57 protein-coding genes and 1 pseudogene (1 of these 58 cut by a window edge) are annotated in these 57,671 nt (G+C 47.6%); 31 read left to right on the top strand and 27 right to left on the bottom strand.

What is annotated here, in order from left to right; translation table 11 throughout:
- Window positions 1-175 precede the first annotated feature (175 nt).
- Window positions 176-1,366, top strand: a complete 1,191-nt coding sequence (gene wecB / locus DESLBE_RS17415; protein ID WP_144677702.1) for a UDP-N-acetylglucosamine 2-epimerase (non-hydrolyzing) — start codon at window positions 176-178, stop codon at window positions 1,364-1,366.
- A gap of 80 nt (window positions 1,367-1,446) precedes the next feature.
- Here wecB and DESLBE_RS17420 read toward each other — a convergent pair whose 3' ends face one another.
- The 6 genes from DESLBE_RS17420 to DESLBE_RS17445 all read right to left on the bottom strand — a co-directional run bounded on the left by DESLBE_RS17420 (window position 1,447) and on the right by DESLBE_RS17445 (window position 7,029).
- Window positions 1,447-1,809: a hypothetical protein gene (locus DESLBE_RS17420; RefSeq protein WP_144677703.1), complete on the bottom strand. Its 363-nt coding sequence runs from the start codon at window positions 1,807-1,809 to the stop codon at window positions 1,447-1,449.
- Between the two features lie 13 nt (window positions 1,810-1,822).
- A complete protein-coding gene (locus tag DESLBE_RS17425) occupies window positions 1,823-2,533 on the bottom strand; it encodes an N-acetylmuramoyl-L-alanine amidase (RefSeq protein ID WP_144677704.1) in 711 nt (236 codons plus the stop codon).
- A 2-nt stretch (window positions 2,534-2,535) separates the two neighbouring features.
- Window positions 2,536-2,832: a hypothetical protein gene (locus DESLBE_RS17430; RefSeq protein WP_144677705.1), complete on the bottom strand. Its 297-nt coding sequence runs from the start codon at window positions 2,830-2,832 to the stop codon at window positions 2,536-2,538.
- Between the two features lie 44 nt (window positions 2,833-2,876).
- Entirely contained in the window at window positions 2,877-5,018 is a 2,142-nt protein-coding gene (locus DESLBE_RS17435; protein WP_144677706.1) for an SGNH/GDSL hydrolase family protein, read from the bottom strand.
- A gap of 96 nt (window positions 5,019-5,114) precedes the next feature.
- Entirely contained in the window at window positions 5,115-6,203 is a 1,089-nt protein-coding gene (locus tag DESLBE_RS17440) for a sodium:proton antiporter (RefSeq protein WP_144677707.1), read from the bottom strand.
- On the bottom strand, window positions 6,190-7,029 hold the full coding sequence (locus DESLBE_RS17445; RefSeq protein ID WP_144677708.1) for a radical SAM protein: 840 nt from the start codon (window positions 7,027-7,029) through the stop codon (window positions 6,190-6,192). The genes DESLBE_RS17440 and DESLBE_RS17445 overlap by 14 nt, the downstream gene beginning before the upstream one ends.
- A 256-nt stretch (window positions 7,030-7,285) precedes the next feature.
- Between DESLBE_RS17445 and istA the strand changes: the two genes are divergently transcribed.
- Window positions 7,286-8,815 carry an IS21 family transposase gene (istA, locus tag DESLBE_RS17450; RefSeq protein ID WP_207706455.1) on the top strand — a complete coding sequence of 510 codons (1,530 nt, stop codon included), beginning with the start codon at window positions 7,286-7,288 and terminating at the stop codon, window positions 8,813-8,815.
- Window positions 8,816-8,829: 14 nt separating this feature from the next.
- A complete protein-coding gene (gene istB, locus DESLBE_RS17455; RefSeq protein WP_144674766.1) occupies window positions 8,830-9,582 on the top strand; it encodes an IS21-like element helper ATPase IstB in 753 nt (250 codons plus the stop codon).
- A gap of 115 nt (window positions 9,583-9,697) precedes the next feature.
- Here istB and DESLBE_RS17460 read toward each other — a convergent pair whose 3' ends face one another.
- From DESLBE_RS17460 to DESLBE_RS17535, 16 genes are all read right to left on the bottom strand, one after another.
- The gene (locus DESLBE_RS17460) at window positions 9,698-10,138 is read right to left on the bottom strand and encodes a hypothetical protein (protein ID WP_144677709.1); all 441 of its coding nucleotides are present in this window, start codon (window positions 10,136-10,138) and stop codon (window positions 9,698-9,700) included.
- 24 nt (window positions 10,139-10,162) lie between these two features.
- Entirely contained in the window at window positions 10,163-10,861 is a 699-nt protein-coding gene (locus tag DESLBE_RS17465) for a DUF4376 domain-containing protein (protein ID WP_144677710.1), read from the bottom strand.
- Between the two features lie 13 nt (window positions 10,862-10,874).
- Window positions 10,875-12,767, bottom strand: coding sequence for a hypothetical protein (locus DESLBE_RS27095; protein ID WP_243131334.1), 1,893 nt, complete (start codon window positions 12,765-12,767; stop codon window positions 10,875-10,877).
- Window positions 12,767-13,312, bottom strand: coding sequence for a putative phage tail protein (locus tag DESLBE_RS17475; protein ID WP_144677711.1), 546 nt, complete (start codon window positions 13,310-13,312; stop codon window positions 12,767-12,769). Before DESLBE_RS17475 ends, DESLBE_RS27095 begins: the two co-directional genes overlap by 1 nt.
- Window positions 13,312-14,352, bottom strand: coding sequence for a baseplate J/gp47 family protein (locus tag DESLBE_RS17480; protein ID WP_144677712.1), 1,041 nt, complete (start codon window positions 14,350-14,352; stop codon window positions 13,312-13,314). The genes DESLBE_RS17475 and DESLBE_RS17480 overlap by 1 nt, the downstream gene beginning before the upstream one ends.
- On the bottom strand, window positions 14,345-14,761 hold the full coding sequence (locus tag DESLBE_RS17485) for a DUF2634 domain-containing protein (protein ID WP_018305348.1): 417 nt from the start codon (window positions 14,759-14,761) through the stop codon (window positions 14,345-14,347). Before DESLBE_RS17485 ends, DESLBE_RS17480 begins: the two co-directional genes overlap by 8 nt.
- Window positions 14,758-15,138: a DUF2577 domain-containing protein gene (locus tag DESLBE_RS17490; protein WP_026198713.1), complete on the bottom strand. Its 381-nt coding sequence runs from the start codon at window positions 15,136-15,138 to the stop codon at window positions 14,758-14,760. Before DESLBE_RS17490 ends, DESLBE_RS17485 begins: the two co-directional genes overlap by 4 nt.
- A gap of 54 nt (window positions 15,139-15,192) precedes the next feature.
- Window positions 15,193-16,200 carry a hypothetical protein gene (locus DESLBE_RS17495; RefSeq protein WP_018305350.1) on the bottom strand — a complete coding sequence of 336 codons (1,008 nt, stop codon included), beginning with the start codon at window positions 16,198-16,200 and terminating at the stop codon, window positions 15,193-15,195.
- 9 nt (window positions 16,201-16,209) lie between these two features.
- Entirely contained in the window at window positions 16,210-16,848 is a 639-nt protein-coding gene (locus DESLBE_RS17500) for a LysM peptidoglycan-binding domain-containing protein (RefSeq protein WP_144677713.1), read from the bottom strand.
- Window positions 16,849-17,042: 194 nt separating this feature from the next.
- Window positions 17,043-19,127: a tape measure protein gene (locus tag DESLBE_RS17505; protein WP_144677714.1), complete on the bottom strand. Its 2,085-nt coding sequence runs from the start codon at window positions 19,125-19,127 to the stop codon at window positions 17,043-17,045.
- 197 nt (window positions 19,128-19,324) lie between these two features.
- Window positions 19,325-19,693 (bottom strand): hypothetical protein, encoded by a 369-nt coding sequence (locus DESLBE_RS17510; RefSeq protein WP_015945477.1) that lies wholly within the window; start codon window positions 19,691-19,693, stop codon window positions 19,325-19,327.
- On the bottom strand, window positions 19,693-20,091 hold the full coding sequence (locus tag DESLBE_RS17515) for a phage tail tube protein (protein WP_015945476.1): 399 nt from the start codon (window positions 20,089-20,091) through the stop codon (window positions 19,693-19,695). Before DESLBE_RS17515 ends, DESLBE_RS17510 begins: the two co-directional genes overlap by 1 nt.
- A 490-nt stretch (window positions 20,092-20,581) precedes the next feature.
- Window positions 20,582-21,223, bottom strand: a complete 642-nt coding sequence (locus DESLBE_RS17520) for a hypothetical protein (protein ID WP_243131335.1) — start codon at window positions 21,221-21,223, stop codon at window positions 20,582-20,584.
- A gap of 243 nt (window positions 21,224-21,466) precedes the next feature.
- Window positions 21,467-22,537 carry a phage tail sheath C-terminal domain-containing protein gene (locus tag DESLBE_RS17525; protein WP_144677715.1) on the bottom strand — a complete coding sequence of 357 codons (1,071 nt, stop codon included), beginning with the start codon at window positions 22,535-22,537 and terminating at the stop codon, window positions 21,467-21,469.
- Between the two features lie 3 nt (window positions 22,538-22,540).
- Window positions 22,541-22,966 carry a DUF6838 family protein gene (locus tag DESLBE_RS17530; RefSeq protein ID WP_144677716.1) on the bottom strand — a complete coding sequence of 142 codons (426 nt, stop codon included), beginning with the start codon at window positions 22,964-22,966 and terminating at the stop codon, window positions 22,541-22,543.
- A gap of 14 nt (window positions 22,967-22,980) precedes the next feature.
- Window positions 22,981-23,199 (bottom strand): hypothetical protein, encoded by a 219-nt coding sequence (locus DESLBE_RS17535; RefSeq protein WP_242954612.1) that lies wholly within the window; start codon window positions 23,197-23,199, stop codon window positions 22,981-22,983.
- Between the two features lie 349 nt (window positions 23,200-23,548).
- Between DESLBE_RS17535 and DESLBE_RS17540 the strand changes: the two genes are divergently transcribed.
- From DESLBE_RS17540 to DESLBE_RS17650, 23 genes and pseudogenes are all read left to right on the top strand, one after another.
- On the top strand, window positions 23,549-24,334 hold the full coding sequence (locus DESLBE_RS17540) for a helix-turn-helix transcriptional regulator (protein WP_144677717.1): 786 nt from the start codon (window positions 23,549-23,551) through the stop codon (window positions 24,332-24,334).
- Between the two features lie 10 nt (window positions 24,335-24,344).
- A complete protein-coding gene (locus DESLBE_RS17545; RefSeq protein ID WP_005815457.1) occupies window positions 24,345-24,815 on the top strand; it encodes an ImmA/IrrE family metallo-endopeptidase in 471 nt (156 codons plus the stop codon).
- Window positions 24,816-25,023: 208 nt separating this feature from the next.
- Window positions 25,024-25,254, top strand: coding sequence for an AtpZ/AtpI family protein (locus DESLBE_RS17550; protein WP_015945472.1), 231 nt, complete (start codon window positions 25,024-25,026; stop codon window positions 25,252-25,254).
- Window positions 25,229-25,597: a hypothetical protein gene (locus DESLBE_RS17555; RefSeq protein ID WP_172625447.1), complete on the top strand. Its 369-nt coding sequence runs from the start codon at window positions 25,229-25,231 to the stop codon at window positions 25,595-25,597. The genes DESLBE_RS17550 and DESLBE_RS17555 overlap by 26 nt, the downstream gene beginning before the upstream one ends.
- Before the next feature lie 11 nt (window positions 25,598-25,608).
- Complete coding sequence (atpB, locus tag DESLBE_RS17560) at window positions 25,609-26,346, top strand: F0F1 ATP synthase subunit A (RefSeq protein WP_015945470.1); 738 nt, start codon at window positions 25,609-25,611, stop codon at window positions 26,344-26,346.
- Between the two features lie 98 nt (window positions 26,347-26,444).
- On the top strand, window positions 26,445-26,675 hold the full coding sequence (gene atpE, locus DESLBE_RS17565) for a F0F1 ATP synthase subunit C (RefSeq protein WP_005815466.1): 231 nt from the start codon (window positions 26,445-26,447) through the stop codon (window positions 26,673-26,675).
- Between the two features lie 112 nt (window positions 26,676-26,787).
- Window positions 26,788-27,282: a F0F1 ATP synthase subunit B gene (gene atpF / locus DESLBE_RS17570; protein WP_011462233.1), complete on the top strand. Its 495-nt coding sequence runs from the start codon at window positions 26,788-26,790 to the stop codon at window positions 27,280-27,282.
- Window positions 27,276-27,859 (top strand): annotated as a pseudogene (locus tag DESLBE_RS17575) (F0F1 ATP synthase subunit delta). The gene atpF and the pseudogene DESLBE_RS17575 overlap by 7 nt, the downstream one beginning before the upstream one ends.
- A complete protein-coding gene (atpA, locus tag DESLBE_RS17580; RefSeq protein ID WP_005815472.1) occupies window positions 27,856-29,364 on the top strand; it encodes a F0F1 ATP synthase subunit alpha in 1,509 nt (502 codons plus the stop codon). The pseudogene DESLBE_RS17575 and the gene atpA overlap by 4 nt, the downstream one beginning before the upstream one ends.
- Before the next feature lie 56 nt (window positions 29,365-29,420).
- On the top strand, window positions 29,421-30,266 hold the full coding sequence (gene atpG, locus DESLBE_RS17585) for an ATP synthase F1 subunit gamma (RefSeq protein WP_015945468.1): 846 nt from the start codon (window positions 29,421-29,423) through the stop codon (window positions 30,264-30,266).
- A 36-nt stretch (window positions 30,267-30,302) separates the two neighbouring features.
- On the top strand, window positions 30,303-31,700 hold the full coding sequence (atpD, locus tag DESLBE_RS17590) for a F0F1 ATP synthase subunit beta (protein ID WP_072772285.1): 1,398 nt from the start codon (window positions 30,303-30,305) through the stop codon (window positions 31,698-31,700).
- A 2-nt stretch (window positions 31,701-31,702) separates the two neighbouring features.
- The gene (locus DESLBE_RS17595) at window positions 31,703-32,104 is read left to right on the top strand and encodes a F0F1 ATP synthase subunit epsilon (protein ID WP_144677720.1); all 402 of its coding nucleotides are present in this window, start codon (window positions 31,703-31,705) and stop codon (window positions 32,102-32,104) included.
- 210 nt (window positions 32,105-32,314) lie between these two features.
- The gene (locus DESLBE_RS17600; protein ID WP_015945465.1) at window positions 32,315-32,965 is read left to right on the top strand and encodes a hypothetical protein; all 651 of its coding nucleotides are present in this window, start codon (window positions 32,315-32,317) and stop codon (window positions 32,963-32,965) included.
- Between the two features lie 149 nt (window positions 32,966-33,114).
- Window positions 33,115-34,365, top strand: a complete 1,251-nt coding sequence (gene murA, locus DESLBE_RS17605) for a UDP-N-acetylglucosamine 1-carboxyvinyltransferase (protein WP_011462226.1) — start codon at window positions 33,115-33,117, stop codon at window positions 34,363-34,365.
- A gap of 67 nt (window positions 34,366-34,432) precedes the next feature.
- Window positions 34,433-35,374 (top strand): stage II sporulation protein D, encoded by a 942-nt coding sequence (gene spoIID / locus DESLBE_RS17610; protein WP_144677721.1) that lies wholly within the window; start codon window positions 34,433-34,435, stop codon window positions 35,372-35,374.
- 217 nt (window positions 35,375-35,591) lie between these two features.
- A complete protein-coding gene (locus DESLBE_RS17615; RefSeq protein WP_144677722.1) occupies window positions 35,592-37,781 on the top strand; it encodes a DNA topoisomerase III in 2,190 nt (729 codons plus the stop codon).
- A 282-nt stretch (window positions 37,782-38,063) separates the two neighbouring features.
- Window positions 38,064-41,159 (top strand): tetrathionate reductase subunit A, encoded by a 3,096-nt coding sequence (locus DESLBE_RS17620; RefSeq protein WP_144677723.1) that lies wholly within the window; start codon window positions 38,064-38,066, stop codon window positions 41,157-41,159.
- A gap of 104 nt (window positions 41,160-41,263) precedes the next feature.
- Entirely contained in the window at window positions 41,264-41,980 is a 717-nt protein-coding gene (locus DESLBE_RS17625) for a molecular chaperone TorD family protein (protein WP_144677724.1), read from the top strand.
- Window positions 41,977-42,582: a sulfate reduction electron transfer complex DsrMKJOP subunit DsrO gene (gene dsrO / locus DESLBE_RS17630; protein WP_144677725.1), complete on the top strand. Its 606-nt coding sequence runs from the start codon at window positions 41,977-41,979 to the stop codon at window positions 42,580-42,582. Before DESLBE_RS17625 ends, dsrO begins: the two co-directional genes overlap by 4 nt.
- 1 nt (window position 42,583) lies before the next feature.
- A complete protein-coding gene (gene nrfD / locus DESLBE_RS17635) occupies window positions 42,584-43,786 on the top strand; it encodes an NrfD/PsrC family molybdoenzyme membrane anchor subunit (protein ID WP_144677726.1) in 1,203 nt (400 codons plus the stop codon).
- A gap of 127 nt (window positions 43,787-43,913) precedes the next feature.
- A complete protein-coding gene (locus tag DESLBE_RS17640) occupies window positions 43,914-44,918 on the top strand; it encodes an ABC transporter substrate-binding protein (RefSeq protein ID WP_243131337.1) in 1,005 nt (334 codons plus the stop codon).
- Window positions 44,911-47,106 carry a PAS domain-containing sensor histidine kinase gene (locus tag DESLBE_RS17645; protein ID WP_144678672.1) on the top strand — a complete coding sequence of 732 codons (2,196 nt, stop codon included), beginning with the start codon at window positions 44,911-44,913 and terminating at the stop codon, window positions 47,104-47,106. Before DESLBE_RS17640 ends, DESLBE_RS17645 begins: the two co-directional genes overlap by 8 nt.
- Window positions 47,103-48,557 (top strand): sigma-54 dependent transcriptional regulator, encoded by a 1,455-nt coding sequence (locus DESLBE_RS17650; RefSeq protein WP_144677728.1) that lies wholly within the window; start codon window positions 47,103-47,105, stop codon window positions 48,555-48,557. Before DESLBE_RS17645 ends, DESLBE_RS17650 begins: the two co-directional genes overlap by 4 nt.
- 104 nt (window positions 48,558-48,661) lie before the next feature.
- Here DESLBE_RS17650 and DESLBE_RS17655 read toward each other — a convergent pair whose 3' ends face one another.
- The 5 genes from DESLBE_RS17655 to DESLBE_RS17675 form a co-directional block, all read right to left on the bottom strand.
- Entirely contained in the window at window positions 48,662-49,309 is a 648-nt protein-coding gene (locus DESLBE_RS17655; RefSeq protein ID WP_144677729.1) for a Crp/Fnr family transcriptional regulator, read from the bottom strand.
- A gap of 193 nt (window positions 49,310-49,502) precedes the next feature.
- Window positions 49,503-49,820, bottom strand: a complete 318-nt coding sequence (locus DESLBE_RS17660; RefSeq protein ID WP_144677730.1) for a thioredoxin domain-containing protein — start codon at window positions 49,818-49,820, stop codon at window positions 49,503-49,505.
- 15 nt (window positions 49,821-49,835) lie between these two features.
- Complete coding sequence (locus tag DESLBE_RS17665) at window positions 49,836-50,813, bottom strand: FAD-dependent oxidoreductase (RefSeq protein WP_348981654.1); 978 nt, start codon at window positions 50,811-50,813, stop codon at window positions 49,836-49,838.
- A 111-nt stretch (window positions 50,814-50,924) separates the two neighbouring features.
- Window positions 50,925-52,793 carry an aryl-sulfate sulfotransferase gene (locus DESLBE_RS17670; protein ID WP_172625448.1) on the bottom strand — a complete coding sequence of 623 codons (1,869 nt, stop codon included), beginning with the start codon at window positions 52,791-52,793 and terminating at the stop codon, window positions 50,925-50,927.
- A 59-nt stretch (window positions 52,794-52,852) separates the two neighbouring features.
- A complete protein-coding gene (locus DESLBE_RS17675) occupies window positions 52,853-54,325 on the bottom strand; it encodes an SLC13 family permease (protein WP_144677733.1) in 1,473 nt (490 codons plus the stop codon).
- 256 nt (window positions 54,326-54,581) lie between these two features.
- Between DESLBE_RS17675 and DESLBE_RS17680 the strand changes: the two genes are divergently transcribed.
- The 5 genes from DESLBE_RS17680 to DESLBE_RS17700 form a co-directional block, all read left to right on the top strand.
- Window positions 54,582-55,094: a M23 family metallopeptidase gene (locus DESLBE_RS17680; protein ID WP_144677734.1), complete on the top strand. Its 513-nt coding sequence runs from the start codon at window positions 54,582-54,584 to the stop codon at window positions 55,092-55,094.
- A 227-nt stretch (window positions 55,095-55,321) separates the two neighbouring features.
- A complete protein-coding gene (locus DESLBE_RS17685; protein ID WP_144677735.1) occupies window positions 55,322-55,891 on the top strand; it encodes an HPP family protein in 570 nt (189 codons plus the stop codon).
- Window positions 55,892-55,913: 22 nt separating this feature from the next.
- The gene (locus DESLBE_RS17690) at window positions 55,914-56,339 is read left to right on the top strand and encodes a universal stress protein (RefSeq protein ID WP_011462216.1); all 426 of its coding nucleotides are present in this window, start codon (window positions 55,914-55,916) and stop codon (window positions 56,337-56,339) included.
- Between the two features lie 181 nt (window positions 56,340-56,520).
- Window positions 56,521-57,102, top strand: a complete 582-nt coding sequence (locus DESLBE_RS17695) for an MptD family putative ECF transporter S component (protein ID WP_144677736.1) — start codon at window positions 56,521-56,523, stop codon at window positions 57,100-57,102.
- Window positions 57,103-57,671, top strand: the 5' portion of a protein-coding gene (locus DESLBE_RS17700; protein ID WP_005815503.1) for an energy-coupling factor transporter transmembrane component T. It continues 151 nt past the right edge of the window; only the first 569 of its 720 coding nucleotides appear in the window; its start codon is at window positions 57,103-57,105; the stop codon falls past the right edge of the window.

Below are 57,671 nucleotides of genomic sequence, written 5' to 3' on the forward strand. Positions count from 1 at the left end.
CGCTCGCTTAAAGTCGCTTCCCTTGTGTAAATCAAAATCCTTGGGCTGCTTTTCGGATTTAAGTCTTACGGATGCTAGGCGGCTATCTGACCTAGCTCTGGAGATATTGAGTACGTGAGATTTGATGTAGAAAGCCTCCGGTGGAGGGTTTCAGGATCTCACGCCCGAAGGTACGTTGTCTGCAAAGCGACAAGACCCAGATATAAAGAAAGATACTTTAATGGCGAAGGAGCGTATTCAAGTGGAAGGTAAAAAGGTTATGGTAGTCTTCGGGACACGGCCTGAAGCGATTAAGATGGCTCCCGTTGTTCAAGCGCTGAAAAGAACGTCTCTGCACTGTGAAATTGCTGTGACTGCCCAGCATCGGGAAATGCTGGATCAGGTGCTGGAGCTGTTTCAGATTAAGCCGGATTATGATTTGAATCTTATGCAGGCGGGACAGACCTTAACGGACATTACAACCCGCGCCCTCCAAGGACTGAAGGATGTGCTGGAACAAGCCAAGCCTGATCTGGTTCTGGTCCACGGAGATACCACAACCACCTTTGTGGCGGCTTTAGCAGCCTTTTATGCCCAAATTCCCGTAGGTCATGTGGAAGCGGGGTTACGTACAGGCCATAAATATTCTCCCTTCCCGGAGGAAATGAACCGCAAACTGGCCGGAGTTTTAACGGATTTGCATTTTTCGCCTACGGAAACATCCAAAAGAAACTTATTGGCTGAAGGGGTCCCGGAGGAGAAAATATATGTCACAGGCAATACGGTGATTGACGCCTTGCTGACCACCGTAAAAAAGGATTATACCTTCTCCGATGCCGCCTTAAGGGAAATATTGGGTCAGAGTGCAGGACAGCGCATGATTCTTGTCACCACTCATCGCCGGGAAAACCTCGGTGAGCCCATGCGGCAGATCTATCGGGCTTTAGCAGAGGTTTTGGAGCATTATCCGGATACTTATGTGGTGTTCCCCGTACATAAAAACCCCTCTGTCCGTCAAGTAGTCAATGAAGTTCTGGGTCATAACCCCCGGGTCCATATGATTGAGCCTCTGGACTATGAACCCTTTGTCAATCTTCAGGCTCAAGCCAATATCATTCTGACCGATTCCGGAGGAATTCAGGAAGAAGCCCCTTCCCTGGGGATCCCCGTGCTGGTGGTTCGGGACACCACTGAGCGGCCGGAGGCGGTGGAGGCGGGGACCGTATCTTTAGTGGGAACCAGCTATGAAAAGGTTCTTCAGGAACTGAGCCGCCTCCTGAGCAATCAGGAAGCTTATGAGAATATGGCTCATGCGGTTAACCCCTATGGTGATGGCCGGGCTGCAAGCCGGATCGCGAAGATTACTGAAGATTTTCTTCAAGCATAGAGGGCTTGGAAAAGACGGCTAGAGAGTGTCAGAGAGTATCAGAGGACGTTAGAGACTGTTGAAGCTTGTTGTGGGATGTGTTATTCGGGAGCGGCCTTCTTGCTTTCCTTAACCGGTGCGGCAAGGGCCTTTTCCTCCAGGCTTGATAAATAGTTCTTTGCTTCATCGTAGAGTCTGCCTGCCAGTTCAACGAACATGTTATAGCTAAAGACTAATCGCACATATTTGGGCAAAAGCTGATACCCTTTTTCCACCACGAAACCGAATTTCTCTTCCCCGGTCTGCAGCGCATACTCCTCAGCCTGCTTCTCCAGTCTCAGCATCAGCGAGAGCACAATCTTCCCCGCCTTGGTCCTTCCCTGGCTGATCAGATAAATAATAAAGACTGCCACAACAAGCAGCAGCCCCCAAAAGTTCTGGATATAACCTAATGCGGTTTCCATGGCCGATCTCTCCTTACAATCCTAATTTCGCAGTCTCTATCCGGTCACTTCCGGCATAGTAGTAATTTCTGTTGCCGTTTGTTCCCTGCACTCCAACCCAGTGCTTATGCTTGGCCTGGATATTCTCTGCAAAGGCTTTATGGACCATCGGGCATTTCAGCTTAAAGCTGAGCAAAAGCGCAGCTCCGACATCTCCATCGGCATAGATTACGAGGTGATCCACGTCATGCTCTCCTTTCAAATCAGCAAATAACTCTGCCCAGGGAAACTTAGCCCCTGGGCAGTTTGGTCTGTTGATACTGTCAATTCTATAGTGGCCAATGATATGCCGGCTATCAACGGTGAGCGCTGGATATTTGGTGATGAGCTGCTTGTGGAGCCATAGGGTGGACTGATACTGAGCTTCTGTCAGCTCATCTCCAGGCATTCCTTCGTGTTCAATGCCGATGGTATAGTAGTTGGGATTCGTTCCATCATACAGATTCCAATCGGGTTTGTTCACTATGCCTGCATGCCAGGCTGTGTTTTCATCTTTGACCAGCTGCAGTATGCGGCTGTTTCTTAAAACCAAATAATGGGCACTTGCCTGGGAGCCAGGATGCTGCATCCAGTCCAAGCAGCCCGGATAATAACCGGCGGTGATATGATTGACAATGGCCAAGGGCTGGAGGCCATTGCGGCCATACCTAAAGTTGGGGGTACCTACCCATTCGATTTGCGGCATGATTACTCTTCTTTCTGCTCGATGCGGTCAATCCGCTTGTGAGCTTGTTTTGATGATTCTTCAACCCGGGTAAGGCGTTCACCCATAGCATCTACGCGCTGCCCTTGGGTACGCTGTTCAAGCCGGATATCATCTACTCCGCGCTTAAGATACTCCATATCTGTGCGGAGGGCGGTGTCGATTTCGGCATCTTTTCTGACGTCCTTCTCTGCTTCCTTAGCTCTTGCCGTCCAGCCTAAGATGATTCCGGACAAAGCAGCCGCTACCCCAAGGAGGGCGGCTATAAGTGTAAAGTCCAAGGGCTATCACCTACCTCTTTTGAAGATTGGGGTTTAATACAACATCACATTCTCATTCCGCTGATGATCACCTGCGTTCCGATGGGCAGGGTAGGCGTTGCGTAAGTAATAGTTATGCCCGTGCAAGTCTGCGGATTTTGTGTACCTTTAATGAACAGCGCTTGTCGTATGTTCGCGCTCGTTCCTGCGTGAATAGTGGCCGCCATAAATTCACCCATGATGTTTGTCCCTGCAGATGTGCCCTTTATAATCGTCCCGCTATAGGTATCTCTCATAGGCGCACGAAGTACTGTGGCTTGAGTGCCATCCAAATAGTAATTCTCAGATGCAATACCCGAAAGGGTAAAATTCGCAGAACTCGAACTCGTTGTGCCAGACACTCCATCGGGGAAAATAATTTTAACTTCAAATTCTTTTAGTGAAAATGTGTTATTCTTTTTATCTCGGTTGACTGCTAAATAAGAAGTGCCTTCAGTGGTCACAGTAACAGATGCTATCTCTTCCCAACCTCCATCATCAAGCTTAGGAGTAGTCCCACCCATACCACCTAACACTAACCATAAGGCGAGCAATTGTGCGTATTTATCGCCGCCCATTGAATTTAAATGGAGATGATTTTGGTTGGTGTATATCCCTATATTTTCACGAGTAAAGCCCATAAATCGCTGTGTGTCTATATATTGACACCCAACGTGCAAGCAAGATGAAATGATACTCTGACGGTGTCCTTCAAATGGAACTTGGATAGGTGTGGTACTTTCTAAGTAGGGCTGAATGACCCATATGACCTCGAGTTCAGGGTTCTTTGATTTTATCTGCTTTGTAACATACTCTACCGCCCCACATAGGGTTGATATATCAGGAGTGTCTTTACCCGCATTTCCAATGGGTACGCCAGATGACCAATCATTTACTCCCCCAGTAATACATAACAAATCGTAAGTAGACAAATCATCAAACTCACCCTCATCGACACGGGTAACTAGCGATTTGATAGGCTCCTCCCCTAACCGCTTGCTGATCGTGGAGCTGGAAATACCATCTCCCTGAATAGATGCTAGATCTAGCAATGACTTAAGTCGATCCAAGTAAACAGCATTTTCTGAGGCCCACGAATCGCCTGTAAAGTATATAGATTTACCCCGTAGTCGATTTAGGATATAATCTTTTGGTTTGTTAATTCTTCGTAAGCTCGGCCCCGCGAAATAGACCGGGTTATCTATATTGGCTTCATTGGTTTGTACATACACTCGATGCCTTTCATTCTCTCCCTGCCAGCAAAATTCTGTGGTAAACCGCTGCCAGTCATTGGTTATCTCCCGTGTACCATTCTCGGAGCCTAGAACGTAGTCATAGGAACCGCCGGTGTCGCGTGGAATTATAAAGCGTGCTTCAACGTTACTAAATTGGGTTCCATCTTTTCGAGCGTAATACGATGCCTGGTACAGCTCTCCTGGTATCAATTCCGCGGTCGTCACGCCAGCCAGCCACGTCCACGCCTGCCACATTTTTAACACTTGGCCGCCGTGCTGAATTTGCTCTAAAATTTCAACCCCCGATTGACCTGGATCAAGTGAGGACCAAGTAAGTGGGGTGGGGTAGATGTTTGGCCCTTGCGCACCCAAAGTTATATTGTGCAAAAAATCGTCTACAGTCCCGGTATTTCCTTGTGTCAGCCAGAGGTCATAGGCGGAGGCGCCTGCCGGGCCCGGTTCTCCCTGAGGACCTTCTTTTCCTTCCACATTTTGCACATCAGCGATCAGCTGCCGCAAAATGGGAACTTCGTCCATGCTCTCGATCACCTCGTCGTTTAAAAGAGCTTTCCGAACGTCAAAGGCAAAACGAGGAGTAGTAAGTAGTTTTTCCCCCGCCAACAGTCTTACTTCAGCATGCACCTTGCCGGCCGCCGCGATCGTGTTTGTTTTTAGAGTACACGTGATTTTTCCATTGGCGGCGTCCGTGATGTTTACCCCGTTGGCCAGATCCTGGATAACAGTTGTGCCGTCAGGTTTTGCAAAAACAATTTCGACGGTCAGATCTGATAGGTCGACAGGATCATTCATCTCTCTGATTGAAATGTCCAGAGCACAGGTTCCGGTATCATCCTGTACAAATTCCATAACAGGCGCGTGCATAGCCTTTTCGCGCTTTATATCCAGAGAAAGTCCGTATTTTTTTAACAACATTTTTATTCTCCTTCCAAATAAAAAATGACACCCTTTAGGCGTTCGCGGTGCTGCACAAAAGGGGCCTTTTATGTGGCAAATATTTCCTTATCGTCTCTAATATATAGATATATGTCCTCTCATAAAATAAAAGTATAGTGAGAATATAGCTAACTGTACTAACACGACAAGTAACCCTTTAAAAAACATGTTTTTTTGTGATAGCCCGTAGCTTGATGAGACTGCCAAGCCTGAGTTGGAAAAAATAGTAAGGTAACACATGCTGATAGCCTTTGTTACTAATACATACAACCAGATTTTATCGACAAATTGACTAGCCATAACAAGAGGAAGAATTATAGTAGTAAGACCTGTATTGGTCATAATATTTGTTAGTCCACAGATAATAGTTAAAATCAAAACAATCCCTGAAAAAGAGTACAAGTATTCAGGTAAGATAAGCTGATAATGACTTTTAACTAAGTTACCGATAAGAGAACCTATTACAATGCAGAAAGTCCATATATAAACTCCCTTAAGTGGCATATTCTTCAGTTCATCTTTGCCTAACCTAGCTATGACTAAAGACGTTAAAGCAATTAAACACATGTATAAAGGACTAAAGCCTGTTAAAGCTCCAATAATGCCTAAAATTGAAAACGCTCCAATAACGACAGTTTTTAATGACGGTTTTTTGAACTGTATTTCTTGGGGCTCTACATATGTATTTTTAATGAACATAAGTAAGCAAATTGCCGTACCTACCAAAGATAAAAAAGAAGGAAGCCAAAATAGGCTTCCCCAGGTTAAAATATCTAATCGTTCACCAGTGAATTGTTCAAGTAAAGTCCAGCCAATAATGGTATCTCCACCGCCGAAGTAGGTCCATTCACTTCCTACCATGTTACCCCAGGTAGTGGCGAGCAATATCTCTACTTTGCTTAATCCTCTAGAATCTGCATAGAATAAAACAATAGGCGTTAATATTAAAGCTAATGTGAGATCAAGCGTGAATGCACTTAAGATTGTAGCAATCATAAACCATGCAAGCATGATAATACGAGAACTTTTTATATTCTTTAATGGCATGTAAAGATATTCAAGCAAACCTACTTTATTTGCACTGATTATCAATATAGTTAAAGAGAACATTAAAGTAATGTTTGTGAGTATCTTACTCCATAGACTCAAACTAAATATGTCCAAAACGAACCTCCCCTTTGTAACCATCAGGGTAACAACAAGTGCATCCCTTTAGCTTGCTGCTCATTTCTTGTCTGATTTTGAATTCGTTGAAATTAAATATTGTTCCAAACTTATATTTTCCTAGTAATGGACATGGGATAATATTCCCATGTTGATCAATCCCTATTTGGGTTGATTTACCCTCTGGGGTTGTGCATTTATATTTTACACCTCTACAATTACCCCCCTTGTTTTCAATAAATTCATCCATATCATAATCAATATTTATAACTTCTTTATTACCGCTTGCTCTACCAGAAGGGGCCATACGTTGAAATTTAGGATGTATATTAAATTGATTTACACTGAAATTAATAAATTCTTCTACCTCATCTCTAGTAGTTTCTTCTTGAAGGACTTGCATAATATTAACTTTGTACCCTATTTTTGTTACTCTCTTAATAAAGCTCACTGTTTTTTTAAAAGTACCGTTCCCCCTTAACGACTCATGTTTTTCTTTAAGACCATCTAAGCTTACCTGAAAATAAAGAAGTTCTTTATCAAAATCACCTGTAAATTTATAAGTTCCATTTGTATTTAGTTGTGTTCTTATGCCTTTACTTATGGCATATTCTACAATCTTCTTAGTCTTTTCATAAACTTGTGGGGATAAGGGTTCTCCACCAGTTAACTTAAATACTTTAGGAGCAACCTTACCACTTTCAAAGAATGATATAAGGCTTTCCGCTGATACTTCTTTACCATTATTTATAGTTGCATTTTGTAAGCAGAATGGACACCTAAGATTACACCAATTGCTTAAAATAATTGTAAAACTTTCATACATACTAAAACACCTACCTCAAAGTTATTAGCTCTATATAATTTTCATATATAGGATAATAACTGAGTATTCTTCTAACATTCGGCCAAAGATTCTCACGACATTCGGCCACTTAATCCGGTGACATTCGGTCGGAAGTTCCGATGAGATTCGGCCAGTCAACGCGCGGCATTCGGGCAGACCAGACACCTCAGAATAAACCCGGTACAATGAGAAAAAAGGCATTGTGCGGGGGAAACAAATGAGGTGTGAAGAACCAGTGAAAATCATCGAAATCATACGGCTGTGGGAGCAAGGCTATTCTCAAAGGGAAATTGCAGCCAGCGTGAAATGCGCAAAATCTACTGTAGGCGAAGTCCAACGGCGATGCAGGGAGCACTCGTTGACCTACTCTCAAGCATCAAACATGACCGACGACACCATCAAAGCAACACTCTATCCGGACAGCTTTGCCAAACGATACGTCAAGGATGAACCGAATTGGGAATCCATACACGCCCGGCTTGTCGCCCATAAACGGCAAAATCTTCAGTTTCTTTGGGAAGATTACCGGGCTGGCAACCCCGATGGACTGGGTTACAGCCAGTTTTGCAAGCGCTATACCCTATGGCGAAATGAAACGGGAAAAGACGTGATCATGGTTCAAACCCACGAGCCGGGCAAAGAACTCTTCGTCGATTGGATGGGAGACACATTAAGTTGTGTCGTCGATCCTGAGACAGGTGAGATGCTCACCGCCCACTTTTTTGTGGCCACCCTGGGCGACAGTGGTTATCCCTATGTGGAGGCCTTTGCGGATGAAAAACTGGAGAATTGGCTGAGCGCCCATGTCCACACCCTGGAATGGCTTCAAGGCGTACCCCGGGTTATTGTCCCGGATAACTGCAAGACAGCGGTGAGTAAGCCGGGATATTATGATCCTCAGCTTAACCCCGCTTACTGGGATCTGGCTCGTCATTACGATGTGGCCGTGATTCCGGCAAGAATCCGGTCTCCACGGGACAAAGGCCAAGTGGAAAGCAGTGTGGGATGGCTGGAAACCTGGCTGTTAGAATGGTTAAGGCCACAGAGGTTCTTTACCTTTGAGGAATTGAACCGTGCCATTGTAAAGCGCTTAAAAGAGCTGGTCAAGCGGCCGTTTCGCAAACGGGCCGGCAGCCGTGAAAGCGTCTTTCAGGCCGTGGATCGACCAGCGCTGCGCCCTCTGCCGAGCACTCGCTATGAGTATACTCACTACATCGTCCGGCGGGTTCCCGACAACTACCATGTGGAATTCGAAGGGTTCTACTACTCCGTACCTCACCGCCTGTTCAAACATCAGGTCACGCTGCGGATCACAGCGACTTTGGTCGAGATCCTCAGCGAGAACCGAGAACGCGTGGCGCTTCATCATCGGCAGTATCGGGGGTCAAGGTATGTGACCACCACCGAACACATGCCGGACGCTCATCGGCATCAGCAGGAAGCCAATCGGTATAAAGGAGACGACTACCGCCAATGGGCGCAGCTCGTAGGAGAACATACCGAGTTTGTCATCGACACCTTGTTGCGTGCTCAGCATGTGGAGGAAACCGCTTACCGGGCGTGTATGGGTCTACTCCAAATGGGAAAGCGATACGGTCAGGACCGTTTAGAAGCCGCTTGCAAACGGTCCTGGGAACTGGGAAGCTGTACCTACAGCACCGTGAAAACCATCTTGAAAAATGGGCAGGATAAAGGCCAGTCTCCATCCCCCGTCAAGCCCACCCCAGTCCATAGCAATCTACGTGGCGCAGCCGCGTTTCGATGAGGAGGTGACATAAGATGATCTATCCTACCCTGGAAAAGCTCGCCACACTACGGCTATCCGCTATGGAGCAAGAATACCGGAGGCAGTTGGAATTGCCGGCCATGTCGGAGCTATCCTTTGATGATCGGATGGCGATGTTGGTCGATGCCGAGTGGCTCGCCCGATTCAACAAAAAGCTAAAACGGCTGATCAAGGCAGCCCATCTGCGAGAACCCAAAGCCTGCCTGGAAGATCTTGATTTTCACCCGGCTCGGCAGCTGGACAAAGGGAAGGTCGCCCGGCTCTCCGATGGAAAGTGGATTCGTGAAGGCCGGAACCTGCTCATCACGGGATCCTGCGGAACTGGCAAAACCTACCTTGCCAGTGCCTTAGGCAACGCGGCCTGCCGGCAAGGACTCAAGGTGCGCAGCTTCCGGGTCACCCGGCTTCTCACCGATCTCCAGATCGGGCGTGGGGACGGGTCCTGGAACCGGCTGATGGCTGAAATGAAGAAGCCGGATCTGCTGATACTGGATGACTTCGGGATTTCCCCTTTAGGAGCGCTCCATTGCCGGGATTTCCTTGAAGTGATTGATGACCGATATGGAAGCAAATCTACCCTGATCACGGCGCAGGTTCCGGTTTCTGAATGGCATGGCCTCTTTGAGGACGCAACCATTGCGGATGCTGTACTGGATAGACTGGTGCATAATGCGTACCGGTTTGAGCTGCAGGGTCCCTCCAAGCGGCGGGCCTTGCCGGAGGGGGTAGCCGCCGAGACGCTGTAAAGCTGCGGTCGCCTACGGCTCCCTTCGCTTTACAGCGTTCAGTCCCGATTCCCAGTTGACAGACATAATGGACTGATTATACTTGAACTCAAGAGGTTGTCGGGCTTCGCCCGAATCATAGCGTAACAGGTGGCCGAATGCGGTCGGAATGCCCGCCCGAATGAGAACGGATTGCCGGTCGGAATCGACCGGAATAAGCATAATAACTACCTTCATTAAACCATTTCCATCTAATATAGTCATCTAACCATATTCCAAAAGGGATAAGGAGAACCCACAGTAATGAATACTGTGGGCATATTTGACCTAAGACATTACCAAGCTTATCAGAGTAATCCCAAACGGCAAGACCCAGATATTTGTTAATAAACAATCCTGAAAATAATTCTATTGTTAAAACTGCTGGGAGGCCAACTAAGACTTGCTTATATACTTTTAAGTTTGTTTTCTGATTAAGCAGACCAATAAATAATCCACAAATCCCTCCAACAAAAAGCATACTAACATGAGTCCATCCTTTCCAAACAGCTTCTAAATGAAAGGTACACCATTCCAATCATAACAATAATAAAAAGATATTTTACCAAACTTTTTTTGTCCATTCTATCGCCTCTACTTCTTCAACAGTTGTAGTAGGTAATATCTGGGCCTTAAGCATATCAAAAGCTTTAATTCTCTCAGTTTTAAAAACAGCACCATCAGTTGATAATTTAATAATTTGTTCCATGGTAAAGTCAGTGCAAATTGATTCTGTCGCACTTTTCCATTGAGGTACGAAGCTTGGATTAAGAGTAGCTAGAGTAGCCTGTCCTATAAGATTATTTTGATCATCTCTGCTATTGGTATACCACTCCATAGTCCCCCGTGCATTAGAGTAGAAACCTGACAAAATCTCATCTTCACATTCCCGTGAAATTTCAAAGAGCTTATTAGCTTTATGCTCTTCTAGTGACTGAGGCTCTGAATAAGGGGAAACGAGATTCAGTTGCCTTTTAAGTAATTCAATATCTGCTGAAGGAATATTTGGACTATCAGTCGGATTATATGGTAGATTTTCATGATATTCATAAAACAATTCTTTCGTAGTTGGATTGATGTAGAGGACATAAGACTCATTCGGGCGATGCTCAGGTTTCGGAATTACTTCTACCGTAAGACTATTTGGTTGATTTAGCATTTCCTCAGTAACTCCCGTAACCGGATCATCCGGCATATGATTTTGATAAAACACTAAAGCTTTATCCTGGGTAATTTCATTGTACATAATAAACGTGGCCATTATAATTCCTCCTCTAATTTATGATTTTATACGCATGCCTAATAATGTACATATAAGCAGAACTACTACTATATTGCCAAACACCATAAGCAAGTTGCGAGTTCATATAAATTATGTCATATACTGAGTAGTACGACCCAGGTGAAACACCTAATTCACTTACTAGGTTGCAATTACCTGAGAATACCCTATACCCAACTTGGATCTTACCATCTAAAGTATTTCTTATTTCTTCTCCATCTGCACGTCCTTGCACAATACCGGCACTTCCAGTTAATTGCAATGAAGAATTAAAAGATCTGAGTGTGTTTGTTCGGTCTGCTTGATAAATAATTCCATTGCAAATACCTATCCGACCATATCCATTGGCCATTCCAGTAGGATTTGGTGTACTATTTCTAGGTTTAGATCCTAGAGTATATGTTGCTATATGATTTCCACCAGATGGGTTAAATTTCCACAGAGTGTTCTCCCAATAAGCCCAGAATACACTACAACATCTCCCACTATACCCGGACTGACAAGTATTATATCCAATATAAATATATCCCGCCGAATCCACACAAGCACTGAATCCACTTTCCCATGTATCACGTGTTCCAGGTATTGTGCAAGTAATAGTTGCCACTCTTGCTAATGTATCTGGATGCCATTTCTCGATAACAATCGTATTAGGATTTGTACTATTAGCCACATATCTCGATGTATAGATAAATGCATCTTCGCTGTAAATAACATAGTTGTTACCTGCTACTGCTATATTTGTACCACTTCTGATCACTGCCCCGTTAGAGAATTGTAATCTGTGTAATTCAGAAACACCACGAGTAGTTATATAATACAGATAACCATTTTTAGTCATACATTGATATTGCATAGACTGATAACTACCTGAACCATTAGTAATTGCGGGATTATACACACTCCAGTTTGCACTACTACCAGACATATTTACAATATATAGATCATAATTAGTATGACGTAGAGCTATGATATATCTAGGCGTAGTTTCTATGTTAGGGGCATAAAAATATAGCCTATTTATAAAATTACTTGAATAACTAGCGGTTCCTTGTTCGGTCAATGTAGGGACGGAACCTAATGAAAGTACAATCGATAAGGCATCACCAATAGCATAACTAGGCCCTGTGCCTGTTATACCCCCTATTATAGAGCTTTTCTTAATTAAAGGTGCTAAAGCAGGAGCTAATTCAGCAGTAATTGTCCCGCCGGGAGTGTATCCTGCTGGAATAGCTTTGGTAGGTTTTGCGCTTCCGGTGATTTGTAGGGTTGCGGTTTGGGAGGGGTTACTAGGCATTGTACCCGTTCGTTTGATCTTTGAGTCTGTATTGTAGTACGTTTTCCCCGACAAAACATTTGCATCAGCGGCATCCCCTGTGAGTTTCACCTCCCCCTTACCCTGTAATATAAAATTTGTGCCATCGTACCGCAGGGTATAGACCCCGCCTGATGCTAAATCGCCCGATGCCACGGTTGTTCCATCGGGATTTCTTATTGCCTTTGCTCCCTTGTCATTCCAATTTAATGTACTGGCACCTGTGTTAACCGCATGAATTTTTACCGTAATGGCCACTCCTGTGACCAGAGCAGGGAGGGCAGGAGTGGTGGAGGCCGTATAAGTATTCGCGCTCCCAACGGTCACAGCATATGGTATTTGTTGTGTAAAATCCGCCTTGTGCGCAGCAAGGGCATTGTTCACGGCTCCGGCTGCACTATCCGCGTGGGCCTTGGCAGAAGTTTCCGCCGCATTGGCTTTGGCTTGAGATCCCGCAATAGTTTCCGCATGATCATCCACAGCCTGAAGCATTTCTCTGATGGCTTGCCTTGAAACATTTTCATTTCCTAAGGGTAAGGGTATTCCTAATCGTGCTGATTGTTCTGGCATCAGCTAAGCACCTCCAGTTCATTCCAAGTAAGACCTTGAGCATCGAACTGAGCCCAAGTCCAGTTTTTAGCATCAAGCTCATACCACACCAGATAAGTAAATTCATAGATGGCTTTCAGATGGGCTGGTTTTATCTCCTCAATCGCATCTTTAAGATCATCCAGATTGGGCGGTATTCCTTTGGCCCCTACAAATTTCACAATAAATTGATAATTGGCGTTATTTTCGGCAATTTCTACTTCCCCATTGCTGAAGCTTTCCGCAGCATTTTTAATCATCGAGATTGTCGTTGAACCTTGGCCGCGCATCTTGCTTAATAGTCTGGTTCTGCGGTAATCATAAGATTTTAAGATATCTGTTTTAAGTCCATAGGCCTGCTCCCAGTAGCTTAGTCCCCAGGTAGCTGTGTTGACATCCAGCTGCTTAAACACATCGGCTTTAGCCGCCGTTGCAGCCGCGATCTGATTTCCCAAAGCCTTCTGCAGTTCCACAACTTCCTGACTGTTCTTGTAATTGACCGGCAATAACTCAATCAGCTCCGCCATCAGCTGATCACCACCGTTCCTGCTACAGGGACCTCATTAGCGGCGATGGCAATATTTGATGTTCCGCCATTGACGGTTAGATCCTCATAGTCAATGACACCTTCGATATCCAGGAGCATAAAAGCAAGGCGATTGTAAATCAGTTCATACTTTTCAAAAGCAATGCTCTGCAAATAAGCGTTCAAGCTGCTCGCAAAAGCTTCCTTCACTGCAGACTTGGTGGTTGTACTTTCAATAGTAATTATTGCCTCTACATTAATCGTAAGCGCCGAAGCACTTTCTACGGTCACCGTCGCTCCAATGGGCCTATTCTGTTGGATATAGTCAGCGCAACGCGTCACAACCTCTTGATCCACAGGAGCTTTAGCAGGGCTTACGATCAGGACCTTAACCGTGCCCGGTCCATTCCAGAGGGGAGCTACCTTTACCCCTCCCACACCATCAACAGCCAAGGCCCATTGTTCATAATGATAAACATTGCCGCTGGTCGCCGGCTTGCGAAGATAGGCATAGAGCCTTTCGACCAGGCTTTTATCGCTTTCCGGGTCTGTACCCCCGATGGCAGCTTCATTGGTTACGCCGGTAAGCCCCGAGATGCTGACAATCTGCTGAGTAATGCTGCCGCCGGGAACATTGTAGGCTTCGCCTGCTTCGGACGCTATGGCTGTGGCGCTGGCTGCTCCGGCGGTGATCGTAACCGCCGATTCAGTCACAAATTCCAGGCCGTCACCCGTTAGAAAAACCGTCCCTTTAGGAACCACCTTACCGTCAACTCCTGTGAAGTGCAGCACTGCGGTAGCCTTTGTACCGGATTTTCTGGTGATCCCATAATGGGCAGCCTTTTTGTCAATATATACTCCGGAGGTCTCATCCACATAGACCATGGGAATAAGAGCATTCAAGCTGTCGTAAAGCTTCCAGATTGCTAAAGCGGTGGGGCTGACCAGATTATTCGTATAGCTTCCTTCCCGGACATCAGCCAGATCAAGTTCATTTAAGATATTTTTTTTGATACTTTCAGGAGTAATCGTTTCAAACATTGAGATTCACCTCCCCATAAACTGTGATTATTCGGCAGCCAATCTTTACTGTTTCATTGGCAAAGCTAACTGTTATATCGGCTACATCTGTAATATATGGATTGATTAACAGGCATTCCCGTACAAATCGGGTTACCTCAGAACGTTTGAGGTCATCCGTAAAAGGCTGGCCAATCAACTGCTCCACTTCGTTGCCATAATTCCAAGTGTAGATCTCATGCCGGTACCTGGGGGTATGGAGAGCATTCCATGCCCAAACCAAAACGGCCCTTGCCCCGGTGACAAAAGAGGGTGAGCCGTTTTTATAGATCGGTATATTCAGTTCAAAATCCCAGTCCACTTCCCGGCAAAGGGGCAACGCTGTTTCAACCCTTGCTGTGTCCGGCTGAATCATGGGGAAAAGGCTCATAGGCTCACCACCTTGCAGAGAATGATAAATTTCTGATTATCCTCAAGGGAGAGCAGCAGGACAGTGTCGCCTTCAGCTAAACTGCCCTCTATGCCGGCGGTAGCCGACATACTGCCGCCACTGACCGCCAGATTCCCTGTATCACCATGAAAAGTTCCGGTAAGATTTCCGGATAGTTCCGACATGGATAGGGCTTCAGTACGCCGCGCAATTCCCCCATTGATCAGCAGATCGTCCCCGGACAAAATGATGCCTGATGTACTTACTTTAAGGGGATTAACGTTAACGACTTTCCCTAAGCGATAAGATGTGGGCAGTTGTTCTTTAGCTTCACCGCGCATAGTCTCCAAAAGTCTAGTGTAAGGGTTGTCTTCCATAGTTAAGTGTCATTCCTTTCGCTGCACTCAAGACCCAGAATTGAATGAAGGTCTTCAACCGGCTGCCTTTTCGCCGCTTTGGTTCGGCAATGTGCCCACTTCCTTTTCGTCCATGATGTTCTTAAAATTGATAACCAGCTTGTTGAGATAAAGACCATTCTTCCAGGTATGAGTGTCACTATCAATGTAAAACAGTCCGTAAAGCCCGGTGTAGGGTTCCCGGACCACTACGGTGCCCCCGGAGACATTGGCCGCATTGCCGAGATTATTGATGGTAATCTTCTGTTGCAGGCCATTGTCATCCAGCATGTCCTGAGCTCTCTTTCCGGCATTCTCATCATCTGACTGCCGGATATAGTCTTGCAGCAATCCGTACAGCCCAATGGATTCATCATTTTTGACACGGCGGATCAAATTGTCATCTTTATCGTAGATCGCAATTTGGTTGATCAGGCTCCTTATACTTTCTGAGGTGCTGGCCTCTATGAGATTGGAGCCGCCCTCAATCACCAGAGTCTCATCGGTAACCTTTTTTTCCAGGACATAAAGCTTTGGCCCTTTAAAGACCAGGTAGTATTTCTTCTTGGTCTGGTAAGAGGCCAGGGTGTAGGCAGTTTGGATGATATCATACAGTGTCGAACCAAGGAAATTACGGCTGATTTTAACTCCTGTATCAATGATTTCCCCGATTTCGATGTCAAAATCGGCACAGATCCTTTTGGCAATCGCCTCCGGAGCTTGATTTGTGAATTTATATGAGATTTTGTTGCGTTTGAGATAGATTCCCCGGTCAAAGCAGGTAATATCAATAGTACTGCTTCCTGTATTCTTGGTGCGCTCAAATATATAGCCTTCGAATAATGTGTTGTTGTCCTGTATGAGCAGGATAGAATGGCCCAGCTCGCATTGGAGCGCAGGTATATGCTTGTCAAGAGGAGAGGACAAGAGACTGAAATCCAAGGTTCTGGCACATTGCTGATAGTCTCCGGACCACGTTATCTGGGGGACCAGCTGGCTTATATCGAATGTTCCCTCCGTGTTTTTCAAAAGCAGTTTAACCACTCTGACTGGTCACCTCCCCGATACCAATTGGCTTTTATCCGGCATGTTGAGTATTTGTTCGGGAAATATCAAATGCGGATTTGTTAGGCCATTAGCGTCAGCCACTTTGGGATAGAGATTGGCGTCCCCATAAAACTTTCGGCAGATGGAGCTCAGAGTATCTCCGCTTTCGACTGTATACGCTGTGGGCTTGTCGATGGCTGCGGCGGCAGGTCGGGGTTGGTTCTCAGTTCCGCTTTGCTCAACTTTTACGGCATTTAATTGCCGGTATTCGCGCAGAGTAAGGGTAGCGTAAACATCATGGGTCCCGTCCCGCTCTGAGTAAGCAATGGACTCCACTAAAACAGGGAGATTGACGGGGGTGTTCGGGATAACAAAGCGAATCACTTTGCGTTTATCGCAGAATTTTTGAAAGGTCTTCACATAGGTATAAGGATTCTCATCGGTAAGGGCAAAGGGGTAGGGTTGGGCAGGGAAGAGACAGTCTATTTTGATGGCGGCAAGGGTCCCATAGCCCGCTATATTAACATCACCGAGAGTATGAATATGGATGGTCTCTATCTTTATACCATGGGTAATCGTAAAGGACGGGGGCGTAACGGGAAGCAGGAGTTCCCGGTTTCCATCCTTGAAGATGAATTTTCGCAAACAATTCGCCTCCTTTTTGGGGTAGAAAAAAAGCACCCCCATTGTAGAGCGCTTGTAGGATAAGGACATTCACCTGTTCCTGAAAAGTGGCATAGAATATGGTGTATGTTTATGCGGACTCAAGGTAATTTCTCTCAGTAGGATTGGTGAAATTCCCAAACGTTTGGGAATTTGGAATAAGAAGTATCTAAAAATCAAATGGCCAGTGCTGAGGCCCTCGTCAGGTTCCTGGCCAGCTCACGGGCTACTTTGCTGATATCCGCCTCCTCCCGGATAATGAAGCTGTTGCCGGTGATGCTTATAGTGCTTGACCCGGAACCTTTTAAGGCCCGTGCCTCGCTGGCGGTCAGAACCCGCTCCCCTTCGTGGAGCAGCGCCGGGAAATTATTGTAAGGCACATAGCTTAGGCCATAGGCTTGCTTGCGTCCCCCTCTCATTGATCCGCCGTATTGCTTGTATAATTCCCTCTCTTCATCGGTAAGGCTATCCAACTTCACCACTGAGTTTTCGGCAATTGCCGATGCGGCCCCCCTTGAAAAAACTAACCCCATCTCATACCCGGCATTATGATATTCATCTCTTAAGGCCGCATCGTTTCTGATTCTGCCTACAAGCTTTTTATTCGAGTCTATCATTAATTGCGCCCCATCGCTGGCGTTATACTCATCCTGTGCTATTGCCTGGGCTTCGGCAAGTAGCCCTCCCATCTTAGCTCCGGCTTCTTCAGAGTTGCTTGAGGCATATTCGGTGTATTCTTCATACAAGCCCATAAGTCTGTTTTTAATGTCGTCGCTAAAAATAGAGCTTATATCACCTGTCATAACTGCAGTTACCGCATCTCTTTCATATTGTTCAGATAAATTTTCTAATGACGCCCGCCACTCCCCAATCATGCGGTTAGCTTCTTTTAATTTCTCACCACTCTCCCCCTCAAAGTAATCCGTCTGGGCTTGTAAGCCTTTTTTCCGTTCCTCTGCAAAACCCTCCCCCATGGCTGCATCCATATTATCTCGAGCATTCTCTAAGTTACTCGTAAGTCCTTGGTAGCTTTGATTCAGTTTGTCCATATTCCCGGCATACTCTGCGCCCATATAATCGGCGATTGCTTTAGCGGCCTCGACACCGGAGATTTTCCCTGTGGAGACCATTTCCTGTACCTCAGCTTCGGTTACAGTTTCGGTTACACTGAATGCCTTGGCGAGGGATTCCCAAACCGGGATACGTCTTTCAAGCAAGGGATTCAGGAGCGCCTGTGTGGTTTGCTCGCTGGACCTCAGACGCCCCAAACTGGCGGCTACGTAGTTCATGTCCTCACTGCTCATACCCAAAGCCGTTCCGGCATCTCCGATTTTGGTAAGTTCCTCAAATAATTCGTCTTGCTTATAGCCGTTCTCGATCATCGTCTTGCTTATAGTGGCGAGCTGATCATAGTCAAAGGGTGTGGCTACGGCAAAGCCCGCCATCTCCGCCAGGAAATCCTTAGCAGCCGCATCACTGCCTAAGAGGGTTCCAAAGGATAGCTGTTTTTGTTCGCGGTTTCCTGCAATGCTTATTCCATGGGCCAGTGTATCTTCCTGGGATTGCTTGATGGTATTATACTGTTCCTGCACATAATCTTTAAAGGCATCGTCCTTTTTGTTATTGATGGATGTTGTACCATTTATCAGACCTAATCCTAAACCTGCAGCTATTCCGACGACTGTTCCAATAACCGGGGGACCAACCGCTGATCCTATCGCCGCGCCTGAAATCACTCCACTCAGCGCATTTTGAAACATAGTACCTGCATCTGAGCCATATGCGCTGGTGACATGCGCATTCGCAATTTGTGTCACGGTATCTTCCAAAAGCTTTCCCGCCCCTGCTGTTGCCAGCTCGCCCAGCAAACTTTTGCCGGTGCTCCATCCGGCCCCTGCCCGGTGTTCGCTTTTGCTTATTGCTCCGGTCAAGCTAAGGATATCTTTCTCCGCTTGATGAGCACTATCTGAGACTAAATCGAAGTTTCTTCTGACATTCTCATAATTCGCATTGCTTAATTCCATAAACATCTTATCAAAAGCATCTCCGGTTGAGGCAAACTGCTTTTCTGCTTTTTGTAACGTTTGTTGTGCCTTGTCCATGTCGACCTTAAGACTGATTTTTGTTTTATTTAAAGCATCCAGTTTAGACGAAAGACCCGTAAGATCCTTACTAAAGGACTGGTTAGCATTGCGTATCGTGGTAATCGCCTGAGTATAGTTATCCTGAGCCGAAATGTTTATACTAATATCACGAGACATATTTGGTATCCCCCTATTGCTTTACGTAGATGGGAAAATGGTACAATAAATTTATTTCTCTGACCGTTGTTCCATGTGTTTTTCAAAGAAGGCTCTTATCATCACCTTTTCTCCTGGAGGCAGGTTGTAATAAGAGCCTGGTGTTATGTTCTTCTCGATAAATAAATAATACATAAGCTGGATCTCAGGATCTGACTCTATTTTTTTTTAACCTCTTCTACCGTAGTAACCCGATAGCCGCTCAGTTTCTCGATTTCCCGGGAAATATCCTCGATTTCGCCTGGAAGAAGCATGGTTTTGATCATTTCCAAGGGCGTAACCGCATTATATTTTTGCTTAAGATCCTCGGACTTCAGATCGGGGGAGATCACACCGGCCAAGAGAATGTGAACTTCCATATCGCCGCCGGCATGACTGTTTTTAATCTCAGCCACCCGGTTGAAGCTGAGGGCCCGTAACCGGAAGATGATATCCCCGCCGCAGGCTTTGCTCAACCGCTTTAACTTAATCTCTTTCTCCGGCATATTGGGCCGCTCCCCTTTAAGCAACAGCTCTAAGGTATCCATTATCTCGCCTCCACAGCGTCAAGAAGTTCATAATCCGTAAAGGTAAAGGGAGCCTCGATCTTTCCGTTGGTGGCTACTTCCCAATCGGCCAGAGTCAGATCGTCGAAGCTTACATTTTTCAGTACAACCCGCTCAGCGCCATAGGCATCCGGGTCATTCAGCTTGGAGATCACCACAAAACGCAAATCTTTGCCGTTGCGGATCGAGGCGCCAATAGCGTTAGCCATCCGGCTGGAGACCTTGTGCATCCGCAAGGAGCCTGTGCAGCTGATACTGGAGACTTTCTTATCCGTAGCCATCCGACCGCAAATTTGCACATCTTCTTTATTAAAGCTTACTTTAGCCTGCATACCATAGCATTCGCCCACATAGGCGTTATCCAGCCAAACTTCCAACATGTTATCCTGCGGGCTGTTTTATCCCACAGTTCTATATGTTTCCACATAGTTCAGACTATATCTTCACCCGTTAAGGGTGGCGGGTACTCGTGTTGGGTTTATTGGTTGCCTTCCTCACCCATTAGTCGTTGCACCTTCCAGGCTACTTTCGGGCTTCGCCTGACTCGGCTCAGAGTTGCCATAGCATAACAAAAGAAGTGCTCATAAAGCACTCCTTAGAATCAAATTAATCTCATCAATTTGAGTGTATGGTATTCTTAATAATGCAATGCCGTAACGAGAGCAGAATTCGTCCTTTATTTTCTCACTTCTTTTAATTGATGCAAGTTTTTCTTGGGCATTGACCCATCTTCCAACTTTATAATGCAATTCTCCATCGTATTCTATTAACAGTTTCAGTTCTCCCTTATCATTGAATACGGCGAAGTCAAAAGGTAAATAACTTTTATGTTTGCAACGTTCATCTCGATATTCTCTTACAAAGTTATAACTATGTTCTATGTTCGACTAAAAAGTCATAAATTCTTTTTTCACCTTTTGATTCAGCGCAGTGTGGGCATCTTACTCCTTGCAGAAAGTTGCCAGCTCGCATACTAAATTCTCGACCACAAAAGACATGTTCAAACTCAATGTGCACGGCATCACCTTTATATTTCCCCAAGACCTTATATTCATCTTCGACCAAGGATTTAACCTCTTCAACATATTGCTCGTGGGTCTTTTTCCTTAGGTCTCCAATTCGGCCATATCCACATATCGGACAGGTATGACCAGCTAAAACGTGTTTTGGTGAAGCTTCAAAAGTATGTCCGCAGTTTATATTCCTAAATAGCACCTTTTTACTGTTGTTTACATAGTCGCTTAAAGCCACACAGGCACCGTTTGTTTTATCTTTTAACCGGTTAACAAACTCCCTGTGCGAGTTAGCATTACATCTACCGATATGCTGGTGCGCGCAAATAAAGCATCTTCTCCCCCTTTGGAATGAATTCCATGTGGCTTGATAGATATGCCCTTTATTGCATTTAATGTCGAGCTTAGTATGCGCATTGATGTAATCCGCAGAGAGTAATTCGTACCCTTCAAGATGGAAATAGGCACACAACTCTGCTACATTTTTCTTTTTTGACATTGAAACAGCACCTCCGAAAGTGCGTTCGATAATTAAATTGTAGGAAGAAGGCTCGGAAAACCTTCTTGTTCAATGGGATTCGCGATTCCTATATGTTTATAATACCATACTTTTGTTGCTATACCTTAGGTTTTCTCTGAATTCTCCCGCTTTATTACCTGATTATTACTAATCAGGAGGGCAAAGTTTCACCCCATGTACCAGACATTACTCTTTTCGCACTATCCATTTGTCCATTCCTCCTTAAATCACAATATCCAGATCGATATCCTCAATAGCATCCAGGATCTTGATGCTGGCTTTGAGGTAGACCTTATCCCCGGTGTTGGCCTCTTTGATGTCCTGCTCGGACAGAGCGGAGGTATCCACCCCCGCGGACTGCAGATAAGCTTCCTGAGCTTCGGTATCGATACCTACCGAGCTGGTTCCTGGCTGCAGGATTCCGTCCAGCTCCAATTGAGCGAAATAGCCGCTGATCGCTGTGATCAGCAGGCATTTGTTATCGTAGCTATTGGCATATTTGCCGATATAGTTATCCTGAGCGGTCATCTTAATATCGTTGCGGATCATATCCACAGCTTCCACAATCTTGATCTTCTTAAATATTTCGCCTTTGTCAGGGTTAGACGTTTGCAGGCTATTCACTCCCCGCCCGACTTTAACTTTCTCACTATCGTGGAAAATAATAAACTCACCACGGTCAATTGCTGTATCCATGTCCGCTTTGGCCAGCCTGGCCACATCGGTAACCTCAGGCAGTGGAGCATAAGTGCAGCTGATGGTCAGGGGAGTACCGGCAATCAGCCCGGCAATCCGGGAGCAGTAGCCCGAGGCGTCGTAAGTAGCTGTTCCCACTTGAATGCCGGAAGTTGTGAAGTTTACAACTGCTTCACTATCTTCAGCCTTGTGGGGCAGCACGGTTTTAGGTGTCAATCCATTGGCACGTTGAGCGGCTACCCATGAGGCAATCTCTGTCGCTTCGGCAGCATCACAGTCCAGGGGACCGACGACATAATCGAAAGTCTGCGTAGCTAAATAGTTTAAAGCGGCGGCAAGGTTCTCAGCCGTATCAGGCAGTACATAGACAAGCACCTTGCGCGGCGGGTGCACATAGCCCAAAAACGTGCGACTGATATAATCCTTATTCAGTGTTCCCAGAGCTGCGGGGATCTGGGTCACATTGGTCAGTACATGCATCCCTTGAGCGGTCGTAGCAGCGTCCTTTAAAATAATGGCAACGGTTCCCTTTTGCGAACGTTTAATAGCAGCAGCAGCCGTTGTCTTAAATTCAATATTGATGTTTGGGAGTCCCAATGTTTATTCCTCCTTTATGGCCGTATAGACCTCTTTCATTAATGGTGTGATATCCTGCCCATCTGAACAATCCTCAAAGTATTCAAACTGCAGATCCACATAGGCTTGATCAGCGTTGCGGCCTCCTGGGCTGGCCGCGACAGAGATATTTCTGTCTTGGACGGATAGATAACCGGCGCGGAAAAGATCAAGCACACTTTGCTGGGTCAATAAGAGATTGGCTGTATTGTCAGGCTCATCACCCGTGATATCAAAGCAGGTAATAGTAAAATAGACTGTCTCCCGGACGGTCCTGCAATTCACCGGGGAACGGTCCGCCGTCACAAGTTCAATCATGAAGCTGGGGCGCGCCAAGTGCTCCGGATGGAGATCCATGTAGATCGTATGGTCAGGGTAGTTCTCAGCCAAAAGCTGCTGGATCCCAGCCATAATGTGAATATTGTTTAAAATGTTGATCCCCCCTCAATGCGTTTTCCTATATTCTCCGCAAATTTTTGAGCTAAACGGAGCGCTTTGGCTTCGATAATAATAGGGGAGGTGTGTTCGCCTGCTTCTTCCGTCAGTTTCTCCAGATCTTCAAGAAGTTTATGGTGAGCTTGGGGCAATTCCCTGTGTAACTGATATAGGTCATTTGTGAAAGCGGCAAATTCTTTCTCATTCACGCTCACACCTTGTCTCGCCTCCTTTTTTGATCTCTGAAATATTATTCAGCCGTCTTTCTCTACCTTGGGCCCCTTGGCCGGCGTCATGCCGACTTCGCCGGAGCTATTCGTCTGTACTCAACGGTCCATATGAAGTTGCCAAAGAACAAGGACTGTTAAAAAGAGCTTAGACATTGACATGCGTCTGAAAATATTCTAATATTAGAGCATAATACAAACGCAAAAGTTGGTTGAGCGACCGGACTTCTCAATAACCCAAGCTGTTGGGACCATAATATCTGAAAATAAAACGTAAGTCAATAGTAAATCTGAATATTTTACGTAAATATTTTTCTGGAGGTGCTCTTTTTTGTTAGAAAGGATTCAGAGTTTATGTAAGACTCACAAGATAACCTTAACTCAGCTGGAAAGAGAGCTTGGCTTTGGGCGGGGCGCCCTATACAAATGGACCAAAAGCTTTCCGACGGCAGACAATCTTCAGAAAGTGGCCGATTTCTTTAAGGTATCCACGGATTATTTGTTGGGAATCTCACCCTTCACCAATGCCAAGGAAGCGGGATGCTCGATTCGTGTTGCCGGAATGAAAGCAGCCCTTGATAGTCCTCAAAATAAGAAGCTTATCTGGGATGCAGCCAGGATTAATATTGATTCAGGTTTTTGGTTCAAAGACAGTACAAGAAAATACATAGAAAGCCTGCTCAAAAAAGAAGCGTTTACCGATGTTGAATATTACGACCTAAGCCTTTTTGTGGTTTGGGAGCTGATCTTACCCCCCGATTTCAGGGAGAATGCTCCGGTTGTTTTTGTCCTCTGGGGGCAAAGTATTACTTTCTATCTTGATTACTGGTCTATCCCCAAACTCACCATTGAGGATGAAGAGAGTAAGATCTTCTACAAAGAAGGTCCCGACGATGTTAATGGAGAAGTTTCGAACGAGTACACTCTGTCCGAATTCATTGACAGACCCACGAGACACTTAGCCGCCGAAAGTGTCGAAGAACAAGACCCTTTGACCGGCAGCTACGAACCGGAAACCATAGCCGCTCATCACGACGGGGAAGAGTGGACCGACGAGGAATTAGCGGAAATCGAGAGGTTCAAGGAATTTGTGCGCTCTAAAAAGCGGGATAAATAGAGGTGAAGATATGACTTTGTACGAAACCCTTTGCGCTGAGCTGGCTCAACAGGAAGTGGGAGTTTATGAAGTCTCTCTGCTGCCCAAAATTAAAGGCTTATATTGCGATAAAATAATCTGGCTTAACCGCAACATCGAGACAGAACGGGAAAAAGCCTGTACCCTTGCTGAAGAGCAGGCCCACTACCTTACTTCAGTGGGAGATATTCTGGACCAGCATAAAGTTAGGAATCGGAAGCAGGAGCGATTGGCCAGACGCATGGCTTATGAAAAATTAATCCCTCTCCAGAGCTTTGTGGGGGCTTCCAGAGAGGGGATCAGGAGCAGATATGAATTTGCTGAATATATGGACGTGACGGAAGGCTTCCTGGAAGATGCTTTAGCTTATTACAAGGAAAAGTACGGTCCGCGCGTTGAGTTGGCAAATTATCTGATTTGCTTTGAGCCGCTGGAGGTTATAGAGCTATTTGATGAAAGGTAGTCATTCACCATTATTTTTTTCAATCGGTTTCCTGTGATTTATTAATTGCTTATTTCGAACTCGCTTATTGCGATAAGCATAAAAAATTGTTATGATAGGGAAGAGGAAAAAATAAATATTTAGAAAACGGCGTTATTATTTATACCAGGCATAAATTTTTACTATTTCCAATTCTTCGAAACATTCGGTGGATCAGAAGGGAAGTAAAATGGGCGACAATCGCATGACCGTACTTAAGGCGATGGCTTTCGGGACAAGTATTGCGACCACTCTGGCCGGACTGGTCGGGGGAGGATTTGTGCTGGGGCGTTTTCTTGATCAAAGATTCGGCACTCAGCCTTGGCTCTCACTTCTCTTGATGATTTTAGGTTTAGGATTGGGAGGATGTTATTTGGTTGTTACACTGAGAAAGTTTGGCGTTATGGATGACAAAAAATAATTTAATCCTCCTGCTGGTAGGAACCTCTTTCATTCTTATGGGAGTGGCAGTGACAGGCAATTCCAATCTCTTAGGTGCGCTCCTGGGCTATGTACTAGGTTTTTTGCTTACTTTTTGGTTACATAGGGATACTCTGCGCAGCGTGGATGACGAAGTGGTTATCGCGATTAAACGCATGCGTCGGAGTTTTTTTGCGCGTTTGGGCATGATAACTTTGGTGGTTGTTGCAGTGGGCCGGTTCCAAGCGGCCTGGCTGTTTCCTTTGGCTTTGGGTATAGCCCTGGGCCTGGCAATTTCTCTCATGGCAAGCATAAAGAACATTTTAAGCAGTGGAAAGGGGTGAATTGATAGACAATGCATGAAACGATATTGTGGGAAATCGGGGGCATGACACTCCATGGCAAAACCCTGATCATGACTTGGATAGTTATGGCAATTATCATAGTTTTTGTACTCTCTGGGGTTCGGCATCTGACCAGCGGTAAGCCGGGAAAAATGCAGAATGTCCTGGAGTGGATGGTTGATTTTGTTCGCAAGCTCATCTCAGACAATATGGACTATGAAAAAGGCAAGCCCCTTCTAGGTTACTTAGTTACTCTGATTTTATTCGTCTTTACATCCAATGTGTTCGGCTTGGTGCCAAACTTTACTTTTGGTCTTTTGCATAACGTGGAGTTCGCCAAGTTGAACGAGATCTTCCATGGGGCAGCGTTAATGTCGCCAACCGCCGACATCAACACCACGATGGCTTTAGCCTTGATGACTATGGGTCTAGTTTTCTATATGGGAATAAAACATAAAGGCTCTCATTATTTTCATCATTTTTTAGAGCCCCATCCGGTATTTTCGCTGATTCACGTCATTGACTTATTGTCCAAGCCAATGACCTTAGCCTTCCGTCTTTTTGGGAATATCTATGCCGGGGAGGTTCTTATCTCCGTCATTCTGATGCTTCCTGGTATTTGGGTATTAGGCGGAATCCTGCCGGATACCATCTGGCTGGCCTTCAGCGTCTTCATCGGGGCGATCCAATCCTTCGTCTTTACGGTCTTGACCACAGCCTATGTGGCTCAAGCGGTGGCTGAGGATTAAGAATTGGCATCCACTCTTCGTTTATTTTCAGTGCTGAAATATGCACTGAGGAATAATACTTAAAATTTTATTGGGGAAATAAGAAAGGAGGAAACTCTGTGGACGTATCTGCTGCTGCTGCACTGGGTGCAGGGATTGCTGCTGGATTGGCAGCCCTCGGAGCTTCACTTGGTAATGGTAGTGTTATCACGAAAACTGTGGAAGGTATTGCCCGTCAGCCTGAAGCTAAAGGGGCTCTGCAATCCACCATGTTTATCGGTGTCGGTCTGATCGAGGCTTTGCCTCTTCTGACCTGGGTACTTGCCTTACTTCTCATGTTCACTAAGTAGTCTGCAATACATGGGCGAGATCTTAAGTCCCAGCCCGTCAAGAACAAGGGGGAACACTAAGTTCCCCCTTGAAAAAATCATCGATGGACAAGACTTGAGAGGGGGGTAAATATTGAATCCCATACATTTTGATTTAACATTGGTCGTCCAGGTCTTATCTTTTTTGCTCTTGGTTTATATTCTCAGACGATTCGCTTGGAATCCCCTCATCAATATGATGGAGGAGCGCCGCAGTCAGATTGAGGCTAACATCGCCAATGCCGAAAAAGAGCGCCTGCAGGCTGAACAAATAAAGCGCGAATACCAGGAAGAAATGCGCAAAGCCCGTCAAGAAGCTCAGGAAGTTATTGCCAAAGCAACCAAACTGAGCGAGCAGCGAGCTGCCGAAATTCTCGCCGCTGCCCATGGCGAAGCCGAAAAGATTAAACAGTCGGCTTTGGCTGATATTGAACGGGAACGGGATCGGGCCATTGCTCAGGTCCAAGCACAAGTCGCCGATTTATCTGTGGCTGTCGCTGAAAAAATTATTCGTAAGAACCTGGATGTCAGAGGCCAGGAAGATATGATTGAGCAATTTATTCAAGAAGTAGGGGAATTGCCATGTTAAAGGGAGCGATAGCTCAGCGGTATGCCCAAGCCTTGTTTGAACTTGCCGTTCAGGAAAACCTGGACGCTATCGAGGCTGAACTTCAGGAGCTGACACAGTGTGTTGAACAGAATGCTGAGGTAGCCCACGTCCTTTATCATCCGCATATTTCTCTTTCCGAGAAGAAAGATCTGATGAACAAGATTTTCGCCGGTGAATTAAGTGTTACTGTGCGAAATTTCCTCAACCTGCTGATCGATCGCAGAAGGCAAAACTATCTTCTGGAGATTGCCCGGGTATTTGCACATCTGGCTGACGAAGCCCGCAATATTGTGGAGGCTAAAGTCTACAGTGCAATTCCTCTGAGTGGGACTCAAGAGCAGCGTTTGCATCAGGAGTTGGCCCGCATGACCGGAAAGAATGTACGGATGGTTAAGGAAGTGCGTCCGGAGCTGATCGGCGGTGTCATGATTCAGATCGGGGACCGTGTGATGGATGGAACCGTGGCCTTTAAATTGCAGAGGATTCGCCAAAGCCTCAGCCACGCTTAAAAGGGTCGAGAGAACCTCAAAAAATAGGGGTGAATAGACGAAGATGAATTTACGTCCAGAAGAAATTAGTTCAATCATCAAACAGCAAATTGAACGTTATGATAGTGCAGTGGAGGTAGTGGATGTAGGTACCGTAATCCAGGTAGGAGACGGAATCGCCCGGGTTCATGGTCTGGAAATGGCTATGTCCGGCGAACTTCTGGAATTCCCCGGGGGCATTTACGGGATGGCCATGAACCTGGAGGAAGATAATATTGGCTGCATTATCCTCGGTAAATTTACTGAGATCAGAGAAGGGGACCAGGTCAAGCGGACAGGTCGTATTGTGGAAGTTCCGGTAGGAGAAGCCATGATTGGCCGCGTTGTCAATGCCCTTGGTCAACCCATTGACGGAAAAGGTGAAATCAAAACCGATAAATTCCGTCCCATTGAAAACACTGCCCCGGGAGTTGTCTATCGGAAATCCGTTCATGAACCACTCCAAACGGGACTCAAATCCATTGATGCCATCGTTCCCATTGGCCGCGGCCAGCGGGAGTTGATCATCGGTGACCGGCAAACCGGTAAAACAGCGGTGGCCGTGGATACCATCATCAATCAAAAAGGCAAGGATGTTATCTGTATCTATGTCGCTGTAGGACAAAAAGCCTCTACGGTTGCCGGGGTGGTAAAAACCCTGGCAGATCATGGCGCGATGGATTACAGCATCGTGGTTTCGGCCACGGCCTCCGAGCCTGCTCCCATGCTTTATATCGCACCCTATTCAGGATGCGCCATGGGTGAAGAATTCATGTACAACGGCAAGCATGTTCTGATCATCTATGATGATTTGACCAAACAAGCGGCCGCTTACCGTGAACTGTCCCTGCTTTTGAAACGTCCTCCCGGCCGTGAAGCCTATCCCGGAGACGTCTTCTATCTCCATTCCCGTTTGCTTGAACGGGCTGCCAAACTCTCCCCGGATTTGGGCAGCGGTTCCATGACCGCCCTTCCCATTATTGAGACTCAAGCGGGAGACGTTTCGGCTTACATTCCCACCAACGTTATTTCCATCACTGACGGGCAGATCTTCCTGGAGACTGACCTTTTCAACGCCGGCTTCCGTCCGGCCATTAACGTGGGGATTTCCGTATCCCGGGTTGGCGGCTCCGCACAGATTAAGGCGATGAAACAGGTGGCCGGACAATTGCGCTTGGATTTGGCTCAGTATCGTGAGCTGGCGGCTTTTGCCCAGTTTGGCTCCGACTTGGATAAGATCACCCAAATGCGCCTCACTCGCGGAGAGCGCATGATGGAAATTCTCAAGCAAAAACAATATGAACCTATGGTCGTCGAAGAGCAGGTCGTTGTTCTCTATGCAGCGGTTAAAGGCTTCTTGGACGATATCCCGGTGGATAAAATCAAGAGCTTTGAAGAAGAATATCTGCGCACCATGCGCACCACTAAAGCTGATCTCCTCGCGAAAATCCGCACGGAAAAAGCCCTTAACGATGAGCTGAATGCTGAGATTGAGAAGGCTATCACTGAGGTTAAGGAAGGTTTCTTAGGGTAATTTTGCCCATAAAGTTTTTCATGCGGAATAACGAATAAAGGGGGTAGGTGAACCAGGTGGCAAGTGCACGTGATATACGACGCAGGATTCGTGGCGTACGGAATATGCAGCAGATTACCAAAGCCATGAAAATGGTGGCTGCATCCAAATTACGTAAAGCTCAGGAAAAGGTCATCGCTGCCCGCCCTTATGCCCGCCAATTACAGGAAGTTCTGGCACGTCTTGCTCAGGATCAAGCGGATGTAACCCATCCTCTCCTTATGGAGCGTCCTGTGCAGCGGGTAGGCTATATCATCATTACATCGGATCGAGGCCTCTGCGGAGGGTATAATACGAACCTGATTCGGATGACCAATAGTAGTATTGCAGAAGAAACTCACGACGTAAGACTCGTTGCCGTTGGACGCAAAGGGCGAGATTTCTACCGTCGTGGCAAAATTGAGACCATTGCCGAATTCGTAGGGCTAGGCGATAACCCATCCTATGGACAGGCTAAGGAAATTGCTCAAGAAGTGATCGGTCTTTATGAAAGCGGAGAATTAGATGAAGTCTATCTCCTTTATAATGAATTCGTCAGTGCAATTTCCCAACGTCCCACCCGGATCAAGCTTCTTCCCATTGAAAAGCCTAAGCAGGTGTCCAACACGGAGTATATTTTTGAACCTTCCGCCGAGGAGATTCTAACCACTCTCCTTCCTAAATATGTGGAGACTCAGGTATTCCGCACCTTGCTCGAAGGCAAAGCCAGTGAGATGGGAGCAAAGATGACCGCGATGGGGGCTGCAACGGACAACGCTAAAGAGGCTATCGAGCGGCTGACCCTGCAGTTGAATCGTGCTCGCCAAGCGGCGATTACCACGGAAATTTCCGAAATTGTCGGGGGCGCCAGCGCTCTCGAATAATCCAAGGCCAAAACGCAAAAAGGAGGTTTCTCGCCTGTGAATATCGGCAAAATTGTGCAAATCATGGGAGCGGTAGTTGACGTAGAGTTTGCTTCCGAGGCACTGCCAGAGATTTATAGTGCTGTTAAAGTCACGGTTCCCGAGAAGAAGATCGATCTCACCCTTGAGGTCGCTCAGCACTTGGGCAACAATACAGTACGCTGTGTGGCCATGTCTTCTACCGACGGCCTGCAGCGGGGCATGGCAGCTCTCAATACCGGAGCTCCCATCACTGTACCTGTAGGACCGGCGACTTTAGGGCGTATTTTTAATGTTCTAGGAAAGGCCATTGATAATGGGGAAGAAGTCCACACGGACACCTCTTACCCCATTCATAGACCTGCTCCAGCCTTTGTGGACCAAGATCCTTCAACGGTCATGCTGGAAACAGGGATTAAGGTTATTGACTTATTAGCCCCCTACTCCAAAGGGGGTAAGATCGGACTTTTCGGTGGTGCGGGCGTAGGTAAAACCGTATTGATCCAAGAGCTGATCAATAACATCGCCATGGAGCACGGCGGTCTCTCTGTTTTCGCCGGCGTCGGCGAGCGGACCCGTGAAGGAAACGACCTTTGGAACGAGATGAGAGAGTCCGGGGTTATCGACAAAATGGCCATGGTTTTTGGTCAGATGAATGAACCCCCCGGCGCCCGTTTGCGGGTAGGACTGACCGGATTGACCATGGCGGAATACTTCCGTGATGTGCAGAACCAAGACGTGCTGCTCTTTATCGATAACATCTTCCGCTTTACCCAAGCGGGTTCTGAGGTTTCCGCCCTCTTGGGACGGATGCCTTCGGCGGTGGGTTACCAACCTACCCTGGCCACCGAAATGGGTGCCCTTCAGGAGCGGATTACGTCCACCCGGAACGGCTCCATCACCTCCGTACAGGCCATTTACGTGCCTGCGGATGACTTGACTGACCCTGCTCCGGCTACCGCCTTTGCTCACTTGGATGCCACCACGGTTCTTAACCGTGCCATCTCTGAGAAAGGGATTTATCCTGCGGTTGACCCCTTGGATTCCAACTCGCGGATTCTTTCCCCGCAGATTATTGGTGAAGAGCATTATAAAGTGGCCCGCGATGTCCAGCAGATTCTGCAAAAGTATAAAGAACTTCAGGATATTATCGCCATTCTCGGTATGGATGAGCTTTCGGAAGATGAGAAACTCGTCGTCTCCCGTGCCCGCCGGATTGAGCGCTTCCTGTCCCAGCCCTTCCACGTGGCTGAGGTCTTCACAGGATCACCTGGTAAATATGTTCCGATTAAGGAAACCATTCGGGGCTTTAAAGAAATCGTGGAAGGTAAACACGATAATCTGCCGGAAGCAGCCTTTCACATGGTGGGAACGATTGAAGAAGCTATCGAAAAAGCCAAAGCATTGGGGGCATAATTATGGCAGGGACGTTTACACTCCGTGTCGTTTCCCCGGAAGGCAATGTGCTTAAAGAAGAAGCGGAATTTGTGGTACTGCCCGGGGGAAACGGTGAAATCGGGATTTTGCCTAATCACGCACCTTTGATTTCCTCCATCGAAATCGGTGTTATTCGCTACACGGTTAATGGCAAAGTAGAAAAAATAGCCACCTCCGGAGGATTCGTGGAAGTATCGGATAATAAGGTAACTATTTTAGCCGATACAGCGGAACCCGGTGAAAAGGTTGATCTGGATCGCGCTCTGGCAGCTAAAGAGAGAGCCGAAAAACGTCTGACTCAGAGAGAAGGAATTGATGTCCGACGTGCTGAGCTGGCCCTCATGCGTGCTGTAGCAAGGATCAACGCAGCTCGGAATCAATAGGCATATTTGGAAAAGAGGTTGTCTCTAAACCAGAGTAAAAGCAGTTTTACTCGTCTGAGGCAACCTCTTTCTTTTTGGTTTAGATTGGTTATATAAGGATGAAGAATATTTTAATTCCTGGCAAAAAAACCGTTATCTTTTCATGGCTTTGGCAAAACTAGAATTAAAGAGAGCAGAAAGCTGAACGAAAAGATAAGGTGTGAGGATATAGTGAAGAGAACAGCGTCCTTGACGTATTTTCGAAATACCCCCTTAAGCGCCCAATTGCTGATCGTATTATTAGGAGTTGCCGTATTTAGCCATGCTTTTCTATGGAATCAAGCATTTTCTCCCGCAGTGAAGGCACAGGATAAGCATCCCTTACTATTAAGTACAGGGCTGCTGGAGGCCCAGGAAGCAGAATTGCGCATCATCCTTTGGTTTGCAAAAGGTAAACCTCAGGAGAATTTTCTTAACAAGCTGCCGCAAGAAGGTTGGGTCTGGCAGGAGTCTCATCCCGCCAATTCAATGAGTGCAGGTTATTCCCTGGCCGGATATACCAGAATTAGTCAGAAGTCGGAACAAGCCGTTTTTTCATGGTACCAAGGATTGGTACAGGATGTCGGCCAAGCAGGCGGCATCGCTTACCTTGATGAAAGAGTCCCGGAAGGGATGGATATAGCTCACTATGCTTTGCAACAGAATATTCTTCCCCGGCAATTTTCCTTGTCTGAGAGTGTCTCTTCAGTGGCAGGCTGGCAAGAATCCTTGTTGCCGAGAGTTGTTGCGGGTAACGATAAAGTCAATATTCAAGTGATCAGCCAAGGGTATGGTCAAGGCAGGACCGCCTTGGCAATACCGGTTTTGCTGGAAGAATTTTAAATCATGGCTAAACCCGGTAATAAGCAGGAAATTCGGGTGCTTGAAGAGAATATAAGCAAGTCGGATAAGTTTTGGCTAAGCTTTTAAACAAATCCAGGGGGATTTGTTGGCCTATAGATAGTTTTACATAATTGGGGGTGCCTGGACACTTGAGCAAAATTATTGTTGCTGGCGGTAGTTCCTTAGAAGGGAAAATCACCGTAAGCGGAGCAAAAAACGCAGTACTGCCTTTAATTGCTGCCAGCTTGTTGTCTCCGGAGCCGATACGCATTGACGATGCCCCGCATTTACTGGATGTGGACGTCATGTGTCAGGTTATAGGAGCATTTGGTGCATCAGTGAGGCGAGAAGGATCGCAATTGTATATAAATACACCGGAAATCACCAGCCTGGAAGCGCCCCATGATTTAGTATCCCAAATGAGAGCATCCATCGTTACCATGGGACCGGTGCTGGCCAGAACGGGGAGGGTGCGGATTTCCCACCCCGGAGGATGTGCCATCGGTTCACGGCCGATCAATTGGCATCTCAAAGGCCTGGAAGCTCTGGGGGCGGAAATTCGCATGGATCATGGCTATCTGGATGTGAGTGCGACAAAATTAAGGGGCGCCCGTATTTATTTGGATTTTCCCAGTGTGGGTGCGACGGAAAACATTATGATGGCCGCAGTCGGCGCCGAAGGCACCACCTTTATTGAAAATGCTGCCCAAGAGCCGGAGATCATCGATTTGGCGAATTTCCTGAACCAAATGGGCGGGAAAGTCCGGGGGGCCGGTACCAGTGTGATTCGTATCGAAGGTGTTCAGGAGTTGCATGGTGCCAATCACACCGTCATCCCGGACCGCATCGAAGCAGGCAGCTATCTGCTCATGGCCGCCGCCGCCGGCGGCGATATCTTTGTTCAAAATGTGATCGCCGACCATTTGAAACCCCTCCTGGCCAAGATAGAAGAGGCAGGGGTGTATTTCCGTGAGGAAGATGATGGCATCCGTGTGGTAGGTGAAGGTGTCTATAATGCTGTTGATATTAAGACCCAGGTTCATCCGGGGTTCCCGACGGATCTGCAAGCGCCCTTCCTGGCCTTCTTAACCCGGGCCAATGGGACGGGGGTGGTCACGGAGACGGTGTTTGAAAACCGCTTCATGCATGTGGATGAGCTCAAACGGATGGGCGCCGAAATTAAAATTGAAGGCCGCAGTGCCATCATCCAGGGAAATTCAAATCTAACGGCAGCCCCCGTCACCGCTACCGACTTGCGTGCCGGTGCAGCCCTGATCCTTGCCGCCTTAACGGCAGACGGTGAAACAGAAATTCAAGGGGTTCACCATATCGACCGCGGCTATGAGTATGTGGTGGAGAAATTAACCGGGATTGGTGCCCAGATTCGCAGAGCAGAGTAAACATATTGTCCCTCCCCTTTGCATAGTGTTAAGCATGGGCTTGGCCTATGAGAGGAGGAGGGACTTTGTGCGCAAAGAATGGCTCAGAATTCTGGTTCTCTTGGTGATAATTATTGTTTTATTTCCTTGGACAGTACTGCGCTGGTACAATCAAAGCGAAGTCAGGACCGAGGACATTGCCATACGGGTCTTGATGCCGGATGGACAAGTAAAATCTCTGGACCTGGAAGACTATTTGGTGGGTGTGGTAGCCGCGGAAATGCCTGCCGAATTTGAAGAGGAAGCTCTCAAAGCTCAGGCCATTGCCGCCCGGACCTATGCCGCCCAACGCATCAGCCAGCGCTCCGGCAATGAGGCCGGCTATGATGTGGACACTACCGTCAACAGCCAGGTTTGGATCTCCGAAGCTAAGATGAAGGAGAAATGGAATTTGCTCTCCTATTGGCGCTATCACAGCAAGATAGAAAAGGCGGTAACCAGCACCAAGGACCAGGTATTGGTGGCCCGCGGACAATATATCGATGCCTTTTTCCATAGCAGCACCGGGCGCAAACCCACGGAGCGGGCGGAGGACGTTTGGAGCTCTTCCCGGCCTTATCTGCAGAATGTGGCGGCAGGAGAAGAAAAGCCCACCCGTTATGTAAAAACTTATACCTTTACCCCCAGCGACCTCTATCAAAAAGTCGGTCATTCCAGTACGGCCAAAGCCTTTACAGAATCCGACTTCGCGGTCTTAAGCGAAACGGCGGCGGGACGGGCCAAAGTAGTTCGCGTCCTGGGCAAGAATTACACCGGAGCTCAGATCCGCACCCTGCTGGGGCTGGCCTCCACGGACATGGAGATCACCATAACTCCCCAGCAAATCAAAATCACTACCTACGGCAACGGCCACGCCGTCGGTATGTCTCAATACGGCGCCAATGACCTGGCTAAGGCCGGTAAAACCTGTGAAGAGATCCTCCAACACTATTACCCCGGCACCCAGCTTCTCAACCTTACCAAAGCTTAGGGATGCCTTGTGATTCCCTGGGATTTCAGGCATTTAAAGCGATCTGTCCACCGTTTCGTTTCAGGCTGAATTTCTCTGGATAAGGGATATTCAGCCTTGCGCTTTTTTCCGGATGGAGTGTGTTATACTAAGATAAGGGTCCCGTTTTTGCCCTGGTTAAAGCGAATAAACATGGCTGGAACAGCTGCGAAAAAATATAGCTGATAGGAGAGAATCAATGGGAAAGAGTTTAGTTTTAACAGAAAAACCCTCCGTGGGTCGTGATATTGCCAAATTATTAGGCTGCAATCAAAAAGGCAACGGCTGCTTCATCGGCTCCCGCTATATCGTCACCTGGGCCTTGGGGCATCTGGTGACCCTTGCCGACCCGGAAGCTTATGGAGAGAAGTATAAGCAGTGGCGTCTGGAAGACCTGCCCATGCTCCCGAAAGATATGGAATTGGTGGTCATTAAGGAGACCTCCAAGCAATACGCCGCCGTCAAGCAGCTCCTGCGCCAGCCTGATGTGGAGGAACTGATTATTGCCACCGATGCCGGCCGGGAGGGGGAGCTGGTGGCCCGTTGGATTATCGGGAAGGCCGGTTGGAAAAAGCCTATCAAACGGCTCTGGATTTCTTCCCAAACGGATAAAGCCATCCGGGAAGGCTTTAATAATCTCAAACCGGGCAAGGCTTACGAATCTCTCTACGCCGCTGCCGAGTGCCGTGCTCAGGCGGACTGGTATGTGGGCTTAAATGTCACCCGAGCCCTGACCTGTAAATACAATGCCCAGCTCTCGGCAGGAAGAGTGCAGACTCCCACCCTGGCTCTGGTGGTGGAACGGGAAAAGGAGATTCAAAACTTTATTCCTAAGGGTTATTGGACGATCAATGCCCGGGTGCAAGGGTTTTCATTGAGCTGGCAGGATAAGAGCAATGGCCAAAACAGAATGTTTGATCAGAAAAAAGCAGAACAGCTTGTGCAGAAGCTAAGGGGGCATAAGGGCCAGGTTGCCGAGATTAAGAAAGAAGCGAAAAAGGAGCAGCCTCCCCAGGCCTATGATTTAACTGAACTGCAAAGGGATGCCAACCGAAAATACGGATTCTCGGCCAAGCAAACTTCATCCATCATGCAGCAGCTTTATGAACAGCATAAGCTGGTCACTTACCCCAGAACGGATTCCCGTTACCTTTCCGAGGATATCGTCCCTACTCTTCCGGAACGGCTCAAGACCATTGCCGTAGGGCCTTACAGTGAACTGGCCCGCCGGGTTCTGCGCACCAAAATCACCCCTACGAAACGATTGGTGGATAACTCGAAAGTCACGGACCATCACGCCATTATCCCCACGGAACAAACGGTGTTCCTCAATAAACTCAGTCCGGAAGAGGCCAAAATCTATGACCTGATTGTGCGCCGCTTTATCGCGGTCCTGTCCCCGGCCTTTGAATATGAGCAGACCACGGTTAAAGTGGAGATTCAGGGAGAACTGTTCACCGCCAAAGGCAAAATCGTCAAACAAAAAGGCTGGCGAAGTGTCTATGAAGGCAGGGAGGCTGCTGACGAGGAGGCCGACCATGAGGAGCAGGAACAAAATTTGCCGGATCTCCAGCCCAAGCAGACCCTTGAAGTCCTTGACCTGAAACTTTTGCCGGGCAAAACCAAGCCTCCCAAGCGTTACACCGAAGCCACCCTCCTTTCGGCGATGGAACATCCCGGACAGCGGGTGAATGATGAGGCCCTGCGGGAGACTTTGGAAAAAACCAGCGGTTTGGGCACTCCGGCCACCCGGGCCGATATCATTGAAAAGCTCTTTAGTTCTTTCTATATGGAGCGCAACGGCAAGGAAATCGTTCCTACTTCCAAAGGGATTCAACTGATTGGCTTGGTTCCTTCTGAGCTGAAATCTCCGGAGCTCACCGCCAAGTGGGAGCAGCAGCTCAGTGAAATCAGCAAAGGGCGGGAAGACCGGCAGCGTTTCATCCAGGGGATCAAAAGCTATGCCACCCAGCTTGTCTCGGAAGTGTCCGGGAGCGGCCAGACCTATCGCCATGACAATATGACCCGGGCCAAGTGCCCGGAGTGCGGTAAATTTCTCCTGCAGGTCAAGGGCAAACGCGGAGAAATGCTGGTTTGCCAGGATCGGGAGTGTGGTTATCGTCAGGGGCTTTCCGTACAATCCAATGCCCGGTGTCCCCAATGCCATAAAAAAATGAAACTGCAGGGAGAGGGAGAGCACAAGATCTTTACCTGTGCCTGCGGATATCGGGAGAAACTGTCCGCGTTTAACAAGCGCCGAGAACAAGAAGGAAGCAAAGGCTCCTACAATAAAAGGGAAGTCAATCACTATTTGCAGAAACAGGAAAAGGACGCTCCTTTAAATACAGCGCTGGCTGATGCCCTTGCTAAATTAAATCTACCCAAGTAAAAACTGGAGGAACCCTGACAAAATGTCAGGGTTCTTATTTTTTGCAAAAATGTCAGGGTGAAAAGCCTGACATTTTTGCAAACTGCTTCTTCAACATAAGGAAACCGTAGTTTTGCCAAAGTCCCAATCTCCTCTAGACAGCCTTTTCCATAGGGAGGCCGTGGAGCGAATCAGCATAAAGTCGTTGGCATGGCTTTTGCAAGATAAAAGAATCAAAACCAAGCAAGGTATACCTCAAGCTTTAGCAAGCTATACCTGAAGGAACAGAAAGGAGCTAAAAACATGAAAAGGCGTGATTTCATTAAATCCATGGCCGCCGTCGGGAGTGTTACAGCCATTGGCTTAGGAATAGAAAAAATTCCCCGGGTCATCGCCGGCGAAGCCATCACCAATCCTACACCTTATGATGGGGATGCCCTGCCGGTAGAAATGAAAATCGATAAGGCCACCGGGGAAATCATTCTCAATCAGGACGTTGCTTTAAAGAACAGTGTCTGCCTGGGCTGTTGGAGCAATTGCGGCAATCGGGTGAAAGTGGATAAAAAAAGCGGCAAGATCCTGCGCGTAGTCGGTAATCCTTACCACCCCAGCTGTGCCGAACCGCACCTCCCCTTTGACACTCCGCTGAAGGAGTCCTACCTTTCCTTAGGTCAGTACCAGGAGAATGGCCACACCCAAAGGGCCACGGTCTGCCAAAGAGGGAACTCCGCTTTCCAAATGGTCTATGAGCCCAACCGTATCCTCACTCCTCTTAAGCGGGCAGGTAAACGGGGCGAAGGGAAATGGCAGCCCATCACCTGGGAGCAGGCTTTAGAAGAAACCATCGAAGGGGGCCAGCTTTTTTCCGAGCTGGGAGAAAGTCAAACCATTGAAGGTCTGCGGCAGGTTCGTGACTTAGACACCCCCATCTATCCTGAGCAGCCGGGCTGGGGTGTAAAGGCCAACCAATTTGTCTTCATCGGTGGCCGGGATGACGGACGGACACCTTTCGCGAAGCGTTTTGTCAATAACTCCTATGGTTCCCCCAATCATTTCGGCCATGGCGGTATCTGCGGAATCAGCCGCCGGGTTGCCTATCTGGCCTTCCTGGATACCTGGGATAAAAAACCCCATATGAAGGCCGATTATATGGGAGCGGAGTTTATTATGTTCTTTGGCAATGCACCGGGTCAGGCTGGAGCTCCCTTTCAGCCTATGGCCCGGAAATCGGCTTTAGCCCAGGCTGAAAACGGCATGAAAGCGGTCATCGTCGATCCCGTGCTCCAAAACGGCATGTACAACTCGCCGAAGGCGGAGGAATCCTCCTGGGTACCCATTCGTCCGGGGGGAGATGGCGCCCTGGCTATGGCTATGGTTCGTTGGGCCATTGAGAATGAAAAGTACAATGAAAACTATTTGCTATCCCCCAGCAAGGAAGCGGCTCAGAAAAAGAAGTTCCCCTCCTGGACCAATGCCACCTACCTGGTCATTCAGGAAGAAGGACATGCCGACTACGGGAAATTTCTCCTGGGAGAACAGATTGGCCTGGCCGAAAAGGCCGATGAGACCAATCCCAATTATGTGGTTATCGATCAAAAGTCCGGGGAGCCTACTCTCTGTAAAGCTGCAGAGAATGGCACCCTCTTCTACACCGGTAAAATCGCCCTTGGCGATGCCATGGTTACTGTGAAGAGTTCCCTGCAGATTCTCAGGGATGAAGCCACTTCCTATACCTATGAGGAATATGCCCAAGAGTCAGGCTTAAGCCAGGAACGGCTCATCAGCCTGGCTAAGGAATATTTCAGTCATGGGACCAAAGCAGCTACGGATCATCACGGCGGAGTGTCCATGCACTCCAACGGTTTTTATGGCTCCCTGGCTGTGGCGACCCTTAATGCTTTAAATGGCAATATCAATAAAAAAGGCGGCTCAACCAAGAGCGGCGGCGGCTATATCGCCGATGATGCGGGCAAACGCTATGATTTTGCCAAGGTCCCCGGAGGAGTCAAGCCCAAAGGGGTCAAAATCAGCCGGGAAGGAAAAGCCTATGAAGAGACTCCGGAATACAAGGCCAGAAAAGCCAAAGGAGAAAATCCCTATCCCGCTACCTTACCCTGGAGTCCCTTAGCCGATAGTTTGGAGGGTCATGTGATTCCTTCCATGATGGCCGGCTATCCCTACACCGCCAAAATCCTCATGATGTGGATGGCCAATCCTCTCTATGCCACTCCGGGGCTGTTCCAGAAGGATGTGGAGGATTTTCTTAAGGATCCGGAAAAGCTCCCCTTGATTATTTCCATTGACATTATGATGGGGGACTCCACCCAATATGCAGACTATATTATTCCCGATACCACCTTCTATGAAAGCTGGGGAGTGCCGATCATCTGGAATCTGGTCTTAAGCAAGGCCCATGGGGCCCGCCGTCCCATCATTGATCCTCTGGTCCCCAAGACCAAAGAAGGGCACCCCTATTCCATGGAAGCCTATCTGATTGAGATTGCCAAACGCCTGAATCTTCCCGGCTATGGGGAGAAAGGCATTTTAGACGCGGAAGGAAAGCCCACCCCTTTGAACTCGGCAGCGGATTACTTCTTAAAGGCCATGGCCAATATCGCTTTTGATGAAACTCCCATTGCCGATATTGCGGCGGAGGAATTAGCCCTCTCCGGCTTGGCAGAGGATCTGAAGGATGTAAAAGCCAGCCTTTCCCCGGAAGAGTGGCAAAAAGTCTATTATCTGCTGGCCCGGGGGGGACGTTTCGAGGATTATGTGAAGAACTATGACGGGGATAACCTGACCAATAAATTCGGCAAAATCGTCAATATCTACAATCAAAAACTGGGCACCAGCATCAACTGCATGACCGGCCGATACAATCCCGGGACTGCCTGCTGGATTCCCCCTACTTTCGCCGACGGAAGAACCGTGGATGAGGTCTATCCCAGCCAGGAATGGCCCTTTATCGCCGTATCCTATAAGCCCCGCTATCGCACCGGTGCCTGCCTGGACAACGTCCCTCTGCTCAAGGGTATGCAGGATACCAACCACATCGAAATGAACCTTGAGGATGCTTCAGCCATGGGCATTGCGACAGGGGATAAGGTCAAGCTGATTACTCCCACCGGGGAAGTGGAGGGTATTGCCAAGGTCCGCCGGGGAGTGGGCAAAGGCTCCATCGGCATCGAATACGGTTACGGACATTGGGGCCAATCCGGGGACCAGGGCTTTGAAGTTGAGGGCAAAAAGCGTGCCGGGGACGCCAGGGATGGCAAAGGAATTCTCCTCAATCGCCTCGCTTTGCGGGATATCAGCTTAAAGACCCCTCACCCTCTGGTGGATCTGGTAGGCGGCTCAACCGATCGCAACACAGTTAAGGCAAAAATCGTTAAGCTCTAAAAACCCTCATAAGCTGCCTGAGCTGGATAACAGGTTTCATCCTCTGCTGATTCTGCGGCCCGGCAGGGGAGTTGACTATGACAACACCAAAAGGGGGGATAAACATGCCTGAAATTGAAGGAAGTGCCCGGGAGCGGGCTTTAGGCTATGAACTGCTGGCAAGTATTTTCCTTAATGAACCCACCTGGGAGCAGTTTAGGGTTTTAAAGAAATGGGCTGCCGATCTGGAGGAGTCCTGGCTGGAGGAGCTGCTGAGAGAGATAGAGGAAGGGGATCCTGAGCTGGAGGAATTGCAGCAAACTTATTATGATCTTTTCTTCGTTCCTGTCTCGGGACGCTTTGTGCCCCCTTTTGAAGCAGCTATTCGCGGAGCCCGGCGGCAGAAAGGCGGGAAGACCAAGTTCGGAGGATTTTGGGGGGATTCTACCCTGCAGATTAGTCATATTTATCAACAAATCGGCTTTGAGCCGGAAAAAATGACGATCTTTCAACCCCTTAAAGAAATGAATATTCCCGACCAGATTGGTTTTGAGCTTGCCGCCCTTGCCTATCTTTGTCAAACCGAAGAGGGTTGGCAAAAAGCAAAGAAAGACCTGGAAGCTCTTCATCATTGGCAAAAGGTCTTGTTGGAAGAACATTTGAATCAGTGGCTGCCTCAGCTCAGAGAAGAGCTGGCCGGAGCCGATCCCACAGGTTTCTACACTTATTTCGCAGGGCTGGCCGCAGAATTCTGCCGGGAAGAAGCGAGGATCCTAACCGGATCTCCGATACCGGAAAGCACCAGCAATGAAAACATCGAACGAGAGGAGTGGCAATCGTGACTGAACAATCGATTCGTTACGGCATGGTCATCGACTTGCGAAAATGTGTGGGCTGCAACGCCTGCACTGTTTCCTGCAAAATCGAGAACCATGTGCCGGATGGAAAATACCGTACTTGGGTCAAGGAAATGGAAAAGGGGACCTATCCGCAAGTGTCCCGTCATCGCTTGCCCCGCTTATGCAACCATTGTGATAATGCCCCCTGTGAGTCGGCCTGCCCTGTCCGGGCCACTTACCGGACGGAAGACGGCACTATTCTGATCGATTATGACCGCTGTATTGGCTGTAAATACTGTATGGCGGCCTGTCCTTATGATGCCCGCTTTGTTAACCCGGTGCGCAGAACGGCGGAGAAATGCACCTTCTGCTATCACAGAGTACAAATGGGACTGCTGCCGGCCTGTGTTACCACCTGTGTAGGAGGAGCCCGAATTTTTGGGGATCTGCATGATCCCAACAGTCTCGTTTCCCGACTGATAGCCAACAACCCTGTGCAGGTTCTCAAGCCGGAGATGAATACCCAACCGATGATCTACTACATTGGTGCCGACCAGGCTGTGCTGGGAGCGGACTATACAGATTTAGAGAAGGGGGGGAAATAAAATGGAAATAACCTATTTAGCCAATGTAGAACATCCGGTTCAGCTGGGTTATTTGATTTCCATCTATTTCTTCTACACAGGACTCAGTGCAGGCTCCTTCGTCCTTTCCAGCCTGGGAACAGTTTTCGGCATCCAAAAATATAAGCCCATCGCTAAGGCCGGGGTGGTCATGGCCATTGCCCTGCTGGCCGTTGCCCCCTTGCATCTTATCGCTGATTTGGAGCAGCCCGCCCGCTTTTATACCCTGTTCTTCCGCTTGAATCCCACCTCTGCCATTTCCTATGGCACCTTCCTGCTTACCCTCTATCCCCTGACCTGTATTTTTTATCTCTGGTTTATGATGCGCAAGGACTTTGCCCTGGGTGCCCAAAAACTAACGGGCTTTCGCCAAGCTCTCTATTCCTTTTTAACCTTCGGCAAAAAGGATCTCTCCCCAGACGCCCTGGCCAGAGACCAAAAATGGATTAAGGGTTTGGGAACTTTGGGAGTACCCCTGGCCCTCTCTGTCCATGGCTACACAGGGTTTATTCTTGCCAATATGCAGGCCAGAGCCCTTTGGCATACGGGACTTATGCCCCTTATCTTCCTCATGTCCGCCATGGTTTCAGGTACAGGACTGCTGATCCTCATCCTGATCCTGACCCAACGCTATTTCTCCCCGGAAAGGGCACTTACCCCCCGGCGCAAAGCTGTTCTTCAGGATATTGCCCGCCTGATGATGTGGTTTATTGTGGTGGATGGGGTACTCATGGCAATTAACTTTATTATCCTCTACTTCGGCAATGCCGCAGGCTATGCCGCCGCCGAGATGCTGCTTAGGGGCAGCCACAGCACCATGTTCCTGGGCGTCGAGATTGGCTTGGGTCTTGTCATCCCCTTCGTCATCACCTTCTGGTCCAAGACCCGGAAATCCCTGGGGCTCATATCCCTGGCCTCCCTATTGACACTGCTGGGGGTTATCGCCATGCGGATCAATTTCGTAGTAGGCGGACAGCAGATTCCTTTAAGCGGGAATGCTCTTAACCCTTATCATGTTGAACCCAGACATCTAATGTTTTTAGGCTGCTTTGCAGTCCTCGAAGTGGTGATTCTCTATCTGGCCTTTAAGTTTTTACCGGTTTATGGCATAGAGCCCGAAAAGGAAAGAACCTCAGTCGAACACCATCTTCCTCCTTCCAGTGGGGTTTCAGTCCGCTCAAACTGAAGATAGATCAAGGGACTGTAATCTTACAGTTCCTTTTGCTTATTTTGACACCTCTTGATAGACTAAAAGAGATGTATATCAGCAAAGAGCCGGGACAATGAATGGGCAAAGGAAAGGGAGAATGCCAATGAAAAAAATGATCGCCTTGCTTTGTAGTGCTATGGTCATAGCCTTTCTCCTTTACGGTCACTTGAGCGGACTCTCCCCGACACCAAAGCAGCCGTATAAAGTCGGAGTCCTGGTCGCTAATGATTTAAGACTGGTCAAGGTGGACGGGTTGAAGGCCAGGCTCAGGGAAATGGGCTTGATCGAAGGGGAGAACATTGTTTTTCATATCGAAAATGGGGAGAGCGATCTCACTGACCTTACCGAATTAGGGAAAAAGTTGTTGCTGGAAAAGCCCGATATCCTGGTGGCCTCGGGAGCGGTCGAGGCCCTAAGTCTCAAAGAGCTCACCTCAGCGCTGGAATCGCCCCCGCCGATAGTATTCATGGGGACACTTTCCCCTAGTGTGATTGGCTTGGTGGAAGACACCCTTCGCCCGGGCAATCATTTAACAGGCTTAAATAATTATCATTACGAGCTGACGCCTAAGCGCTTTGAGTTATTGCACCGCCTGCTGCCGGAGATTAAAAAAGTAGCCATCCTGGGAGATACACGCGTTCCTTTTTTCGAACAAACCCAAGCGGGTCTGTATCAGGCCTCTCAGAAAATGGGCATTGAGCTGAGTACCTATACCCTAACCGACGTCCAAGAAATACAAGAGGTTTTTCGCAAAATTCAAGAGGCTGAGGAAGAAGGCATCGTTCTTTTGCCCGGATTCTTCCTGGAAAGCCATACCGAGGAAATTGTACAATATGCTTTAGCTTTTAAGATTCCCGTCTTTGGGGTTTATCCCCAGGATACTATGGCCGGTTGTCTGGCCTCTTACGGTATGTCCAATTGGAACCAGGGCACCCAGTCCGCCAATATGGTTTATAAAATTCTCCAGGGGCAAAACCCCGGGAAGATTCCTGTGGAGACACCGGACCGGATTATTTTCTCCGTCAATCTCCAAACAGCCGAACAGTTGGGAATCACTCCCTCTCAGGCAGTATTAAGTCTTGCCGATGAGGTGATTGATGATGAGTGAGAAAAGATTTCCCTGGTGGATGAGGATTAAAGCCCGGGTTTTGGTTTTTGGAGTACTGATGTCGGCGGTGCCTTTGCTCATTTTGGGTTTGGCCAGTTTTACGGCAGCCCAGGCTTATCTGGAAGAAAGTATTCAGAAACAAAATTCCGAGCGGGCTGCCCTTTTAGCCGGACAGATTCAGGATTTTATCCAGAATAATACCGATAGCTTAATCCAGGTGACTTCCACCAACGCTTTGGAATTGGTGGGGGCGGACCCACTGGCCAGAGAAACCGTACTGGGAACGATGCTGCGCGGGATACCCTATCTGGAGAGTTTGCAGGTGGCTGACCCTCAGGTTCAGGTTCTCGGCAAGGTTTCCCGACGGGAAGTGGACTATCCGGTGCAAGCGGGGGAAACTCTTCCCTGCCTGGATTTCTCTGCTACGGAAAGCTATTCCCTCAGTGAAGTTTTTTTCTCTGTGGATGGCCGGCCCCAAGTGTATTTGACGGTGAATATCATCGATCCCCAGACCCGCAGGAATCTGGGCTACCTCCAGGCGAAGACGGACCTTAAGGCTCTTTTCAATAAATTTACCAGTATCCAAATTGGGCAGGAGGGCATCATCTATCTTACGGATGGGAAAGGAAAGCTCATTGGCCATTCCGATTTCAGCCGGGTGCTGAGTCAAGAGGATATGACCCGAAACCCCAGCGTCCGCAATTTCTTGGCTGGGAAGCCCCCCAGCCTTGCCGAGAATGAGTATCCCAATACCGATGATACTCCAGTCCTTGGACTGTATGCGCCTGTAGGCAGTCCCCCTTGGGGAGTATTTATTGAGCAGCCGGTGCAGGAAGCTTATGAGCCCATTGCCCGCTTTGCCTTGCGGGTGATGGGAATGATGCTGGTTATTATTCTGGGGGTGACCTTGATTAGCATCTATTTTGGTCTGAAACTGACTCAACCCATAGAGAATTTGGAAGCGGGAGTTCGGAGGATTATTGCTACGGAGGATCTACAGGCCGAAGTGACTCAGGAAAGTGATGATGAAATTGGCCGGCTGGTGCAAGCCTTTAATAATCTTCTGCGCCGGCTTGCCGATAAGACGGCTAATCTGCAGGCTGAGCAGGAGCTGTTGGAAACGGTAGTCCATGGGATTGGGGCAGGGATGGCTCTTTTGGATCAGGAAAAACGGCTTATCTGGTGGAATTCCCTATTTGCCCAGTGGTTTGGCTCAGAGAATAAAAACTTTAAGAAGCTGGCCTGTGAAGAACTGCTGCGCGGGGAAGGGCCGGAATCTTCCTTTGAAGAAAACGGCAGGGTACTGGCGTTGGAAGTACAGGGAGACAAACGTTATCTGCGCCATTCCTATTACCGGCTCAGCTCCGGAAACCCGGAGAATGCCGCTTATTTGCTGCTTCTGGAAGATGTGACCCAGCAGGTAGAGATGGAGGCCCGGGTCATTCAGACAGAGAAAATGGCGACCGTTGGGCTGTTAGCCTCCGGGGTGGCTCATGAAATCAACAATCCCCTGGCCATTCTTTCCGCCCACAATGAGGATTTGCTGGATCGGCTCCAGGAGGAAGGGGAACTGCCCGGCAAGGCTGAGATTCAAGGTATCCTGAGTATCATCGCCAAACAGATTGAGCGCTGCAAACAGGTGACCGGCAGGCTTCTGGGCTATGCCCGGCCGGGCAGGCATGGTCCGGACAGGATGGATGCCAATAATGCCATTGAGCAGACGGCAGCTCTCTTGGCCTATCGTCTTAAACAAAAGAAAATGGTCCTCATCAAAGAAAGTGACCCCGGTCTCTGGGTGGAGGGTGATGAAAACGAATGGCAGCAGGTGGTGCTCAATATCCTAACCAATGCTATCGATGCCTCTGCAGAAGGCAGTCAGGTCATCGTGCGGGCTCAACGGGTTAAGAGACCTTTTGCCTCGGCGGAGGCCTTGCCTATAGATAAAGGGGATGAAATACAAATTGAGGTGGAAGACCAAGGGCAGGGGATTTCAGCCCAGTACCTTAAGAAGGTGTTTGATCCCTTCTTTACCACCAAACCTCCGGGTCAGGGCACGGGTCTGGGGCTTTTTGTCAGCTATGGTATCGTGCAAAAAATGCAGGGTAAGCTGTTTATTGAGAGTACCGAGGGGAAAGGGACAACCGTTCGCATTAATCTTCCCTTTCAGGGAAGGGGGGGTAGGCCATGAATGTTCATCAACGTGTCTTGATCTTAGACGATGAAGAGGATTTGCGTTCGATTCTCGCCCAGCGTTTAGGGCGGCGGGGATACGAGATTATGGAGGCGGCGACGGCTCAGGAAGGGATGGCCTTGCTCCGGGAAACTATTTTTGAGGCAGTTCTTTTGGATATTCGCCTGCCTGACGGAGATGGACTTCAGCTCTTGCAGGCAATGAAGAAGCGTCAGCCGGATCTTCAGGTGATTATGCTCACCGGCCATGGCACTTTGGAATCAGCCATTGAAGCTATGAAGGCAGGTGCTTATGATTACTTGACGAAGCCCTGCAATCTCTCCGAATTGGAGATTACGCTGCAGAAAGCTCTGGAGCAGAGAAAGCTCCTGGTGGAGAATACGGGACTGCGGCAAGTGGTTCACCGGCAAAACGCCCAACTCCCGATTATTGGTGATAGTGAGAAAATGCGATCCCTTAAAGAAATGACCCGCAAGATCGCTCAGACGGATACTCCTGTTCTTTTGCAAGGGGAGAGCGGGACAGGGAAGGAGTTGTTTGCCAGGGCACTCCATGTTTGGAGCCCCCGCAGCAGCCAGGCCTATATTCCCTTAAACGCCGGAGCGGTTCATGAGACGTTGATGGAAAGTGAACTCTTTGGTCATGAGAAGGGAGCCTTTACAGGAGCCAATGCGGTTAAACTGGGATTGGTGGAAATGGCTGACCAAGGCACCCTCTTCCTGGATGAAATCGGGGAGATGCCCTTAAATCTACAGGTTAAGCTTCTGCGCTTTATGGAGACCGGAGAGTTTCGGCGGGTAGGAGATAACCGCTTAAGGCGGGTCAACGTCCGTATTGTCACCGCCACCAACCGCAATCTCCCGGAGGAGGTGGAGGCCGGGCGCTTTCGCAAGGACCTCTACTACCGCCTGACCGGCATGGTCCTGCATATCCCACCCTTAAGGGAACGGAAGGGGGATATTCTCCAGCTGGCGGAGCATTTCCTCAGGACAGGGCAAAGGGGACACAGCCGAACAATTCATTTAGCCCCCGAGACACAGGAGGCTTTGCTGGCCTATGATTTCCCCGGCAATGTTCGGGAGTTGGCCCATCTCATTGAGCGGGGGATGATTTTAGCCGAAGGCCCATTGATTCGCATTAGGGATCTTTGGCCGGAGCATGGGGAAGGGCGAGGGAGCATTCAAACAGAACTTCCCTTGCCGGACGAGGAAAGAGCTGCTGAAATGGATGAAAAAGCCATCAAAACTGAAAGACAGGGAGAACAGGCAGAACAGGCAGAACAGGAAAATCAAGGTGATGTCTTAGCGGGATACCTCACTTTAGCGGAGATAGAGAAGGATTATATCCTTGCCACCATGAAAAAAGTGGATGGAAATAAAGCGCGGGCAGCCAGGCTGCTTGGCATCAGTGTCCGGAATCTTTATCGGAAAATGGAGGAGTACAGCTGACCTGGATATAAAATGAGACAAGGAAGAGCTCCTTGTCTCAAAATTATTAATGATCCATAGGCCTTTATCTTAAACATGACAGAAAGGGGAGAAGAGCCTCTCCATTACCAGTAGACGACTCTATCGATGTTAGCATAGCTGTTCAGTTTATGTTCGTCGAGAATAACCAACCCTTTTTTTCTCTTAACAATCGTTTCATCAGCTTTAAGATATTTTAAAATCTTAGACACTGTAACCGAGTGAATTCCCAGATATTGGCCAATCAATTTATTGTTAAAGCTGGCAACCACCCGTTCTCCATCGATGATTACTGAATGATCGAGCAGAAGTTTGCAGAGCTGGCCAAAGGTATTGCCATAGCTTTTAGCACGAAATCGTTCATTCACAGCCCGATGCTCTTTCATGGCCAGTTGAATCATCTCCACACAGAGCTCTTGATGGCTTACAACGTAATTATAAAAATCGTCACAAGGTATTTTATAGCAGCAACATTTAGTATGAGCTACGAAATTGCAGGTACTGATTCTGCCGGCAAACAAGATTAAAGAGCCAAGGACCGATTCCAAACCGATGCTGGCAGAACTCTTTATGCCATAAACGATTTCCGAGCCTTTAACCGAAGTATCGGTGCGATAACAAACCCCGGAGACTATTTTATAGACATAGTTAATCTTTTCATTCTGATGAATAATGTACTCACCTTTATTAAATTCGCAATAGGTTTTCAAAGGAAGTTCAGATAATTTCAGCATATTTGAGACCCTCCTTGAAATGCTTAGGCACGGAGTGATATTTCTTGCGAAAAAAATTTAAAGCCTCTAATTGCAGTATACCACAGGATAATTTTATGTGAAATTAGCTTCAAAGTATGAGATCTATACAGGATCCTTATATCAGCTGTGATGGGATGCCCCCAATTGAATTGGAGGCATAGCCTTACTAGGATCAACTATTAATCATGTTTATAAGCAAAGGTTTTTGCTGCAAGCCTTTTAGGCGTTGGGTTTCTTGTCCTTGGTTAAAAAGAATAAGAGTAGGATACCCTTCCACACCATACTTCTTAACGACTTCTTGGTTAAGATCAAAGTCGAGCTTCAGGATCTCTATATCATGGACATCTTTGGCAACATCATTGAGGACATACCCCAGCATTTTGCAAGGTCCACAAGTAGAGGAGTAGAAATCCACGAGCACTTTTCCCGTCTTTTTATTAAGCAGTTCTTCTAATTCAGTTCCATCGGATTCTCTTACGGTAACGGCCATTTAATCATTCTCCTTTTATTTAATCGTTTCAAGATACTTTGCTGCAGATTGAGCCGCTATGGCACCATCATTACAGGCGGTGATCACTTGTCTGAGATTCTTACAGATAACGTCTCCTGCACCGAAAACCCCCTTTGCCTGGGTGGTCATGGAAGCGTCCGTTTCAATATAGCCCTGAGAGTTGAGGATGCCAAGGTTCTTGAAAGACTCTGTGGTGGGCTGCAGCCCAATATACTCAAAGGCCCCGTCCGCCAACACCGTGATGCTCTCGCCGGTTTTGGTGGAGACGGCATTGAGTCCCAACCCTCCCCCAGGATTAAAGAAATTCTTGATATCGTAGTATTCGAATACTTCTACGTTAGGCAGTTGCCGTAATTTATCACAGGCTAACGGATCGGCGGTAAGATTCAATAAGGTTACGATAGTGACTTTTTTAGCCAGACCGGCTAAGAAGATGGCTTCTTCTACAGCGGAATTTCCACCACCGATGACGATGACTTCCTTATCCCGATAATGTGCGCCATCGCAAATAGCGCACCAGCTGATTTTCGAACCGGCAAAATCCAACTCTCCGGGAATTCCCAGCATTCTTGGCTTTGTTCCTGTGGCGATAATGACGGATTTTGCGTAATAAACGCACCCTTCTTGGCAAATAAGTTTTTTGAGCTCTTCTTCCGTTTGGATCTCTGTGACGGTACAATAATCAAACTCGACGCCCAATTCCTGAGTATGCTCGAACATCATAATAGCCAAATCAGCGCCTTGAATGGTTCCCATGCCGGTGTAATTCTGAATTTCATAGGTATTGATGATTTGTCCCCCTGGAGCTAACTTATCTAGCATGAGAACATGGAGATTAGCCCTTGCCGCGTAGATGGCGGCAGTCATACCTGCGGGACCGGCTCCAATAATAGCCACATCATAGTGTGTCATTTCTGTTTCCTCCTCAAAAATTCGGCGTTGATTGCCTTGAAGATAGAATCTCAAGGACAAGGAAGTTAAGTACAGTTAGGCTACAATAAACAAGACGGTTTGTCTTTCTTTATCATAGCCTACTGTCACGATAGCTTTTAGAAAAGATTCTCTGTTGGTCAGTCCTTGGAATTAAAGGTGAAGAGTCAATCCGGTGTCATATTTCTTCTCATCGATAATGAGAGAGACTTTGAACTCACCTGCTAAACCTTCCCGGCTGACAGGAAATTCGACGGCTCGATCGTCGGATTCCAAGAAAGTTCCTACACACATGGCCAGGAAAGGACGTTTGGTAGTGGGGATAAAATAGCTGTAAGCTTCTTCTCCTTCCAATTGCAGGAGAACCATTTGGCCTTTTTCAAAGCGAGCTTTAAATATAATGCGATCTTCTTCTAAACCGACTTTTACCCCATAACCTTCGGGGACCATGCCGCCTTCTTCTGTGGGAGGTAGGGTGAGGAATTTTTCGGTAACTCCTAAGGTTCCCAATATCTCACCTTGACCAAAGGTTAAGATGTCTTCAGCACAATAAAGTTTTAGCTTTTCAGCCCGGTAGTAGTTGGCGGGAAGCTGCATTTCGTACATGACCACATCATCTTTGAGCTCCACAGTGATGGAGTTGAATTCCGTATAGTGAAGATCATCCCCTACATATCTGGAGGGAGGGGTGTCGCAGGTTTCCCCTTTGTATTTTCCTATCCCGCCGGAGTGGACCAGATAATGTCCTTCTCCGTAGTACTCCACATTGCAGATATACGTAGAAAAGAATTCCGCTCCCCGTTCTTTGCCATACTGCCAAACTTGCCGGATTTCCATTTTTTCTGTATCGATTCTGTAACGCACACCACGGGAGAAATTGTCTTTAGCAGGAACATAGTTTTCCTTTATCTTGGCTCTCCAATGGCCATTGTCGAAACACATGATATCCCCGTCAGGGAGAACCACACAAGCATGCTGCTCATATTGCCAGTCGAAATCTCCATCTCCCACAGGTTTGAAGAAGTACTTATCCACCATATCCTGGGGCCAGCCTTCCGGGTCGCCGATGATCCAATTGAGTTTACCGGTTTCATAGTTGATGTTGATCACGGCATCTTGGTGACGTCCGGAGAGAGTTAAGGAGTTGGTTTTTTTGTCATACCAAACGGCGTTATTATGGAACCAGTCGTGTTGATCCTGGCTCCCCGATCCACCGACAGGATATTGAGGGAGAATTTGTTGATAATCCCATTTCTTAAGGATTTGCCCGGTCTTGCGGTCAACCAGGACGCACATGTCTTCCACGGTTCCCCGGGGGGGATCCTGGGTCAGGATGAGGAGGTTGCCGTCTTCCATTTCGAATTGGTCATGGTGGTAACCGCCGGGGAGACGATACTCTTTATAAATCTTGCCGATGATACCCAATTCGTAGAGACCGGTGGTATGGTAGGGGGGCAACATGAGGCGATCCGTACCGATCAGAAGGCGACCGTTCTTCACCCGTTTGAGGTCGAAGGCAAAGTTGATAGGTGAATACCAGCGGACTTCGCCGCGATAGTCATAGGCTGCTGTCATTGCCGGTGACGTAGGGCTGACAAACATCATATTATCCTGGAAATACTCCGGCGTTGTCGAGAACAGGGTGGGTTGCTTCACTTTATCAGGAAGTTCGTCGGTTTTGATCTCGAGGGTGTTTTTTTCCCCATTGGCTAAAGCAAGCTCTATTTCATTTTCATAGTTTCCGTAAAGACCGTAGACAGGAAGGATATGTTCCTTGGCTTCAGGGAAGTCAAAACGGATATTCCCAGCTTCTTCCTTGCCTTTAACGGTAATGGATACAGTGGTGGGCTGTTCTGTTTCAAATAGGATCAGGGCGGTTAAGGGAGCGATTAGATAAGGATTTAACTTGACATAAGGCTTTTGAAAGGAATAGCCGCCCTTCTGATACTCTGCTAAAAATTCTTGTTCCGCTCGATACTGGCTCGAAATAATGTGTTCGAATTCTTTGTACTTTACACTCATGATAGACCTCCTAAGAATTTATTTGATAGTTTTGAGTTTCCCTTGGCAAAAGAAGTGGATTAGAAGAGGAACTTAGCAATTTGATATCCGATTAAGGCATAGATCAATAGACCGGCAAAACAGATGGGAAAGCCAAATTTCAGAATGTAGTTTAATTCGATAAGATCCTTCCGGGCGTGCATCATGCCTGCATAAGGAGAAGCCGCTGGAGTAAGAAAAGCAAAGAAGGCTCCCATAGTAAGGCACATGGATACGGCCACAATATTTAGAGCGGGATATTGGTCGGCAAAGGCAAGCACGACGGGAAGCAGGATAATGGTCATGCCGGCATTGTTGGCGAAGTTGGTGGTGATGAGGATGAAGATCAGGAGCAATCCCACAAAGACTAGTTCCGGTTTGTCACCAAGGAGGGGCTGAAGGATCTGGACCAGCCATAGTTTAATTCCGGTAGCTTCATTGGATACAGCATCGGCGCCGTACATAGCCGCAGCCACCAGGAAATAGATATCCCAGGATAGACTTTTGGCGGCGACTGCTTTATAGGGGAGGGCCGGTTTCCCGCCAATTTGAATGACCATTAGGACAATGACGCAAATGAAGGTCACACCCAGAGTTCCCATTTTGTTAAGTAAGGCGGTTATAGCCCAGGCTTTGGGCAGAATACTTGGAGCCATCAACAAGACGATATAGGCAAGAATGGATCCCAGAAAGAGCTTTTGCTGCAAGTTCATGGGCGGGAGAGGGTTTTTCTTAAACTGTTCAATATTTACATTTTTAAATGAGGACAAATCGACTTTAAAGACAAATCGCGCCAGGAGCATTAGGGTAAAAATCATGATAAGGGACATAACAATGTTAAAGGTTACATAGGACACATAGTTCACTTGAAGACCGGAAATTTTTTGGAAAGTGCCCACAACCGCCAGGGCGGCGCCTTTAAAGGGGAACATGGGTTGACCGAAGGTAGCGGCCATATACACGCCAAAGATAGTAAGGGCATAGGCTTTATCGCCCTTTTCGACTTTAAATTCGTTAAGGAACTCAACAGCAATAGGCCAAAGAATCAGCAAACTGGCCAAAGGACTGGTCAAACCCGCAAGGAAAAAAGAAGAGAGAAAAAATACGGAGAGAAAGATGTAAGGCTTTCCATTAATCACTTTTCGTGTTAAGAACCAGCGGGCCAAATACTGGGTACATCCTGCATACTCCACGGCAGCGAAGAGAACCATGGAGATCATGACCAAAACAACCACTTCATTACCAAAGGCACTGAGGGCTACGTTTTTGATACTATCAAAGCCACACATAGCAAGAAGGAATAAACCTAAGAGACTGGGCCAAATGCTTTCTACGGCAGACCAGAGATAGACCATGCCGACGAAGATCGCCAGAACATGCATGCCGACTTCAGTGATGGGGCCGATGGGATCGAGAAGAGGGAATAATACCATAAAACCGATACCGATCATACTGTGGATAAGAGTCATGTTTAAAGAACCTTTTTTCTCAATTCCGGGTTTATTATTAAGCATGTTTTCACCCCTAATAATTATTTAAGTTGAGTTCTGTAAAGGGTTTACTTTATCCGGGTTATCTTGCCATGATCCCCCCAGTCGTCCATCATCTTATTCCTACTTTCACAAACAGTGTAGCAACAGGGTTAAATAAAAGAGATAACATACGCTAACAAAATGACGAAAATTTGATTTGATTATCCTTTTTATTTGGAAATCTTATGGGTCTAATTCATTCTCCTCTGGGTAAAGATAGTCCTAGAGGTGATGATGTATGTGGGGATTGAAAATCTTATCCGCAGTTCTTAGTGCAGGATTAATCTTATTTGGTGGGAGTGTTTTGCTGGCTGAGGGACAAGAAAGCTCCGCAGCAAAGGGCGGGCCGGTTCTAAAGACCCTTGAGGATTTCCCCAGTCCAATTCAAGGAAAGCCCCTGCGTGTGGCCGGGGAATATTATTCTGAAGAATTAGAGACCACTCTTTTTCACCCCGGAACGGATTATGCTCAAGCTGAGGGAGCTGTTATTCGGGTTAAACATGCCGGAAGAGTAACTTATGCCGGACCGGATCCATTCCTTGGTCATAAAGTTGAAGTGGATTGCGGTGAGGATTGGAGTGTCATCTATGGCGGGTTAAAAAATCTGCGTGTAAAAGAAGGGGATTGGTTGGACGTGGATCAGGCCATCGGGCAGATCGGCTACTACCCGGATATCTTCGGAACTATTGAACAAACTCATCTTCATTACGAGGTCCGGCATGGGGATCTGGTTCAGGTAGATATTAATTAAACAAGACTTCTTTCAGTCAAACGCGGGTTAGTTCAGTGATAATCTAGACGAAAAGAAGGGGACCACTGCAGGCTTCCGATTGAAAGCCGGCAGTGGTCCCTTTTTTCTTAACGGTGTGATTTGACTCACGCTGAACGGGAGGGATTTTCGGTACGATTTCCTTATGTTGCATTAGATACACTTTATTCGCTCCATTCAATGCTTCATTAGGAAAGGAGGGAATTAAGTTGGATCTTATGGATAGTGCCCCAATTATGGAAAATGGTCAAAAGAAAAGTAAACTCATTAACTATCTGGTTAAATTTAAGGGACATAAAAGAATCACGCCCCTTGTTTCCCCTGCTCCCTTAGACATTCTGATTACCTTGCTTGGCACTATGTTAGGTATCTCATTCTTAAGCATCTTACTGTTTATTTACGAGATTCCGATGCTGGCAGCCTCCCTGGGAGCATCAGCGGTCTTAGTCTATGGAGTTCCTGATGCCCCGCTGTCTCAACCACGCAATGTAATTTTAGGGCATACGTTTTCGGCAAGTATAGGGGTATTAACCTATCAGATTTTTGGAATAACATGGTGGTCGGTGACCTTAGGCGCGACTCTTGCTATACTGGTCATGTTGTTAACGAAAACCACTCATCCGCCGGGTGGGGCAACGGCCATGCTCGCCGTGCTTAATGGTGCCGGCCCCATGTTTATTGTTGCCCCAATGATCTCGGGCAGTATCATCTTGGTTTTGGTTGCAGTATTAGTCAATAATTTATCACCTAATCGGAATTACCCGCGCTATTGGTACTAAGCTAGAGGGAGAGGGTGTTATTGTGTTTGCCAAGATTCTTGTTCCAACGGATGGATCGGAATATTCCCGCAGAGCATTATTAGCAGCTTTAGAGATGGGCAAAAAATTTAATGGGGAGATTATACTGCTCAATGTGCTGATGACTCCTGAGGCGCTGGGGTATCTGCTCAGCGAGGATGCAACCGTGGTGCAACAGCAGTTTAATCCTAACGGTGAGGCCACCTTAGCGGCTACAACTAAAAATGTGGATCTGGGAGGAGTAAGGCTGACTTGCCGAGTAAAACCTGGTTACCCTGCCTTAGTAATCTTGGAGGAGATTGTCAGTGAAGATATCGATTTGGTTGTCATGGGTTATCGTGGCTATACTTCCCTGGCCGGAACATTCATGGGGAGCGTAAGTCAAAAGGTTCTCGCTAAAACATCAAGGCCGGTGCTGCTTATTAAGTAAGAATTCCGCCCTGAAACCCTTTGCCCAAATGGAGCGATTTTAACAAAATGGAGTGGAAAGCAGAAGAGCTCCCCTGATAAACTAATAGTATCTTTACATTAAATTGCGCCCAAAGGCGCTTTTTTTAAAAAAGAGGGTTAGCGGAAACTAACTCGAATAGTGAAGGAGGGAACGCTTTACCGTGGATAACACACTCCAGACCAAAGATCTGATCAACGTAGGACTATTTACTGCCATTTACTTTGTAGTGTTCTTTGTGGTGGCCATGGTGGGATACATACCGGTCATGCTGCTGGTCATTCCTTTTCTTTGCCCCTTGGCGGCGGGGATTCCCTTCATGCTCTTTCTTACCCGGGTGCAGAAATTCGGCATGGTCACTATCATGGGAACCATCCTTGGGCTGCTTATGTTTATCTTCGGCCATCCCTGGCCTTGTATCCCGCTTGGCATTGTTTGTGCTTTGCTGGGAGATTTTATCTTAAAGGGCGGCAGATACAGAAACTGGACTTCCATCCGCATGGGGTATGTGGTGTTTAGCGAATGGCTGATGGGTTTGATGTTCCCTTTGTTCTTTATGCGGGAATCTTACTTCGCCACTATTCGGGACGGTTATGGAGATGCTTATGCAGATAGCTTGATGGCCATTACTCCTACCTGGTTTTTTGGGTTCTTTGTTTTGATTATCGCTTTGGGAGCTTTAGCCGGTGCCTATCTGGGAAGAGCTGCTTTGAAAAAGCATTTTGAGAGGGCGGGAATTGCCTGAATGAATGGAGTAATTTTAGGTAAGGGCACAAAGACCCGGTTTTGGCTGGATCCCCGAACTAAGTTTATGATGCTTCTGGTCGTTAATATTGTTTTGGTCACCGGAGGATTCAGTGGTCCCTCGGCGGTGCTTCGGCCTGCTTTAGCTCTGCTGCCGTTTTTCTTGTTGCTGGTGGAGGGACGGCATCATCCGGCGCTGCTTTACGGGCTCCTTATACTGGGGGCTTTTTCCGCTGAGATCATGCTAATCAGCCGTAGTCAGGGCATGTGGAATCTGATGATAGTCATCTTCACCGGTGTCATTACCCGTTATCTGCCTGGCTTGGTGATGGGCTATTATGTGGTTACTACCACGAAAATTGCGGAACTTATCGGGGCGATGGAAGGTCTGGGCCTGCCCCAAAAAATCATTATTCCTTTTGCAGTGATGCTTCGCTTTATCCCCACGGTGGTTGAAGAAAATGCGGCCATCAATGACGCGATGCGGATGCGCGGGATCAGATTGGGAGGACAACGTCCGGGAGCTATGCTGGAATACCGGCTGATACCCATGATGATGTGCACTGTAAA

It is taken from the genome of Desulfitobacterium sp. LBE, from assembly GCF_007830365.1.
Lineage (GTDB): Bacteria > Bacillota > Desulfitobacteriia > Desulfitobacteriales > Desulfitobacteriaceae > Desulfitobacterium > Desulfitobacterium hafniense.

Excerpts from the sequence above, each read along its gene's own strand:
- DESLBE_RS17505 (WP_144677714.1), bottom strand. The coding sequence starts at position 19,127 with ATGTCTCGTGATATTAGTATAAACATTTCGGCTCAGGATAACTATACT.
- DESLBE_RS17615 (WP_144677722.1), top strand. The coding sequence starts at position 35,592 with ATGGGAAAGAGTTTAGTTTTAACAGAAAAACCCTCCGTGGGTCGTGAT.
- DESLBE_RS17625 (WP_144677724.1), top strand. The coding sequence starts at position 41,264 with ATGCCTGAAATTGAAGGAAGTGCCCGGGAGCGGGCTTTAGGCTATGAA.
- DESLBE_RS17655 (WP_144677729.1), bottom strand. The coding sequence starts at position 49,309 with ATGCTGAAATTATCTGAACTTCCTTTGAAAACCTATTGCGAATTTAAT.
- atpB (WP_015945470.1), top strand. The coding sequence starts at position 25,609 with ATGCATGAAACGATATTGTGGGAAATCGGGGGCATGACACTCCATGGC.
- DESLBE_RS17640 (WP_243131337.1), top strand. The coding sequence starts at position 43,914 with ATGAAAAAAATGATCGCCTTGCTTTGTAGTGCTATGGTCATAGCCTTT.
- nrfD (WP_144677726.1), top strand. The coding sequence starts at position 42,584 with ATGGAAATAACCTATTTAGCCAATGTAGAACATCCGGTTCAGCTGGGT.
- DESLBE_RS17545 (WP_005815457.1), top strand. The coding sequence starts at position 24,345 with ATGACTTTGTACGAAACCCTTTGCGCTGAGCTGGCTCAACAGGAAGTG.
- DESLBE_RS17520 (WP_243131335.1), bottom strand. The coding sequence starts at position 21,223 with ATGTCAAAAAAGAAAAATGTAGCAGAGTTGTGTGCCTATTTCCATCTT.
- DESLBE_RS17680 (WP_144677734.1), top strand. The coding sequence starts at position 54,582 with ATGTGGGGATTGAAAATCTTATCCGCAGTTCTTAGTGCAGGATTAATC.
- DESLBE_RS27095 (WP_243131334.1), bottom strand. The coding sequence starts at position 12,767 with ATGCCAGAACAATCAGCACGATTAGGAATACCCTTACCCTTAGGAAAT.
- DESLBE_RS17425 (WP_144677704.1), bottom strand. The coding sequence starts at position 2,533 with ATGCCGCAAATCGAATGGGTAGGTACCCCCAACTTTAGGTATGGCCGC.
- DESLBE_RS17650 (WP_144677728.1), top strand. The coding sequence starts at position 47,103 with ATGAATGTTCATCAACGTGTCTTGATCTTAGACGATGAAGAGGATTTG.
- DESLBE_RS17620 (WP_144677723.1), top strand. The coding sequence starts at position 38,064 with ATGAAAAGGCGTGATTTCATTAAATCCATGGCCGCCGTCGGGAGTGTT.
- atpA (WP_005815472.1), top strand. The coding sequence starts at position 27,856 with ATGAATTTACGTCCAGAAGAAATTAGTTCAATCATCAAACAGCAAATT.
- DESLBE_RS17480 (WP_144677712.1), bottom strand. The coding sequence starts at position 14,352 with ATGTTTGAAACGATTACTCCTGAAAGTATCAAAAAAAATATCTTAAAT.
- DESLBE_RS17515 (WP_015945476.1), bottom strand. The coding sequence starts at position 20,091 with ATGTTGGAAGTTTGGCTGGATAACGCCTATGTGGGCGAATGCTATGGT.
- DESLBE_RS17645 (WP_144678672.1), top strand. The coding sequence starts at position 44,911 with ATGAGTGAGAAAAGATTTCCCTGGTGGATGAGGATTAAAGCCCGGGTT.
- DESLBE_RS17475 (WP_144677711.1), bottom strand. The coding sequence starts at position 13,312 with ATGGCGGAGCTGATTGAGTTATTGCCGGTCAATTACAAGAACAGTCAG.
- DESLBE_RS17670 (WP_172625448.1), bottom strand. The coding sequence starts at position 52,793 with ATGAGTGTAAAGTACAAAGAATTCGAACACATTATTTCGAGCCAGTAT.
- DESLBE_RS17660 (WP_144677730.1), bottom strand. The coding sequence starts at position 49,820 with ATGGCCGTTACCGTAAGAGAATCCGATGGAACTGAATTAGAAGAACTG.
- DESLBE_RS17445 (WP_144677708.1), bottom strand. The coding sequence starts at position 7,029 with ATGTATGAAAGTTTTACAATTATTTTAAGCAATTGGTGTAATCTTAGG.
- DESLBE_RS17465 (WP_144677710.1), bottom strand. The coding sequence starts at position 10,861 with ATGGCCACGTTTATTATGTACAATGAAATTACCCAGGATAAAGCTTTA.
- DESLBE_RS17530 (WP_144677716.1), bottom strand. The coding sequence starts at position 22,966 with ATGGCTGGGATCCAGCAGCTTTTGGCTGAGAACTACCCTGACCATACG.
- DESLBE_RS17435 (WP_144677706.1), bottom strand. The coding sequence starts at position 5,018 with ATGTTGTTAAAAAAATACGGACTTTCTCTGGATATAAAGCGCGAAAAG.
- istB (WP_144674766.1), top strand. The coding sequence starts at position 8,830 with ATGATCTATCCTACCCTGGAAAAGCTCGCCACACTACGGCTATCCGCT.
- DESLBE_RS17490 (WP_026198713.1), bottom strand. The coding sequence starts at position 15,138 with ATGGAAGACAACCCTTACACTAGACTTTTGGAGACTATGCGCGGTGAA.
- DESLBE_RS17485 (WP_018305348.1), bottom strand. The coding sequence starts at position 14,761 with ATGAGCCTTTTCCCCATGATTCAGCCGGACACAGCAAGGGTTGAAACA.
- DESLBE_RS17510 (WP_015945477.1), bottom strand. The coding sequence starts at position 19,693 with ATGGATACCTTAGAGCTGTTGCTTAAAGGGGAGCGGCCCAATATGCCG.
- DESLBE_RS17550 (WP_015945472.1), top strand. The coding sequence starts at position 25,024 with ATGGGCGACAATCGCATGACCGTACTTAAGGCGATGGCTTTCGGGACA.
- DESLBE_RS17420 (WP_144677703.1), bottom strand. The coding sequence starts at position 1,809 with ATGGAAACCGCATTAGGTTATATCCAGAACTTTTGGGGGCTGCTGCTT.
- DESLBE_RS17595 (WP_144677720.1), top strand. The coding sequence starts at position 31,703 with ATGGCAGGGACGTTTACACTCCGTGTCGTTTCCCCGGAAGGCAATGTG.
- DESLBE_RS17675 (WP_144677733.1), bottom strand. The coding sequence starts at position 54,325 with ATGCTTAATAATAAACCCGGAATTGAGAAAAAAGGTTCTTTAAACATG.